General features: G+C 48.4%; 45 protein-coding genes and 1 tRNA gene (1 of these 46 cut by a window edge). 21 read left to right on the forward strand and 25 right to left on the reverse strand.

From position 1 onward, the window contains the following. Nucleotides 1-1,001, reverse strand: the 5' portion of a protein-coding gene (locus CPY98_RS07675; protein WP_096387116.1) for a YcbX family protein. The gene continues 103 nt to the left of window position 1, outside the view; 1,001 of the gene's 1,104 nt are visible here — the first part of the coding sequence; the start codon lies at nucleotides 999-1,001; its stop codon lies beyond the left edge, outside the window. A gap of 206 nt (nucleotides 1,002-1,207) precedes the next feature. Then, nucleotides 1,208-1,411, reverse strand: a complete 204-nt coding sequence (gene ydfZ / locus CPY98_RS07680; protein ID WP_025800999.1) for a putative selenium delivery protein YdfZ — start codon at nucleotides 1,409-1,411, stop codon at nucleotides 1,208-1,210. Between the two features lie 474 nt (nucleotides 1,412-1,885). Between ydfZ and rlmKL the strand changes: the two genes are divergently transcribed. The 7 genes from rlmKL (at nucleotide 1,886) to CPY98_RS07715 (ending at nucleotide 11,181) form a co-directional block, all read left to right on the forward strand. Then, a complete protein-coding gene (gene rlmKL, locus CPY98_RS07685) occupies nucleotides 1,886-4,012 on the forward strand; it encodes a bifunctional 23S rRNA (guanine(2069)-N(7))-methyltransferase RlmK/23S rRNA (guanine(2445)-N(2))-methyltransferase RlmL (RefSeq protein ID WP_025801000.1) in 2,127 nt (708 codons plus the stop codon). A gap of 3 nt (nucleotides 4,013-4,015) precedes the next feature. Then, nucleotides 4,016-5,920, forward strand: a complete 1,905-nt coding sequence (locus tag CPY98_RS07690; protein ID WP_096387119.1) for an ABC transporter ATP-binding protein — start codon at nucleotides 4,016-4,018, stop codon at nucleotides 5,918-5,920. Between the two features lie 103 nt (nucleotides 5,921-6,023). Further along, on the forward strand, nucleotides 6,024-7,292 hold the full coding sequence (pqiA, locus tag CPY98_RS07695; protein ID WP_096387122.1) for a membrane integrity-associated transporter subunit PqiA: 1,269 nt from the start codon (nucleotides 6,024-6,026) through the stop codon (nucleotides 7,290-7,292). Next, the gene (gene pqiB / locus CPY98_RS07700) at nucleotides 7,285-8,925 is read left to right on the forward strand and encodes an intermembrane transport protein PqiB (RefSeq protein ID WP_040045929.1); all 1,641 of its coding nucleotides are present in this window, start codon (nucleotides 7,285-7,287) and stop codon (nucleotides 8,923-8,925) included. Before pqiA ends, pqiB begins: the two co-directional genes overlap by 8 nt. Next, a complete protein-coding gene (gene pqiC, locus CPY98_RS07705; RefSeq protein WP_043492561.1) occupies nucleotides 8,925-9,485 on the forward strand; it encodes a membrane integrity-associated transporter subunit PqiC in 561 nt (186 codons plus the stop codon). The genes pqiB and pqiC overlap by 1 nt, the downstream gene beginning before the upstream one ends. Before the next feature lie 260 nt (nucleotides 9,486-9,745). Then, the gene (rmf, locus tag CPY98_RS07710) at nucleotides 9,746-9,913 is read left to right on the forward strand and encodes a ribosome modulation factor (RefSeq protein WP_004095659.1); all 168 of its coding nucleotides are present in this window, start codon (nucleotides 9,746-9,748) and stop codon (nucleotides 9,911-9,913) included. 323 nt (nucleotides 9,914-10,236) lie between these two features. Further along, complete coding sequence (locus CPY98_RS07715; RefSeq protein WP_043492564.1) at nucleotides 10,237-11,181, forward strand: LysR family transcriptional regulator; 945 nt, start codon at nucleotides 10,237-10,239, stop codon at nucleotides 11,179-11,181. Nucleotides 11,182-11,277: 96 nt separating this feature from the next. On the opposite strand, the gene fabA is transcribed toward CPY98_RS07715, so the two are convergent. Next, entirely contained in the window at nucleotides 11,278-11,796 is a 519-nt protein-coding gene (fabA, locus tag CPY98_RS07720; RefSeq protein WP_025801007.1) for a bifunctional 3-hydroxydecanoyl-ACP dehydratase/trans-2-decenoyl-ACP isomerase, read from the reverse strand. Between the two features lie 68 nt (nucleotides 11,797-11,864). Next, the gene (locus CPY98_RS07725) at nucleotides 11,865-13,610 is read right to left on the reverse strand and encodes a Lon protease family protein (protein WP_172863863.1); all 1,746 of its coding nucleotides are present in this window, start codon (nucleotides 13,608-13,610) and stop codon (nucleotides 11,865-11,867) included. 208 nt (nucleotides 13,611-13,818) lie between these two features. Between CPY98_RS07725 and matP the strand changes: the two genes are divergently transcribed. Further along, nucleotides 13,819-14,277, forward strand: coding sequence for a macrodomain Ter protein MatP (matP, locus tag CPY98_RS07730; RefSeq protein WP_025801009.1), 459 nt, complete (start codon nucleotides 13,819-13,821; stop codon nucleotides 14,275-14,277). 135 nt (nucleotides 14,278-14,412) lie between these two features. Here matP and ompA read toward each other — a convergent pair whose 3' ends face one another. Together ompA and sulA are read right to left on the reverse strand one after the other, a co-directional pair. Continuing rightward, nucleotides 14,413-15,468, reverse strand: a complete 1,056-nt coding sequence (ompA, locus tag CPY98_RS07735; protein ID WP_025801010.1) for a porin OmpA — start codon at nucleotides 15,466-15,468, stop codon at nucleotides 14,413-14,415. Between the two features lie 357 nt (nucleotides 15,469-15,825). Continuing rightward, nucleotides 15,826-16,335, reverse strand: a complete 510-nt coding sequence (gene sulA, locus CPY98_RS07740) for an SOS-induced cell division inhibitor SulA (RefSeq protein ID WP_025801011.1) — start codon at nucleotides 16,333-16,335, stop codon at nucleotides 15,826-15,828. Between the two features lie 221 nt (nucleotides 16,336-16,556). On the opposite strand from sulA, the gene CPY98_RS07745 reads away from it, so the two are divergent. Then, nucleotides 16,557-17,180 carry a TfoX/Sxy family protein gene (locus CPY98_RS07745; RefSeq protein WP_096387125.1) on the forward strand — a complete coding sequence of 208 codons (624 nt, stop codon included), beginning with the start codon at nucleotides 16,557-16,559 and terminating at the stop codon, nucleotides 17,178-17,180. 86 nt (nucleotides 17,181-17,266) lie between these two features. On the opposite strand, the gene yccS is transcribed toward CPY98_RS07745, so the two are convergent. Both yccS and CPY98_RS07755 read right to left on the reverse strand, forming a co-directional pair. Beyond that, the gene (gene yccS / locus CPY98_RS07750) at nucleotides 17,267-19,402 is read right to left on the reverse strand and encodes a YccS family putative transporter (protein ID WP_096387128.1); all 2,136 of its coding nucleotides are present in this window, start codon (nucleotides 19,400-19,402) and stop codon (nucleotides 17,267-17,269) included. A gap of 11 nt (nucleotides 19,403-19,413) precedes the next feature. Next, nucleotides 19,414-19,860, reverse strand: coding sequence for a YccF domain-containing protein (locus tag CPY98_RS07755; RefSeq protein ID WP_025801014.1), 447 nt, complete (start codon nucleotides 19,858-19,860; stop codon nucleotides 19,414-19,416). Nucleotides 19,861-20,070: 210 nt separating this feature from the next. On the opposite strand from CPY98_RS07755, the gene helD reads away from it, so the two are divergent. Next, the gene (gene helD / locus CPY98_RS07760; RefSeq protein ID WP_096387131.1) at nucleotides 20,071-22,125 is read left to right on the forward strand and encodes a DNA helicase IV; all 2,055 of its coding nucleotides are present in this window, start codon (nucleotides 20,071-20,073) and stop codon (nucleotides 22,123-22,125) included. A gap of 44 nt (nucleotides 22,126-22,169) precedes the next feature. On the opposite strand, the gene CPY98_RS07765 is transcribed toward helD, so the two are convergent. Both CPY98_RS07765 and CPY98_RS07770 read right to left on the reverse strand, forming a co-directional pair. Further along, nucleotides 22,170-22,628: a methylglyoxal synthase gene (locus CPY98_RS07765; RefSeq protein ID WP_043492573.1), complete on the reverse strand. Its 459-nt coding sequence runs from the start codon at nucleotides 22,626-22,628 to the stop codon at nucleotides 22,170-22,172. A gap of 104 nt (nucleotides 22,629-22,732) precedes the next feature. Beyond that, entirely contained in the window at nucleotides 22,733-23,242 is a 510-nt protein-coding gene (locus tag CPY98_RS07770; protein ID WP_096387134.1) for a DUF2057 family protein, read from the reverse strand. A 201-nt stretch (nucleotides 23,243-23,443) separates the two neighbouring features. Here CPY98_RS07770 and CPY98_RS07775 point away from each other — a divergent pair, with 201 nt between their 5' ends. Then, complete coding sequence (locus CPY98_RS07775) at nucleotides 23,444-23,860, forward strand: CoA-binding protein (protein ID WP_096387137.1); 417 nt, start codon at nucleotides 23,444-23,446, stop codon at nucleotides 23,858-23,860. A gap of 56 nt (nucleotides 23,861-23,916) precedes the next feature. Here the strand turns inward: CPY98_RS07775 and hspQ are convergent, their stop codons facing one another. Both hspQ and rlmI read right to left on the reverse strand, forming a co-directional pair. Beyond that, a complete protein-coding gene (gene hspQ / locus CPY98_RS07780) occupies nucleotides 23,917-24,237 on the reverse strand; it encodes a heat shock protein HspQ (RefSeq protein WP_025801019.1) in 321 nt (106 codons plus the stop codon). A gap of 157 nt (nucleotides 24,238-24,394) precedes the next feature. Further along, complete coding sequence (rlmI, locus tag CPY98_RS07785) at nucleotides 24,395-25,588, reverse strand: 23S rRNA (cytosine(1962)-C(5))-methyltransferase RlmI (protein ID WP_040045938.1); 1,194 nt, start codon at nucleotides 25,586-25,588, stop codon at nucleotides 24,395-24,397. Between the two features lie 108 nt (nucleotides 25,589-25,696). On the opposite strand from rlmI, the gene yccX reads away from it, so the two are divergent. Further along, complete coding sequence (yccX, locus tag CPY98_RS07790; protein WP_043492578.1) at nucleotides 25,697-25,975, forward strand: acylphosphatase; 279 nt, start codon at nucleotides 25,697-25,699, stop codon at nucleotides 25,973-25,975. Here yccX and tusE read toward each other — a convergent pair whose 3' ends face one another. Further along, nucleotides 25,976-26,305 (reverse strand): sulfurtransferase TusE, encoded by a 330-nt coding sequence (tusE, locus tag CPY98_RS07795; RefSeq protein ID WP_025801022.1) that lies wholly within the window; start codon nucleotides 26,303-26,305, stop codon nucleotides 25,976-25,978. A gap of 185 nt (nucleotides 26,306-26,490) precedes the next feature. Then, nucleotides 26,491-27,153, reverse strand: a complete 663-nt coding sequence (gene yccA / locus CPY98_RS07800) for an FtsH protease modulator YccA (protein WP_008813056.1) — start codon at nucleotides 27,151-27,153, stop codon at nucleotides 26,491-26,493. A gap of 271 nt (nucleotides 27,154-27,424) precedes the next feature. On the opposite strand from yccA, the gene CPY98_RS07805 reads away from it, so the two are divergent. Further along, nucleotides 27,425-27,512 (forward strand) — tRNA-Ser (locus tag CPY98_RS07805). Nucleotides 27,513-27,712: 200 nt separating this feature from the next. Here CPY98_RS07805 and CPY98_RS07810 read toward each other — a convergent pair. Continuing rightward, nucleotides 27,713-27,997, reverse strand: coding sequence for a DUF4942 domain-containing protein (locus CPY98_RS07810; RefSeq protein WP_255407737.1), 285 nt, complete (start codon nucleotides 27,995-27,997; stop codon nucleotides 27,713-27,715). Between the two features lie 310 nt (nucleotides 27,998-28,307). Here CPY98_RS07810 and CPY98_RS07815 point away from each other — a divergent pair, with 310 nt between their 5' ends. Continuing rightward, nucleotides 28,308-36,704, forward strand: coding sequence for a S6 family peptidase (locus tag CPY98_RS07815; RefSeq protein ID WP_172863837.1), 8,397 nt, complete (start codon nucleotides 28,308-28,310; stop codon nucleotides 36,702-36,704). Between the two features lie 162 nt (nucleotides 36,705-36,866). Here CPY98_RS07815 and glsA read toward each other — a convergent pair whose 3' ends face one another. The 10 genes from glsA to cobA form a co-directional block, all read right to left on the reverse strand. After that, complete coding sequence (gene glsA, locus CPY98_RS07820) at nucleotides 36,867-37,862, reverse strand: glutaminase A (RefSeq protein WP_043492603.1); 996 nt, start codon at nucleotides 37,860-37,862, stop codon at nucleotides 36,867-36,869. Nucleotides 37,863-37,956: 94 nt separating this feature from the next. Next, nucleotides 37,957-39,273: a dicarboxylate/amino acid:cation symporter gene (locus CPY98_RS07825; protein WP_040045941.1), complete on the reverse strand. Its 1,317-nt coding sequence runs from the start codon at nucleotides 39,271-39,273 to the stop codon at nucleotides 37,957-37,959. Between the two features lie 274 nt (nucleotides 39,274-39,547). Then, nucleotides 39,548-39,865: a DUF4387 domain-containing protein gene (locus CPY98_RS07830; RefSeq protein ID WP_096387143.1), complete on the reverse strand. Its 318-nt coding sequence runs from the start codon at nucleotides 39,863-39,865 to the stop codon at nucleotides 39,548-39,550. Beyond that, entirely contained in the window at nucleotides 39,862-41,235 is a 1,374-nt protein-coding gene (locus tag CPY98_RS07835) for an acyclic terpene utilization AtuA family protein (RefSeq protein ID WP_025802701.1), read from the reverse strand. Before CPY98_RS07835 ends, CPY98_RS07830 begins: the two co-directional genes overlap by 4 nt. A 1-nt stretch (nucleotide 41,236) precedes the next feature. Continuing rightward, the gene (locus CPY98_RS07840; protein WP_025802703.1) at nucleotides 41,237-42,481 is read right to left on the reverse strand and encodes a methylaspartate ammonia-lyase; all 1,245 of its coding nucleotides are present in this window, start codon (nucleotides 42,479-42,481) and stop codon (nucleotides 41,237-41,239) included. Continuing rightward, on the reverse strand, nucleotides 42,481-43,926 hold the full coding sequence (locus CPY98_RS07845; protein WP_025802707.1) for a methylaspartate mutase subunit E: 1,446 nt from the start codon (nucleotides 43,924-43,926) through the stop codon (nucleotides 42,481-42,483). Before CPY98_RS07845 ends, CPY98_RS07840 begins: the two co-directional genes overlap by 1 nt. A 14-nt stretch (nucleotides 43,927-43,940) precedes the next feature. Next, on the reverse strand, nucleotides 43,941-45,332 hold the full coding sequence (gene glmL, locus CPY98_RS07850) for a methylaspartate mutase accessory protein GlmL (protein ID WP_096387146.1): 1,392 nt from the start codon (nucleotides 45,330-45,332) through the stop codon (nucleotides 43,941-43,943). Beyond that, nucleotides 45,329-45,775 (reverse strand): methylaspartate mutase subunit S, encoded by a 447-nt coding sequence (gene glmS, locus CPY98_RS07855; RefSeq protein ID WP_025802711.1) that lies wholly within the window; start codon nucleotides 45,773-45,775, stop codon nucleotides 45,329-45,331. Before glmS ends, glmL begins: the two co-directional genes overlap by 4 nt. Nucleotides 45,776-46,377: 602 nt before the next feature. Beyond that, nucleotides 46,378-47,238 carry a GHMP kinase gene (locus tag CPY98_RS07860; protein WP_096387149.1) on the reverse strand — a complete coding sequence of 287 codons (861 nt, stop codon included), beginning with the start codon at nucleotides 47,236-47,238 and terminating at the stop codon, nucleotides 46,378-46,380. An 86-nt stretch (nucleotides 47,239-47,324) separates the two neighbouring features. Next, nucleotides 47,325-48,107 (reverse strand): uroporphyrinogen-III C-methyltransferase, encoded by a 783-nt coding sequence (gene cobA, locus CPY98_RS07865; protein WP_096387152.1) that lies wholly within the window; start codon nucleotides 48,105-48,107, stop codon nucleotides 47,325-47,327. A 751-nt stretch (nucleotides 48,108-48,858) separates the two neighbouring features. Here cobA and CPY98_RS07870 point away from each other — a divergent pair. The 7 genes from CPY98_RS07870 (at nucleotide 48,859) to CPY98_RS07900 (ending at nucleotide 56,845) form a co-directional block, all read left to right on the forward strand. Continuing rightward, the gene (locus CPY98_RS07870; protein ID WP_096387154.1) at nucleotides 48,859-50,394 is read left to right on the forward strand and encodes a cobyric acid synthase; all 1,536 of its coding nucleotides are present in this window, start codon (nucleotides 48,859-48,861) and stop codon (nucleotides 50,392-50,394) included. A 25-nt stretch (nucleotides 50,395-50,419) separates the two neighbouring features. After that, nucleotides 50,420-51,178 (forward strand): adenosylcobinamide-GDP ribazoletransferase, encoded by a 759-nt coding sequence (gene cobS / locus CPY98_RS07875; RefSeq protein ID WP_096387157.1) that lies wholly within the window; start codon nucleotides 50,420-50,422, stop codon nucleotides 51,176-51,178. 22 nt (nucleotides 51,179-51,200) lie between these two features. Then, nucleotides 51,201-52,265, forward strand: coding sequence for a nicotinate-nucleotide--dimethylbenzimidazole phosphoribosyltransferase (gene cobT, locus CPY98_RS07880; protein ID WP_096387160.1), 1,065 nt, complete (start codon nucleotides 51,201-51,203; stop codon nucleotides 52,263-52,265). A gap of 32 nt (nucleotides 52,266-52,297) precedes the next feature. Beyond that, complete coding sequence (locus tag CPY98_RS07885; protein ID WP_025802722.1) at nucleotides 52,298-53,221, forward strand: LysR family transcriptional regulator; 924 nt, start codon at nucleotides 52,298-52,300, stop codon at nucleotides 53,219-53,221. Between the two features lie 161 nt (nucleotides 53,222-53,382). Next, on the forward strand, nucleotides 53,383-55,029 hold the full coding sequence (locus CPY98_RS07890) for a fumarate hydratase (RefSeq protein WP_096387163.1): 1,647 nt from the start codon (nucleotides 53,383-53,385) through the stop codon (nucleotides 55,027-55,029). Nucleotides 55,030-55,045: 16 nt separating this feature from the next. Continuing rightward, nucleotides 55,046-55,636 carry a cob(I)yrinic acid a,c-diamide adenosyltransferase gene (gene cobO, locus CPY98_RS07895; RefSeq protein WP_096387166.1) on the forward strand — a complete coding sequence of 197 codons (591 nt, stop codon included), beginning with the start codon at nucleotides 55,046-55,048 and terminating at the stop codon, nucleotides 55,634-55,636. Between the two features lie 564 nt (nucleotides 55,637-56,200). Next, nucleotides 56,201-56,845 carry a hypothetical protein gene (locus CPY98_RS07900; protein ID WP_043492645.1) on the forward strand — a complete coding sequence of 215 codons (645 nt, stop codon included), beginning with the start codon at nucleotides 56,201-56,203 and terminating at the stop codon, nucleotides 56,843-56,845. Nucleotides 56,846-57,671 lie beyond the last annotated feature (826 nt).

Here is a 57,671-nt window from a genome sequence, read left to right on the forward strand (position 1 = left end):
AGCGTTAATTTGCAAGAACCGCATAATCCAGCCCGACAAGAATAGGGAATTCGGATGCCTTGAGCTTCCAGCTGTTCTAACAGTATCTGCTGGTTATTGCCGGTAAATACCTGTCCTTGATATTCAATTTTGACGCTTTTTTCCCCTGAATCGGGTACTGATAGAGATTCGTTTGTTTCTCCAGCCGAATATCGGCGAGGGGGGCAAATGCTGAGTATTTCAACGCTATCCCCTTGGCGAATAACCCCACCGTTGCGCGCGATCATATTCATACCGAAATCCACATCGCCATTGTCTGCGGTGCGGAATGACTGCAAGGTTTTTAACGGTTCACCTGCGGGGTGTTTACGCCCACGGTCGGTGCTCACGGTGGTCAGAATACAGCGGCTGCATGGTTTGACTAAATCAAAAATAATTTCGCCAATGCGGATAACCTGCCAGCTATCTTCGTCAAAAGCCTGAGCGCCGCTAACAACAATATTCGGTCTAAACTGTTCAATGCGAATGGCACTTGGGCTGCGCTGCTGTAAATTCTGAAACGAAGCTTCATTAATTAATAAAAAAGGGTAGCCGTCGGCAAACGTCAGCGGAATTTCTGGATGACGTTTTACGCGCCGAGTGAGCTCATCGCCTAGCCAACGAAGCTGAACGTCACGCTTAAAATAACGGCTAAGCCATACGTTTATCTGAGCAGGCGCAACCAGCGCGGTAAAATGATTCCCCCAAACTTCTGTGGGCTGTTGCTCATTAATAAAGTCGTGCCATAACACCATAATACTTTCACCGTCGGGCGCGGTGAGAGCAATACCGTTCGGTAATAAAGACGGTGTGAATGTCACCATTTGTGGATTTTGGCGAGCGGTAATAAAGGTGCCGTCAGTTTCAGTTATCATTAACGCACGATCGAATGCTAAACCACTTGGCAAAACCTGAGCCTGTGAAAGCTGTAAGCCACGCATGGATTTTATCGGATGAACATACAGCTTTGATAACGTGATCATTTCAGCATTTCCTCGTTCCGTCGTTTTAAAAGAATTTCAGCCGATCACTTTATGATACCTATGTCATATTGAACAGATAGCGCGGCGTTTTCTTTTATGGGTACAGAGCTATCAGTCGGTGTAGAAGCGGAGGGGGAAGAGATGCAGTGCCGATCAAGAGATCTGCGACCGGCACTTAACGGTGAGTATTCACGCGCAAGATAGGATTAGTTCATCCCTAAGCGAACAAGCTCAGTTGGAACGTAACGATCGCTTAGATTATCGATATCTACGCATTTTGAACGACGGATTTGCGCTGAGGGTAGGTTGTCACCGTGAATCGCCGTAATTACACCAATCTCACCGGTACCACTCACCATAACGCGGCTGCCAACTTTAATAGCGTTGCGGTTACGATCGTATGTCATCACGCTTTCTTGGCTCATCTTCAGCTCCTCCTTCATCGTATATCTTCGGTAGGTCATGAATTCGGTGCGAGATTTTAAAATCGTTGTTTTGCAAAAAAAATGATTTTGATCAAATTTTTTATCACATCTATATCTATGAAATCGTTAACTATAATTTTTATCACGTAGCTATTGTGAGCATTTTTGTTAGCAAGTGAAAGTTTGAAAATTACACATTAGGCATTGCGTAAAAACAGGCTAAAAAGCGGGGCTGGCAAAAAGTTAAAATGAAGGATGGTGGTTTTTCATAGAAAAGTATCAAATGTAGGGTCCTACAGGTTAAAATAGCTAATTAACTTACTGATATTCATTTGTCAGAACCTAGCAAACGGTGTGACTTGCTGTGTAGTTATAATGCATGGAGTTGCATACTCATTTGATTATTAAGCTTTTTCTGGCTTTTAGTCTCCGTAAATTCTCTTTAGTGATAGTGAAAACATGAAATCTCTGTTTGCCAGCACCGCGCGCGGTCTAGAAGAACTGTTAAAAAATGAACTCGAAGCCCTCGGTGCGCACTCCTGTCAAATTGTTCAAGGCGGTGTGCATTTCCAAGGGGATGATCGTTTGCTCTATCAGAGCCTGCTCTGGAGCCGTTTAGCTTCGCGCATTTTGATGCCGCTGAATGAGTTTAAAGTCTATAGCGATCTGGATCTGTACTTAGGTGTACAGGCAATCGACTGGACTTCTATTTTTGGCGTCGATAAGACCTTTGCCGTGCATTTCACCGGCACCAACGAAGAAATTCGCAATAGCCAATATGGCGCGTTGAAAGTCAAAGATGCGATTGTGGATAGTTTCACGCGCAAAATTGATGCGCGTCCAACCGTCGCTAAACAAACGCCAGATATTCGTATTAACGTTTTCCTTCAGCGCGAAACGGCCAGCGTGGCGTTGGATCTCAGCGGAGAAGGTCTGCATCAGCGCGGCTACCGCGACCTCACTGGCGCTGCACCGCTTAAAGAAACGTTGGCTTCTGCCATTGTGCTGCGTTCTGGTTGGAAAGTCGGCACGCCGATGGTCGACCCAATGTGCGGTTCCGGTACTTTGTTGATTGAAGCTGCGATGATGGCTTCCGATCACGCGCCGGGTCTGACCCGTCAGCACTGGGGCTTCACTGCGTGGAATGGTCATAATCCTGAATTGTGGCGTGAGCTGATGGCGGAAGCACAGGTGCGTGCGCGCCGTGGCCTGCAAGAACAGGAAGGTCAGTCACGTTTCTTCGGTTCAGATAACGATCGCCGCGTGATTGAAATGGCGCGTGCTAACGCCCGTCGTGCTGGCGTTTCCGAACTGATTACGTTCAACGTGGCTGACGTCAGCAACCTGAAAAACCCGCTGCCAGAAGGCCCAACAGGAACCGTTCTGAGCAACCCGCCATACGGTGAACGCCTAGAAAGCGAACCTGCCCTGATTGCGCTGCACAATGCGTTAGGCCGTATTATGAAAGGCGCATTTGGCGGTTGGCAGCTCTCTTTATTCAGTGCATCTCCTGAACTGCTGAGCTGTTTACAGCTGCGTGCTGAGCGTCAATTTAAGGCGAAAAACGGCCCGCTGGACTGTGTGCAGAAAAACTATCAGCTTGCAGAGAACCCGCTGGGTGCGCCAGCAGGCCAAATTGCTGAAGATTATGCGAACCGTCTGCGTAAAAATCTGAAGAAACTTGATAAGTGGGCGAAGCAAGAAGGCATTGAATGCTACCGCGTTTATGATGCCGATCTGCCAGAATACAACGTTGCCGTCGATCGCTATGCCGACAAAGTGGTGGTGCAGGAATATGCGCCGCCGAAAACCGTTGATGCGCAAAAAGCACGTCAGCGTCTGTTTGACGTGATTAACGCGACACAGTCGGTGATGAACCTGCCGTCTAACAGCTTGATCTTGAAAACCCGTGAACGCCAGAAAGGCAAAAGTCAGTATGAAAAACTGGCACAAAAAGAAGAGTTCATGCTGGTTAAAGAGTACAACGCTGAGCTGTGGGTTAACTTAACTGACTATTTAGACACGGGTCTGTTCCTTGACCACCGCATTGCCCGCCGCATGTTGGGCGAAATGTGTAACGGTAAGGACTTCCTGAACCTATTTGCTTATACCGGAACGGCTAGCGTTCATGCAGGGTTAGGCGGCGCGCGTTCAACCACCACGGTGGATATGTCACGCACCTATCTCGAGTGGGCAGAAAAAAACCTGCGTGCCAACGGGCTAACAGGACGTCAGCATCGTTTGGTTCAGGCTGACTGTTTGTCTTATTTGCATAACAGCGATGAACAATACGATGTGATCTTTATTGATCCACCGACGTTCTCGAATTCAAAACGTATGGAAGCCACGTTTGATGTGCAGCGCGATCATATTGATATTATGCGCAACCTTAAGCGTATGCTGCGTCGCCGTGGCACCATTATGTTCTCCAACAACAAGCGTGGATTTAAAATGGATCTTGAAGCGCTCGGTGCATTAGGTCTGGAAGCGAAAGAAATTACCGCTCAGACGTTGTCTCAGGACTTTGCCCGTAACCGTCAGATCCATAACTGCTGGCTGATCCGTCATGCTGGCGAGGAAAAGTAAGATATGTCGTTAATTAGTCTTTCCGGTGCATGGATTTCATTTAGTGATGCACCGTTGCTCGATAACACCGAATTACACATCGAGCCAAATGAACGTGTTTGCCTGGTAGGCCGTAATGGCGCGGGTAAATCAACCTTGCTGAAAGTACTGGGCAAAGAGTTACCGCTGGATGATGGACGTATCATCTATGAGCAAGATTTAGTGGTCTCTCGTTTACAGCAAGATCCGCCGCGTAATATCGGTGGGACGGTTTTTGATTTTGTCTCAGAAGGCGTTGCCGAGCAGGCTCAGCACCTTAAGGCTTATCATGATTTGCTGAAAAAGGTCGAATCCGATCCTAGCGAACAGAACCTGAACAAGCTTTCTGCGCTACAGGAAATCTTGGATCATCAAGGCTTATGGCGTATTGATAGCCGCATCAGCGACGTGCTGACCAAGCTGGGCTTGAACGCTGATACCGACCTGTCTGCGCTGTCGGGTGGCTGGCTGCGTAAAGCTGCTTTGGCTCGTGCGCTGGTATGCGAGCCTGATGTGCTGTTGCTGGATGAACCGACGAACCACTTGGATATCGAAACGATCACGTGGCTGGAAGATTTCTTGAAGGAATTCACCGGCAGCATCGTATTTATTTCCCATGACCGTTCATTTATTCGCAGCATGGCGACCCGTATCGTCGATCTGGATCGCGGAAAGCTGGTCTCTTGGCCAGGCAACTATGACGCTTATTTAATTGCGAAAGAAGAAGCGCTGCGCGTTGAAGAAATGCAAAACGCAGAGTTTGATCGCAAATTAGCGCAGGAAGAAGTCTGGATCCGTCAAGGGATCAAAGCACGTCGTACCCGCAACGAAGGCCGTGTTCGCGCGTTAAAAGCGATGCGTAACGAACATGCTGAGCGCCGTAGTGTGCAAGGTAATGCCAAGATGCAGGTTGAAGAATCGTTGCGCTCCGGCAAAATTGTCTTTGAGATGGAAAATGTTAATTACAGCGTGGCCGGCAAAACGCTGGTGCGTGATTTCAGCGTTCAGGTCAACCGTGGCGATAAGATCGCGCTGGTTGGGCCAAACGGCTGTGGTAAAACTACGCTGCTGAAACTGATGCTGGGTCAATTGCCGCCAGATAGCGGAAAAGTGCGCTGCGGGACGAAGCTGGAAATTGCTTATTTTGATCAGCATCGTGCAGAGTTAGATCCGGATAAAACCGTGATGGATAACCTGGCTGAAGGTAAGCAAGAAGTTATGGTTAATGGCCGCCCACGCCATGTTTTAGGGTATTTGCAAGACTTCCTGTTCCACCCTAAACGTGCGATGACGCCGGTACGCGCCTTGTCAGGCGGTGAACGTAACCGTCTGTTGCTGGCGAAGCTGTTCCTGAAACCAAGTAATTTATTGATTCTCGATGAACCAACCAACGATTTGGATATCGAAACATTGGAATTGTTGGAAGAGCTGGTTGATGGTTATCAAGGCACGGTTATGCTGGTTAGCCACGATCGTCAATTCGTAGATAACTCTGTGACTGATTGTTGGATCTTTGAGGGCAACGGCGTTATCAACAGCTACGTGGGTGGTTATTACGACGCGCACAAGCAAAAAGCCGATATGCGTTCTTTTAGCCAACAGTCTGCGTCTAAACCTCAGGCGAGTGCGAGCGCACCTAAAACTGAAGCGAAAAAGCGCAGCAATAAGATGAGCTATAATTTGCTACGTGAATTAGAGCAGCTTCCCGCACGCCTTGAAGAGCTGGAAACTGAGCTGACGGCTATGCAGGAAAAAGTGGCTAAACCTGATTTCTTCAATCAATCCCATGAAGAAACTCAGAACGTTCTGCAAAAGATGGCGGAAGTCGAGCAGCAGCTTGAAACGGCGTTTGAGCGTTGGGAAGAGCTAGAAGCAATGAAGAATGCTTAATCGATCTGCCTAAGACGGAATAAAGCCTGACTAACGCAGAGTGATGTGTTGTGTCAGGCTTTTTTATGCATTTTATGTAGCAACCAAATAGTGGGAAAAAATCATGTGTTCTGAACATCATCTGGATTCAGAAAACAAAATATTATGCCCGCAATGTGACATGCTGGTGGAGCTGCCGGTATTGCCAGAGGGCTCTAAAAGTAGCTGTCCTCGTTGTCATACAACCTTGATGGTGAAGTGGCGAGAGCCGCGTCGTCAGCCCGTGCTGTACGCCATTTGTGCACTGTTTATGCTGGTGCTGGCTAACTTATTTCCCTTTGTTAACATGTCCGTTGCCGGGATCCGTAATGCCATCACTCTGATTCAGATCCCGCAGGTGCTGGTTTCAGAAGACTATGCCAGTATGGCATCGTTGTTTATGATTTTTGTACAGCTGATACCTGCGTTTTGTATGGTTTCGATTATTCTGCTTAATTTGCGAATACCGATGCCGACAGAACTCAAGGTTATGATGGCAAAGATCCTCTTTAAATGCCGCTCGTGGTGCATGGTTGAAATCTTCTTAGCGGGGGTTCTGGTTAGCTTTGTGAAGCTGATGGCCTATGGTGATGTCGGTGTGGGTACCAGTTTCCTGCCTTATTGTCTATTTTGCGTTCTGCAGGTGCGCGTATTTCAAGTGATCGATAAACGACTCCTGTGGAGTGATATTGCGCCCGCCCCGCAGCATCCGGAAAATTTACGTGTTGGCCTAACCGGGCTTCAGCAAGGGTTACGCTCTTGTTCTTGTTGTTCGGCTATTTTACCCGCCGATCAGTTGTCGTGCCCTCGCTGCCATAGCAAAGGTCACGTACGTCGCCGTAATAGCTTGCAATGGACGATGTCCCTACTCGTTACGGCAATTATGCTGTATATCCCCGCAAACGTACTGCCGATTATGGTGACACAGGCGCTTGGCACCAAGCTCACTTCAACGATTATGGCTGGGGTTATTTTGCTATGGGGCGAAGGCTCTTATCCGGTCGCCATGGTTATTTTTATCGCCAGTATTATGGTTCCCACGCTGAAAATATTAGCGATAGGGTGGTTATGCTGGGATGCCAAATATGCCACTCGCGGTGACAGCGAGCGTATGCATTTTGTTTATGAAATTGTGGAATTTGTTGGGCGCTGGTCAATGATTGACGTATTCGTTATCGCGGTGCTTTCTGCGTTGGTAAATATGGGGCAATTGATGAGCATTTACCCTGATATTGGAGCGTTACTTTTTGCGATGGTGGTCATTATTACCATGATCTCAGCGATGACATTTGATCCTAGATTGATCTGGGATCGGGAACGTGGCTTAACGTACAAGGAGCCTCAAAGTGAATGAGCAAGAAACTGGCGTAGCTAAGGTTGAAAAAATCAAACGCTGGTCCCCTGTCTGGATTGTCCCTATCGTCACGGCACTGATCGGCGCATGGGTGATTTTTTATCATTTTAGCCACCAAGGACCGGAAGTGACGTTGATTACCTCTAGTGCAGAAGGCCTAGAAGGTGGAAAAACGGCGATAAAAAGTCGTAGCGTTGACGTGGGTATGGTTGAAACCGTCACGCTAAATGAGGATTTGACGCAGGTTATCGTAAAAGCACGCTTGAACTCAGGAATGGAAAAGCTCCTGCGTAAAGACAGCGTGTTCTGGGTAGTAAAACCACAAATAGGCCGAGAAGGTATTTCAGGGCTCGGAACGTTGCTTTCTGGGGCTTACATTGAGCTGCAACCGGGTTCAAATAAAGAGACTCGAGATGAGTACAATTTGCTTGATCAGCCGCCGTTAGCCCCACCGGATGCGAAAGGCATCCGCGTAACGTTAAACAGCGAGCAGGCTGGACAGCTTAGCCCAGGCGATCCGGTCTTATTCCGTGGCCTACGCGTGGGCTCTGTTGAGACCAGCCAGTTTGATCCAAAAAACCGCCAGATTCACTATCAGATCTTTATCTCTGCGCCGTATGACACCTTGGTGACGGACAATGTTCGCTTCTGGATCGACAGCGGCGTTGCATTCGATATGTCGGCTCAGGGAATGCGTGTGGAGATGGGCTCATTAACTACGCTGTTTAGCGGTGGTGTGAGCTTTGATGTACCACAAGGCTGGTCAGTCGGTAAGCCTGCGGCAAATCAGTCTCAGTTTGCATTGTTTGATAACCAGCGCAGTATTCAGGAATCACTATATACAGAACATAAAAGTGTGCTGATGTTCTTTAGTGACTCTATTCGTGGTTTGCAGGCCGGTGCTCCGGTTGAATTCCGCGGCATTCGCTTAGGTACTGTGGCTGAAGCGCCTTACTTTGTCACTGGTCTAAGCCAGAAGTTGGACTCTGATTATCAGATTCCGGTCTTGGTTAATATCGAGCCGGGACGTATTCAGCAAAAACTGGGTGATAACTTTAACGTCGAGCAACACCTATTCTCCGGAGTCGGTGAAGGTTTACGCGCATCACTGAAATCTGCCAACTTGCTAACTGGCTCGCTGTATATTGATTTGGACTTCTATCCACAGGCTAAGCCGTGGAAAGGGCCGCGTAAAATTGATGGTTGGCCGGTCGTTCCTACGGTGAGCGGCGGCTTAGCGCAGCTGCAACAGAAACTGACCGCGACACTCGATAAAATCAACTCGTTGCCTATCGAGCCAATGATTAATGAAGCGACTAATACCTTGAAAGCCAGCCAGAAAACGATGGCAGAAACGCAGAAAACGTTGGATGCGTTGAATAAACTGGTTTCAAGTAAAGAGGCGCAAGCATTACCAGGCGATATGCAGAAAACGCTGACTGAGTTGAATCGCAGTGTGAAAGGCTTCCAGCCAGGCTCTCCAGCCTATAACAATATGGTTGGTGACATGCAGCGCTTGGATCAGGTGTTACGTGAGCTACAGCCAGTATTACGTACGCTTAATGAGAAGAGCAATTCACTGGTATTTGAAGCGCCAGCTGGCAAAGATCCGCAGCCTAAGAGGACAAAATAATGAAAATCTGGATGCTGGGAGCGGCTGCTTTGCTGCTGAGTGCATGTAGTGGCCAACCACAGAAAAGTTACTATCAACTGCCGGTTCCCGTGGCGAGCACCGCGGTGGTGCAAGGGCCTGTCAATAGCGATACGCATCAGCTATGGCTTGAGCGTGTGAGCGTGGCAGATTTTCTGAGCGCCCTCGGCGTGGTTTATCAAACTAATGATGTGCAGTTTGTCACCGCCGGGAACAATCTTTGGGCAAGCCCGTTGGAGCAACAGCTTCAGCAAACGATGGTCGCGAATCTGAGTGTGGCAATGCCAGGCTGGATTGTTTCATCTCAGCCGCTAGGCAACGCTCAGGATACGCTGAATATCAGCGTGACAGGCTTCCATGGCCGCTATGATGGCAAGGCAGTTATCAGCGGTGAATGGATATTAACGCGTAATGGTCAACTGACTAAGCGAGCGTTCAACTTAGTGCTTCCTGTGCAGCAGGATGGCTATGATGCGCTGGTTAAGACGCTCGCGGAAGGCTGGCAACAGGAAGCGCAGCAGATCGCGCGTCAGGTTCAGTAATACGCTAGACTAACATTGTCTAAATAAACCCCGACCAGAGTAAGAATCGCTGGCCGGGGTTTTCTTTATGTAGAACAGATGATTGTCAGATATCGCATTAAATACTGTTAAATGACGACGTCTTGTTGCTCACATTTGTGACACTGGTATGAATTTTGCGCATTGACCCTCAGGCTAAAAGCGGCTATTGATTATGTGTGATGGTGAAAAAGTCATCACTGTTTTCTTTCCAGCAGAACTGAAAATGAGGGAAACGAGGCATGAAGAGACAAAAACGCGACCGCCTAGAACGGGCTCAATCACGTGGGTATCAGGCTGGTATTATCGGGCGCTCAAAGGAGTTTTGCCCATATCAATCGGTAGATGCAAGGTCACATTGGTTGGGAGGCTGGCGGCAGGCCATGGAAGACAGGTCGGTAATGGCCTGATGGTCATCGCTTTCAATTCGGATTAGCAATAAAAACCTCTGCGAGCGCAGGGGTTTTTATTCAGCAAATTAACTGACTTATGAATATATACGAAATTTATTTAAATTTTATATGTATAAATAAATTCCTTATATTTTTAATCCTAAGTTAAATTAGGCTTTATTTTTTATAACCTATCAGATAATGTATTATTGAATGAATTATTATAGGATTGTGAATTCATTCCATGGACGAATAATTTGGTTTTGTCATATTTTAAATTGTTATTAATTTAATGAATGGTATGACGCCAAAAATGGAGCTTGCTATTTGGAGTTATTGGGATGTTTGAACATCAGGATAGTTTAAAATCATTAAGGAAATTTGACCTAAATTTATTAACGGTTTTCGAGGCTGTTTATTTTTATAAAAGCGTGAGTAAAGCGGCTGATATTTTAGGTATGACATCTCCAGCGGTAAGTCAGAGCATTCAAAGACTCAGACAGTATTTCCCAGATCCTCTGTTTATAAGAGATGGAAAGGGGATATCAGCAACGGTTTTTGCTGATAGCATGCATGAAAACATAAAGGGAAGCTTAAACGGCATTATTGATATTTTTGCTGATAAGGGAGATAGTATCCGAAATCTGGTGATTTGGAGTGACCCTCATCTGGCTCAATTATTGATACCAGATGTCTGTAGTCACCTTATGTCATCAGCGAAGATTAAGTGCCGAATTGCTCATAATTTGTTACCTGAAGATCCTATCGAAGTAGAGCATGCGCTGCTATACCATAAAGCAGACATTATTTTTGATATTGTTCCAATCTATAACTCGGCTATTGAATCCGAGCTGATTTATAGTGAGGAAATTGTAATGGTTTGTGGTAAAAATCACCCGAGAATGAGTGGTGAAGTGGCAACTGACTGCATAAGGGATGAGCGTTACACAACAATTACTAAAAATAGAAAAAAAATTAATGAGTTTAGAACAAAAATAGATACGCTTTTAGGGAGTAAAAGAACGGTGTCTTTTGCATCACCATCTTTAATTACAGCTCTAGCCGTGATTGAAAAAACGAATGACGTCGGTTTTTTCCCTGAGTCAATGTATGAGAAATTTAAAGATATATATAATCTTAAGCGTCTAGATTGCGAGGTTGATCTAGGGACTTATGAAATCTATATGTCTTACAGTAAAAAGGCACAGCAAGATAAGGCGTTATTAGATCTCATTAATAAAGTTAAAGAAGTTCTGATTACGAATAATACCGTCGTTCATCGTTAGATAACGGAATGTCGGTTGTTTACAAAAGAAAAAGCGCAGCAAGAAGAAGCTGCGCTTTTTTATTCGTAAATGGCAATAGCCACAGATCCTAATGCATTAGAATGCGCTGGTATCTTTGAATAAGCCCACTTTCAGATCAGATGCGTTATAAATCACCTGACCATCAACTAATACTTCACCATCAGCCATACCCATGATTAAACGACGGTTGATGACGCGTTTAAAATGAATACGGTAGGTGACTTTTTTTGCAGTAGGTAGAACTTGTCCGGTGAATTTCACTTCACCAACGCCCAGTGCGCGCCCTTTGCCTTCGCCGCCTAACCAGCCAAGGTAGAAGCCGACCAGCTGCCACATAGCATCTAAGCCTAAACATCCTGGCATCACGGGATCGCCAACGAAATGGCAACCAAAGAACCATAGGTCAGGATTGATATCCAGCTCAGCTTCTACATAGCCTTTGTTGTAGTTACCGCCGTCTTCGGTCATTTTCACGACACGATCCATCATTAGCATGTTGCCTGACGGCAGTGGTGGTCCACCAGCACCGAACAGTTCACCGCGTCCAGACGCTTCAAGGTCTTCTTTAGTATAAGATTCGCGTTTATCTACCATAATTCTTGTAAGCCTTATTTTAATGAAGGGTGCATGTTAGCTAACACGTGTACGCTGAACAAGTCCGATCAGCCATGGTTGAACCAGTTTAGCCAGCGTAATGGCCAAGGCAACTGACGCTTATCCATTGGACTGATAGCCGCAATTCGATCTTGAATTGCTCCGATAAGGCTAGGCCCAGTCTCACTACGGTATACTACGCCGGTCAGAATTGGCAGTGCATCTTCCGCATTTTCCACGGCCCAAAGGTGGAACGTTCCAGCTTTAACCGCGTCGATAACTTCTGTACTTAGGCATAAATGACGAGCGTTGGTTGCCGGGATAATCACGCCCTGAGAGCCCGTTAAGCCACGACGCTGGCAGGCTTCAAAGAAGCCTTCAATCTTCTCGTTAACGCCGCCAATAGGCTGTACATGTCCAAATTGGTCTACAGAGCCGGTGACTGCGATCTGTTGATTGATTGGTGCAAGAGAAAGCGCGCTGACCAGTGCACATAGCTCAGCCAGTGAAGCGCTGTCGCCATCAACTTCACCATAAGATTGCTCAAAAACAATTGAGGCAGAGAAGGGAAGTTGCTGTTCTAAATCTAATTCAGAGATCAGGAAGGCTTGCATAATCATCATGCCCTTGGCATGCAGATTACCGCCCAGTTCCGCTTTGCGTTCGACGTCAGTAAATTCGCCGTCGCCCAGATGTACAGCGCAGGTAATACGTGACGGCTCGCCAAACATCAGCGGGTGTCCAGGATACTCTAATACCGACAGGCCGTTGATTTGACCAATGACCTCACCTTCGGTTTCTATCAGAATTTGGCCTAGCTCAATTTCATCATGCATACGTTCGGCAAGATAGCCCTCACGCCAGCGGCGAGAGGCGAGCGTTTCATTGAGAGCTTGGGCATCAATAACCTCATTGCTATGCAGCGCTGCTTCACGCAGCGTGCGTGCGATGAGCGTTGGGCTTAGTGGCAACGTACCTTGGTCGCCAATAGCTCTGATGGCCGTATGGACGAGGATTGGCCATGCATCCTCTGCAATCGGTGGAAGCTGGTATTCATTAGCAATGGTTGTCACCAGTGAGCACCAACGCTGCATGTCCTCGGTATCGACCAATGACATGTCAGCTTCAAACTCACCATAAATTGAGTTGAAGCATAAATCAGGTTCCATATCCTGAAAATCAGCTAATCCTTCACGATCGCTAACCAGAATGACCTTTAAATCGATCGGCATATCCGGAATGTGAACCGGCAGCGGTTTATTATCATCCGGTGAGAACCATTTGAATTTTCTGCCAAGCACAATTTGTTTCAATCGCAGCCAAAGAAGCGGCTGTGCAAGCATCGTACGCAACGACAGGATTAACACACCGCCGTTTGCTTTGTGGACCATGCCGGGTTCAAGGGTGATTTTTCCATTGGACTGACGAACAGTGCCAAACAATTGCTCACCTTCATACCAGTCGGCAAAAAGTGACGTTGTGGTTGCTGCAAAATTCGCCTGAGGATTATCAGCCGGCATGATGCTGACGTGCATACCATCGATGTGATATTGGCTGCCTCGCAAGGTGAGCTCCGGTAATAACTCTCCGGTCGCACGATGCAGGATTGCCAAATACTCATAGGTCTCCTCTGCCTTCAAGATCATAAAAGGTGAAGGTGATTGCGGATGACAGAAATGGGCCAAGCTGTTTTCCAAGCGAGGCTGATATTCTGAGAACGTCAGCGCAGGCTGTTGTGCCGCCGCAGAGAAAACAGACTGATAAGGTGTCGTATCGGGCAGTAGCGATTGCCAGTCGAGTCGATAATTGCTCAAAGTCGTCAATTTTATTGTCAGTAGGAAAACCGCAATTATACAAGATTCCACCGCCCTGCACAGGAAACAACGGCAGAAGAGTCAAAAGGAAGTGATTTCGATACCGAGCTGGATAAAAAACAATCAATAATAAAACATGAAATATCTGCAAAACTGAAAAAAGTTGTTATTCTTATGGGAAGTTACCGTGTCACTGGCAGATATCTCAATGAAATACCAACAGCTTGAAAATCTGGAAAGTGGGTGGAAGTGGAAATACTTGGTGAAGAAACACCGAGAAGGCGAAGCGATCACCCGTTATCTAGAAACGAGTATGGCCCAGCAGGCTGTTGATCAGCTGCTAAAGCTTGAGAGTGAGCCTGTTAATGTTCACGAGTGGATCAGGGAGCACATGAATCCCGATCTGCAAAACAAGATGAAACAAACCATTCGTGCACGGCGAAAGCGGCATTTCAACGCTGAGCACATGCATACGCGTAAGAAATCGATCGATTTAGAGTATTTGGTTTGGCAACGTTTGGCCGGGCTTGCTCATCGGCGCGGGAATACGCTATCTGAAACTATCGTGCAGCTGATTGAAGATGCTGAACGCAAAGAACAGTATGCAAACCAGATGTCTTCATTGAAGAAAGATTTACAGTCATTTTTAGGGAAGCCCTCGGAATAACAGCGTGGTTACCCCAAGCACTGCCTTCAATGAACGCTACGTACAATGACCGCTAAGTACAATGACCACTAAGTACAATGTATAAAAAAAGCCTCGCAATGCGAGGCTTTTTGATTAAAGGACCAACGAGTTAACTTAAGCCTGTGGCTGAGTAACTACGTCTTTGATGCCTTTAACTTCGATTTCTACGCGACGGTCTGGAGCCAGGCAGTCGATCAGAGCTGCGCGAGCTTTAACGTTGTCACAGGTAGAACCAGTAACTGGGTCAGCTTTGCCCATGCCACGTGCAGAGATTTTGTCTGCAGGGATACCTTTAGATACCAGGTAATCTACAACGCTCTGTGCGCGCTGTTCAGACAGTTTCTGGTTGTATTGTTCAGAACCGATACGGTCGGTGTAACCCAGAACAACAACAGAACCGTCTTTAGGATCCAAGTTGCTCAGCTGAGAATACATCTGATCCAGAGCCTGCTGGCCTTGTGGTTTCAGAGTTGCTTTGTTGAAGTTGAACAGAACGTCAGACTTCAAAGTGAAACGCTTGGTTTCAACAACTGGAGCTGGAGCTGGTGCTGGAGCAACAACTGGAGCAGCTTCATCCTGACCGAAACGGTAGGTAACACCTACGCTCAGCAGGGTGTTGTCTGGACGTGCAGCAGTTTCGTTAGCATCGCCAATGTTGCTTACGAACTGATAGTCAAGACGGGTAGCCCAGTCTTTGTTCAGTGCGTATTCAACACCGATTGCAGCCAGTGGAGAAACACCGGTGTCGTGGCTGTCGATGTAACGGCCGCGAGTTTCAGAGTTTGCAGAACCGTCAGCGCGCCATACCATACCACCCAGACGAGTATAGATGTCCAGATCGTCAGCAATTGGGTAGCTCAGTTTAGCAGCCAGCTGAACGCCTTGAGATTTGAAAGCACCGTTGTTGTTGCCACGGTATTCCATACGACCTAACCAGTCGTAGCCCATTTCAAAGCCCAGGTATGGGTTTGCTTGGTAACCGAAGAACGCACCGCCGCCTAACTGGTCAGGACGAACGTTGGTGCTACCGAAATGGTTGATGCTGTTGTCGTAGTAGTGGGACCAGCCCAGTTTACCACCAACATACCAAGTATCATCTTTAGGTGCTGCTTGCGCTACGGTAGCGAAACCAGCGAGTGCCACTGCTAATGCGATAGCTGTCTTTTTCATTTTGCGCCTCGTTATCATCCAAATAGGCCAAAGAGCTAGATTGCTACAATTAGCCCTTGGTTAAAATCCTTTGCTAGGTTTTCGCTCGATTAAATACTGTGCCAATTTTCTCGGCGTTATAGAGCAACCTTCGCGATAACAAGTCTACAACGAGATTAGAAACTTACAAGTACGATGTGATATAGCTCAACAAAAAAACCATTAATGTGTACACTTCGTTTAACGTTTTGTTCAAAAAATAAACGTCGTTTTTTTCACAAAAAAGAGCAGTAATGCAGGCGCAATGCGGGTTTCTGCTATAAAATTAAATAATTAGCAGTGAAAAAATAGTGCTAATAAGATTTCTCTTAAATTTACTTAATGAAACAATTTGGACTGAATTTTTAGCAAATTTCGTTGTCCTTGGTCTGGTTCCGAGTTCAGATCGGGTTGCATAACCAGTCCAAAACACTCTCCCTCCTGCGCCGCTTTTCTTAATCTTGCGCGTTCATTTTGAGTTAACGGCGGCAGCCAGCCCAATACAACACTATAGTTACCGCTACGTAGTGCGCACTCCATCGCATAAATAGAATCTACAGGCTCAATCTGATTGAGCTGCATAACCTTACTCGCGGGCAAACCTGAATCAGCCAGCCATTGTTTACTCAGTCTATGTTGCGGATTCAACCAGAGTAACCAGCGAGACTGCTTACCGAGCTGACGCAGTAACGGAAGCAAAAGGAGAGACAACATAGGCTGATGTTCGCTATAGACCAATTCACTGATGACGCCAGCATAGGCATTCCCTTGCTCTTCAGTTTCATGATGCGCTGACGGGCTTAAAAATGATGAGCGTTCGGTGTAGTGATGCAGTGACTGTGTGCGCATGATATGTTCTCGCTGTGTGTACTGTATGAATATACAGTACATGGGTGATCGGCAGAGATCAACCTATTTTTTACAATGCTCTTCGCAAATCTGCGATGAAAACGAGCTAAAGCTAACTTTCAGTTTGGATGCTTTTCGGTAATTCGTTATGTTCTTAATTCACTGTTATTACTCAATAAAGTAACTATTAGTATTGTGAATGCATATCAAGGGAGTTACATATGAAAGGATTGTTAACTGAAAGAGCTGCCGTTGCGTGTGACGTTTTTTCTTCGCTCGGTGCGGTGACTTTTCGCTCGCAGTTTGGAGGTTTTGGTGTATGGCTAGACAAAACCATGTTTGGCGTTGTCTCCGATGGGGAGCTATACCTACGAGCGCATGATGAGCTGAAATCTCGTTTTCTGACTTATGGTATGAAAGCGTTCATTTATACTAAACGAGGAATACCGGTACGTTTAAGTTATTACCGCGTTGAGCATAGCATGTGGGATGACCCTGCCTTTTTGCAGCACCTCGCGAATGCCTCGCTGGAACAGGCAGTGATGCTTAAAAGATCATTGCGGGCGGCAGAAAGTACAGGCCTGAGATCGCTGCCCAATATCAACAATATGATGGAGCGACTCTTGGGGAAAATAGGTATTACGAGTCCCGAGCAGCTGATTAGCATAGGGGAAACAGAAGCATTTGTCCGACTTAAAAAAATGAATGCCAATCTGCACAACCGCTTGCTTTTCGATTTAGCGGGGGCAGTCAGGAAATGCCATGAAGCGGCGCTCTCATATCAGGTTCGAGCCACACTGGATGAATGGTTGAAACAAAATACCTATCGGTGGCAGAAAAAATAGTGTGGTTTACACGTTAACGGGGAGCCCAAATAAGGCTCCCATCAGCGTAGTGCTACTTAGTAATAAATTGAGAGGTTAGGGCAAGGTTAGGCTGGAATAAGCTCACGCTTGAGCTGCATCAGTTCCGGCAGTACGCCCATCATTAGACTTATCTGCTGCACAACTAACTGTTCGGTATTATCAGACGGAGATGCGTACGCTTCCAGACGCTGCTTAAGACCCTGTATAGCCACTTCGGTACGTTCAGCAATGCTATCGTCATAGTTCAGAGCATCGTCCATATAACACGCGGCATCATCCAGCATGCTCAGCACTTCGCCGTTATCCAATTTTTCCCGATGCGCACCTAATGCTGAGATATAGCTAAGCAGCGTATGGTTTAGACACAGCAGACGGAAAGCAGACTCTTGCGTCTGAGCATCATTTTTTGGTTCTGCTGACATGTTTGAAATCACAGATGCCAGCTCCGCATCGCAGTTATGAGCGTCACGTCGCGCGATTCGATAATCCAAACCATTGGATTTGCCCTGATGGTATTGCACCAGAATGGCGTCGAGATAGCGACAATCGGCGTTAAGCGTCTTTTGTACCACCGCAGGCAATGCGCGAAATTTCCAGTCAGGCCATATAAACGTGACCGCTGCCCATGCGATAGCACATCCCACCAGCGTGTCGAAAACTCTTGGCCCCGCGACTTCAAAGCCTTCGCCTAAAAGGTTAAAGCACAATAATACCAACAGCGTGATGAACATGGTGGCATGCGCGTATTGCACGTTACGAAATGCAAAGAACAGCACCCCGCTTATCACGATCAGCAACATTTGGCCGTCGAGTGATGGCACAAAATAGAGGATCGGTAATCCCAACAACACCCCAGCCAGTGTACCAATAATACGCAGCGCCAATCTTCGCTTGGTGGCGTTGTAGTTAGGCTGACAAACGAACAAGCTCGTAAGCAGGATCCAATAGCCGTGATTTAAACCGGTAAATTGAATAAATGCGTAGCCCACGCCTAAGACTATCGACATGCGGACTGCGTGGCGGAAGAGGGCGGATTGCGGAGTGAGATGCCGGCTGATCCGAAGTTTCATGTCATTCCAACCGCTGATGCGATCGTCAGACAGGGTATTTTCCTCTTCACGTTCGGCAGCCAGAGACTGTTCAGATTCAATATTAGCTAGCTGAGCATCTATCGCTTTGAGATTCAGCAGCAGATTAAACAGAGACTTCACTAAAATATGCTGATGGCCGTGCTGCGTAGCAATGCGTTGCAGCGTTGCTTCTAAATGGGTAAAGACTCGTTCAAAGCGTAAATCATGCTGGTATTTCTGCTGAAGCAGGATGGATTGCGATAACTGCGAACAGGCGCGCGCTTGTAGCATCAAGAGGCGCTGGAAGCGGAATAAAACGTCACTATAGCGAAACATCTCGCTCAGTTGCTGGTATTGAAAATGCGAAGAGCTGGCACGTTCGTGAATATCTTGTGCGACAAAATAATAATGCAGGGTACGGCGTGTACCGCGCTGGCCTCGGTCGCCTTTTAAACGCGTGAGCAAAGACGCTTTCGTCTGATTCAGCGTGGTAACCAAATTACTGTTAGCCATCGCCACGTCAATCAGCGGTTGATTGAAATTCCCTTCCTGATCGGGATCGAACAAATTGGATTTTGCATCGAGATAAACGGCTAACTGACCATAGCTACGCGCTAAAGCTTCTTGCAACGGTCGAATAGGGAAAATCAAATGACCCAGCAGCGTCAAGACGTTGTACCACACCGCACCAACAACCAAGAGCAACGGCTGTTGATACCAAATGTGATACATCGAGGTACCTAGCATGGTGTAAATAGCGATCAATAGTGCGCCGAATGCGATAGTTGCATAGCGTTGCCCTAACGCACCCAGCAAAATAAACCCGATGGTAGATGCCATTAAACCCACAGCAAAGAACCACGGATAAGGGAATAAAATTTCAATCGAAGCGGATGCAACGAAAAAGCAGGTTAAGGTAATGGCTAAATTACGCAGTCGCCCAACCAGACGATCATCAAGATCGGCTAGGGCTGCAGCTACCACGCCAAGCGTTAGCGGAATCGTTAACCGCGGCTCACCGATAAACCACGGCAGCCCCGCGGCTCCCGCGAGCGCAATAAAAATACGAAAGTTATAAAGCAGGGCGCTGCTGTACGCATAGCGCCTTAAACCAGGTGCAAAAGAGAGCACGTTGTGACCCTTTATTTAAAACGACGACTCGCATTGGCGATACGCATCTGCTGCGCAACTTCAACGGGTACGACACGGCGACCCACTGGCCATAATGCAATAGCAGCAATTTTAAAGTTGGCAATGCCAACTGGAATGCCAATGATAGTGACGCACTGCACGATACCCGCGGCAATATGCGACAAGCACAGCCACCAGCCGAAGAGAATAAACCAGACAATATTCAGCAAGGTTCCACCGGTAGAAAGCAGCGCGTTTTTACGGTCTGGATATAAGTCATCCACATGAACAGCTTCATTACCAAACGGCAGCAGAGAAAGCTTGGTTATTTCCCAGCATGAGCGCGTTAATGGCAGCGTGAATATTAAAATAACGCTGACTGCGGTCGCTAATAGCCATCCCAAAGTCGTGAAAAAACCACCCAGAACAAAATTAAGAATATTAAGTACAGTTCTCATAGATCTTTACCTAAATAACAACATTAACAATATGCATTTTACCGCGCAGTTTACCCTGTTTTGACTTTCTCTGATATTCATCTGCTATATCCACAGCGTAAAAGAGGGAAAATTCATAAAGATAAGCGCCATAACGCAGGTTCTAGGTATGTTGCAGGAACACAGGTAAACTATAGTGATACTGAAGAACGAAAATACAGTGGCGAAACAATGGAACTGAGAGCAACCAAAATGGGCCAACATCTGGCTCAGCATCCTTATAACCGTGTCAGACTGTTGAATGCGGGCGTTGAGGTGAGCGGCGATCGCCATGAGTACCTTATTCCGTTTAACCAATTGGTCGCCATTCATTGCAAACGAGGCATTGTGTGGGGCGAATTAGAGTTTGAACTCCCTGAAGCCAAAGTGGTGCGTTTGCACGGCACCGACTGGCAAGAGACGCAGCGCTTTTATCACCACCTACAGCAAAGCTGGCAGGCGTGGAGCGATGAAATGGCGCAAATCAGCGCCGACGTACTTTCTGCACAGGTCACCGAATTAGAACAGCTTAATCAGCAAGATCGTTGGCTCAAGCGCAGCGAACTCACAGATATTTGCACCATGATTAAAGGCTGTTTCGAAGCCATTCCTTTGCCGCAGCAGCGCCTTGAAGAGTTTGATAGCTGTCGTGAACGCTATCGCTATTGTCTTAAGTGGCTGAACTACGGTCTAAAAATGGTTGATGAACGCAATCAGCAATGGACCACGCGCATGCTGTCAGAGCACGCCGAGTTCTTCGAACAGGTAGAAAGCCAGCCGTTAAATTCTTCTCAAGCACAGGCCGTGGTGAACGGTGAAAACGGCGTTCTGGTGCTGGCCGGTGCCGGTAGCGGTAAAACATCCGTGCTGGTGGCGCGCGCAGGTTGGCTATTGCTACGTAAAGAAGCCACGCCAGAGCAGATCCTGCTGCTTGCCTTTGGGCGTAAGGCCGCAGAGGAGATGAACGATCGTATTAAAGAGCGTTTGCATACGGCAGATATTCAGGCCAAAACCTTCCATGCTTTAGCGCTGCAAATTATCAATCACACCGGCAAGAAAACGATCAATATCAGTAAGCTCGAAGGTGATGCTCAGGCTCGGCAAAAGCTGTTGGTGAAAACCTGGCAGCAAGAGTGTGCAGCGAAAAAAGCGCAGGCGAAGGGCTGGCGCCAATGGTTAACCGAAGATCTGGATTGGCAGGTTGATGAGGAAAACTACTGGCAAGACAAAAAGCTCGCGATGCGCTTAGCCGCCAAACTGGAACGTTGGGTAGGGCTAATGCGTGAGCATGGCGGTTCGCAGGCCCAGATGATTGAAGATGCGCCGGAAGAGATTCGTGATTTATTCCAAAAGCGCATTCGCCTGATGGCTCCGTTGCTCAAAGCTTGGAAAACGGCACTAAAAGATGAAGGCGCAGTAGATTTCCCTGGTCTGATACAGCAGGCGATCGCTGTGTTGGATAAAGGGCGGTTTATTAGTCCGTGGAAGCACATTCTGGTCGATGAGTTTCAGGATATCTCACCGCAGCGAGCAAGGCTGCTTGAAGCGCTACGTAAGCAAAACTCACGCACGAACCTGTTTGCTGTCGGAGATGATTGGCAGGCGATCTATCGTTTCAGCGGCGCAGAACTGACGCTCACCACCGCGTTTACCCAGCATTTTGGTGACAGCGATCGGCGCGAGCTTGATACCACGTATCGCTTTAACCGCCGTATCGGCGAAATAGCCAACGGCTTTATCCAGCAAAATCCTCATCAACTACGCAAAGCGTTAAATAGCCTGTCTGAAGGGCCGAAGAAAGCGGTGACGATTCTGCCGCAGGAGCGTCTGGAAGATTTGCTAAACAAGCTCAGCGGCTACGTAAAACCTGAAGAGCGCATCATGATTCTGGCGCGTTACCGCTACCTTAAACCGGATGTTTTAGATAAAGCCGCCACGCGTTGGCCTAAACTCAACATTGAATTCACGACTATTCACGCCAGCAAAGGACAGCAGGCTGACTATGTGATTATTTTAGGCTTACAAGAGGGGAAAGATGGCTTCCCTGCGACAACGGGCGAATCCGTCATTGAACAGGTTCTGTTGCCACAGAGCGAAGACTTCCCAGACGCTGAGGAGCGCAGGCTGCTTTATGTCGCGCTAACGCGAGCACGCCATCAAGTGTGGCTGATGCAGGATGTCGATAAGCCGTCGGTGTTTGTTGAACAGCTCAAACGGCTGGGCGCAGCGGTACAGCGCAAACCATAAAAAATGGGGACTTAAGTCCCCATTTTTGTCTCTTTTTTCCAGATTTACTTCAAACGCTCGGCTAAGTAGCGCTGATAATCGGGGATCGCGATCTCGACTTCGTCTTTAAACATCGGAGAGCTAATCAGGAAATCGGCCGTAGAACGGTTATTCGCGACGGGAATATTCCAAACCGTCGCCAAGCGCAGCAATGCTTTGACGTCGGGATCGTGTGGAACCGCATTAAGAGGATCCCAGAAGAATATCAGCATGTCGATTTTCCCTTCCGATATCAGAGAACCCACCTGCTGATCGCCACCCATTGGGCCACTCAGCATGCTGTTGACGGGAATGCCGGTCGCGCGTTGGATAAGATTACCCGTGGTGCCGGTAGCAGATAGCTGATGTTGTGCCAGCTGGTCGCGGTTTGCTTGCACCCAGCTCAGCAGCGCTTGTTTGCAGTGGTCATGGGCAACAAGCGCGATATGTTTTTTCTTAGCAATAGTGCGGGTGGTGAGTTCCATGTCTAGACCTTTAGCCAATCATATGAATTCACACACAATACAATAAGCTCGCTCACCATAATCAGACTAGACGCAAAAAATGAGGCTACCTGATGATTAATTCATCATTTTTGTGTTTTTTTAACCAGCGCAGGCAGAGCGGCTGAGGCATCGGAGAGGTTATAGCGCTGCATAGCCTGTTCATAGTTTGCTAATAGCGGCTGGCTGATGTGCAAAACATCGGATTTATATTCCACCGGATTACCACGGTTATTCAATAAATCGAAGCTGAGGCTTTTCTCAAACGCGCGAACGTCATGTTCGTTAAGCAGTTTGGGAATTTTAATGCTGATAGAGCTGTAGTCGCGCACGTCAAATACCACCACTAAAGGTACCGAGGTGAACATCCGTTGGTGCTGCCCCGCAGGGGGAACCATTTTCTCCACGCGGAACAATATTTGATGAACACCGCCGTTCAGTTCCAGACTATCGGCGCTTTTAAATAGGGCACTAGGTAGCGGCTGACCATCAACGGCCAGAAGTTCGACTTCTGAGCTAAACTTTAAGGTAGTAGCAAAAACGGACTGGCTGAGCAAAAATAGCAACGCACCTGTCTGTAAAACGCGATATCTCATGAAACCCTCAACTATAGACTGTGCGAAGGACATTGTTCAGTAGCCAGCATGGTGTGTCAAAGTATTTTGTTATTCATACTTACTTACATGTTAGCCGATGAATATCAAATATACCCACAACCACGACTCACTTAGGCTAAGCAAAGTGATAAGAATGACTCGTTTCGCCTACTTTTTGTATTTGCCACTTATGGAGCCAGCATGACCGAACAACAGATTAAATCTATTCTGCAACAGGTAAAGCATATCGCGTTAGTCGGTGCGAGCGATAAGCCACATCGCGCAAGCTATGAAGTCATGGCGTATCTGTTAGAACAAGGCTATCAGGTTACGCCCGTCAGTCCCAAATTGGCAGGGCAAAACCTGCTAGGCCAAAAAGTGTATGCCACCTTAGCTGAAATACCACACCCAATTGATATGGTTGACGTATTTCGGAATTCAGACGCAGCCTATGGCGTGGCGAAGGAGGCGATTGCTATAAACGCTAAAGTGCTGTGGCTACAGCTTGGGGTTATCAACGAACAGGCTGAACAGCTGGCGACAGAGGCCGGATTACAGGTTGTGATGGATCGCTGCCCTAAAATTGATATTCCGCGCTTAGGGTTAGAAAAGGCGTAAGGCAAAAACAAAAAAGCCCAGAACACTGGGCTTTTTAAAGAAAAGAATTCAGAACGTTAGTTTCTCAGCCGTGGTGCCTGCAACTGGTGGCGGATTGATTCGGCCAAATCATCCATAGAAGGCTGTTCAGGATGGGCATCGCTGTTTTCACCATCAAGCTGTGCTTCAGCCAAATAGGTATGCACCGCTTCACCATCATCATTCTCCATCACAACGTGATACCACGGCATATGACGCAAATGTTCATTTGCGGCTAGCTCGTCGGCGTCGGGTGCGACTTCGAGTGAATATTCAGGGTCAATATCTACCACCACGCCCAATGAGCCTAACAGTTTATGGCGTACCTGCTGTCCGATGCCAAATTTGCTGGTAATCATAATGACCTCCTGAGAAACCGTTGCTCTTTCCCCTGTCATTGCGGGTCGCACCAACAGGGTTTACCTATAAATATGTGGGCGGAGACGAACGTTTCAACCTTATCCATGGTATTTGCCGCTGCCTGAAACCGTTCATGGCAGCGACAATCGCTTTTGATTAACCGACTACACGACAAGCAAAGCCTTTCAGATACAGACCTTCAGGGTAAGACGCGATAACCGGATGGTCGGCCGCCTGACGATACTGCTCTATAAATTGTACATCACGTCCAGCATCTATGGCGGCGTCGGCTAAAATTTTCTGGAACAATTCGATTGGCATGAGCCCTGAACACGAGAAGCTCAGCAAGATGCCGCCGCTGTTCAGCAAGTTCATTGCCAACATATTGATATCTTTATAGCCACGGCACGCGCCCGCCAGCTGACTTTTGTTTTCTACAAACTTCGGCGGGTCCATGATGATAAGGTCAAATTTGCGGCCTTCATCGCGGTATTTGCGCAGCAGTTGGAAAACGTCGTCGCGGACGAATTCAGCTTTGCTCAAATCTAGCTGGTTGAGCTCGACGTTTTGGCGTGCCACATCTAATGCCGCCTGAGAGGTGTCTACGCTGATCACGTGCTCACAGCCGCCCATCAGTGCGGATACTGCAAACGCACCGGTGTAAGAGAAACAGTTCAGCACTTTGGCGTTGGCTGAGAAACGGCGCGCGGCGAGTCGGCTGTCGCGCTGATCGAGATAAAAGCCGGTTTTATGGCCTTCTTTGATATCAACCAAAATCTGCATGCCGTGCTCACGGATAGGCAGTAAGGCTGGTGGTTCATCGCCCAGCACTAAACCTTGCGCCAGCGGTAAACCCTCTTTTTTACGCACCGCAACGTCTGAACGATCGTAAATAGAGCACTCTGGGTAGCAATGCTGCAGCGCGGCTAACAGATTAGCACGCTGGTATTCAGCACCTGCCGAAAGTAATTGCAGGACGATGAAGTTTTGGAATCGGTCAATGGTAATGCCCGGCATACCATCAGACTCACCGGCGATCAGGCGATAACCCGTTAAATCATCACGCTCGGCCAACCAGGTACGCCACTGCTGAGCGGTTTGCAGACGATTGATGAAAAAGTCACGATCCACGGCTTCCTGCTGATCAAAGGTCCAAACACGCGCACGGATTTGAGACTGAGGCGAAAAAGCGGCGCGGGCCAGCCATTTTCCCTGAAAATCGCAAACGTCGATGGTTTCACCTGAAGCAGCATTACCCTCAACGCGGGTCACTGCACCGGAGAATACCCATGGATGGCGGCGGAGTAAGGACTTTTCGCGTCCTTTGGCAAGAAATAAACGTGCGGTCATGTTAGTTTTCTATGATCTATGATGAATCAGACAAATAAGGTGCGACATTGTCCGGTTATGGGACAAGAAAAGCAAATACCCAAATCATTCGGAGCTTAGGGAGGCAATATGTCAAAAGTCAGTATGGCGGCGTATGTTGCAGGCAGCGTGCAGGGCGTGGGTTTCCGCTATAACACGCAGCGTCAGGCGCGCTCGCTCAATCTCACTGGTTATGCCTACAACATGGATGATGGTCGAGTAGAGGTGGTGGCAGAAGGCGATGCTGACGCGGTAGAGCAACTGATTGAGTGGATAAAGCAGGGCGGTCCACGCGGTGCCCGAGTCGATCAGGTACTCACAGAACCGCGTTCGCTACAGAATTTCAGCCAGTTTAAAATCAAATACTGATTAAATGCATTTCACCGGTTTTGGCAAACCCGCAAGCTTAGTGGCTTGTTTGGCGGGGCCTTTAGGAAATAGGCGATATAAATAGCGGCTATTTCCTTTCTCCTCGCCATATTTCTGTGTCATGGCTTTTACCAGCATGCGAATGGCCGGAGACGTATTGAACTCCATATAGAACTCACGCACAAAACGCACCACTTCCCAGTGGGCTTCGCTTAACTCAATACCTTCTTCCGTCGCCAGCAAAGGCACCAGCTCTTCGCTCCAATCGCTACTGTTCAGTAAGTAACCCTGCGCATCCGTCTCAATCTGGCGGCCAGCAAATTCTAACATTGGGAATGTATCTCTTATCGACAAATCAGCGGCTATTGTAACTCAAGGAGCGGCAGCGCGGCAAAATGAGCAACAAGGGAGGGGGAAGTACCGTTTAAACGTACCGTCCAGAAACAAGAAAGCCCCGCTTTTGGCGGGGCACATTTTATTGGGTAAAACCGTGCTACATATTCAGCTGGGCTGAATTAGTTACTGCGTGCGAAACCCAAAATGCTCAACAGGCTGATGAACAGGTTATACAGGGACACATACAGGCCAACGGTGGCGCGGATGTAGTTGGTTTCGCCGCCATGAATAATGTTGCTGGTTTCCCACAGGATGGCACCCGTAGAGAACAGAATAAACAGCGCACTAATCGCCAGTGACAGCGCAGGGATCTGTAAGAACAGGTTGGCAATCACGGCAACCAGCAAAATAACAAAGCCTGCCATCATCATTCCGGACAGGAATGACATATCTTTGCGCGTAGTCAGCACGTAGGCCGAGCAGCAGAAGAACACCGCCGCCGTACCGCCCAGCGCCAGCATAATCAGATCGCCCGCACCGCTTGCGATAAAGGAACTTAAAATCGGGCCAAGGGTATACCCCATGAATCCGGTCAGCGCGAACACCGCCAAAATACCGGCAGGGCGATCGGCCAAACGGTAGGTTAAGAACATCAGGCCATAGAAACCAACCAGCATCAACAGCAGACCCGGAGCAGGCAGCATCAGCACCGTGCTAGCCGTGGCGGTTAATGCGGAGAACGCCAGCGTCAGTGCCAGCAGAAAATAAGTATTGCGCAACACTTTATGCGTGCTCAGCAGAGAGTCGCGCGAAGATGAGCTGGAAACAACAATACGGTCCATAGAATTTTTCTCTTGTGTAATGAATCGATCGGAAAATTATTGATCTAGAGCAAAATAATAGAGAGGAGAGCGCATACACGAAAGGCGTTTTACCCTTCTTTACTTTGATTACCGAGGGAAACTATCTAAAAGAAAGGCGAGATAACGTTGATGTTTTCATCAGTGCGCTGAAAAATAAAACAAACAAACCAATAATTGGTGATTTTATCAGCATTCGAACATTCTCGTGCTTTACAAGAAATTCCTGTGCCGTTATAGTTCGTCCCGTTGCGGAGGAGTGGCTGAGTGGTTTAAGGCAGCGGTCTTGAAAACCGTCGAGTGTAACAGCTCCTAGAGTTCGAATCTCTACTCCTCCGCCAAAATTCGAAACCCAAGTCGTTATGCGACTTGGGTTTTTTCTTTTGTACAGATTTTCAGTATGCCATCCGGTATGCCATTAGCCTTTGGCTGGGTTTCTCCCGTTTTCTCTTCATTTGGATGACTTAACGTTTAGCGTTTTCCTCTGCCAGTGTAATCTGATTTTTACTGGTGCGATTACAGTCCCATTGCTTGGCGTGCCCTAATAAATCGCAGGAAGCACCCCCGGATAGTGTTTCGTCACAATGTCGTTCATCTTCTCTGTCAGATCTCCCCGTTTAAACGTGATGTGCGCGGTTTCCTTCTGAAAATATCGAATACTGAACAATTCATCCTCGTAAACGCCCTTAGTTGGGTTATCCCGGATATGCTCCATCAGGCGAGTAGAAATATCACCCCGGTTGTCAGGTATCGGTTTACGATCCAGCACTTCGTAAGCTCCTTCAATGACTTTCTCCACCACGTTGCCTTTAGCAGGCGCGTGAATTACTGGAGCAGAATAATGGATTTATTCGCATGGCGTTGCAGGAAGCACCATAATATTAATTCAATAAATATTAGAGTTCACTTATATATTATAAATCAACTAATTATACGGTGGTTTTTTATTTTTAACTTCCAATCTGTATTATTTTATTTCCGATGTATTTTAACAATTAAGCACAATTAACTATTTTATTAATTTATTTGCATTCACCAATATCTGATATTCTTTCGAAAATTTTTAATTTTAGGCTCTGCATATTCCATTATAAGAATATGTTGTTGTTATGCTATTAAGTTTAAGGATGAACGATATGGAATTTAAAAAGACACTACTGGCTTCATTAATATTCAGTGCGCTTATGGAACCGGCATCGGCAGCATTAATGCGTGATGATATCAGCACCCAGGTTTATCGCGATTTTGGCGAGAACAGAGGGATTTTTGCCGCAGGCTCAACTAATATTCCTATTTATCACATAGATGGTTCTTTGAGTGGAGTCATTAATGTGATGCCTGATTTTAGTGCCAGTCATGATACTGGATTTGAGACATTAATCGATCCCCAGGTCGTTGCAACGGCAACTCATGTTAGTTATACCTCGGTAGTATCGTTTGGAAAGCGATACCAGCAATTAGACTCCACCTTGTTTAGCGGCGCGGAAAATGCCAGCACCTATTCATTGATGAATGAAGTGACACAACGTGCTTATGAAGTGAATGCAGGAGACGATTACAAGATAGTGCGTGAACGATCTATCGTTACTGATGCGGCGCCTGCGGAACTTTTTACCGATACCAGCCAGTTTAAAGCGGGACTTCTTATTGCTAGGGTGGGTGGGGGATACTTTTCAGTTGCGACAGGAATAGGCCAAGATGATTGTCTAGACTATGGGCCAATGGCTGGTGGGTTAAATATCGTAAGGGCATCAGCGAAGGATGGGAATGTTTATGATTTAAACTTTCGGCTCGATGTGAATCAAAGAACTGCCCTTGATGTTGGTACATTAAGTGGCGATAGCGGTAGTGGTATATGGGGATGGGACAGTGTTTCCAATAGCTGGAAGTTCTTAGGTGTCAATTCTGCAGGAAGCGGTGCAGGGTATAACAAAATGACTTATTTTCGCTCTGCTCCAGAGTGGACGCAGTCGACAATAAACAGCTTCAACGATCCGTCCATTAATACCCTGAATGCTTCAGATGTTATTTATGTTGGTGCCCAGAATATCTCCACCGGAGAGGGGGATTTCACCCTCAATGGTGACACCATTCGCTATCACGGTATTCGTACTGACATTGCGGAATCTGCCCGAGCCAACGCCGATTTCATGAGTAACAAAAACCTGATCCTGGGCGGGGCCGGTGGAACCCTGGAACTCACGGCTCAAAATCTTGACATGGGCGCAGGTTCACTCACCTTTAACTCTGATTACATTCTCTCTGATGGTGGCGACAGCTCCCGGCGCATGAATACCGCGGGTTACATCATTAACCTTGGTGCGACGGTTATCAGCAACCTGACCGGTAGTGCGGGAGATATCTGGCGTAAAATTGGTCTCGGCACGCTGGTGATCGACGGCAGCGGGGTCAACCATTCTGACCTGTATGTCGGTGATGGGCTGACTATCCTGCAACGTGAAGGCGGCCATGCGGCTGACGCGATGCATATCAGCAGCGGCAGAGCCGTGGTGCGTCTGGGGGCAGCCGGTCAGCTTGATGGTACTCAGGTCGGGTTCGGTGTAAAAGGCGGAGTCCTCGATCTTTACGGCCAGTCTCTGACCTGGAACGATATTATCCATATGGATAACGGTGCGACAATTGGCATGTCTAAAGCCAATGCGATATCGACTTTCACCTTTACCGGCAGCGGACCAAAAACCTATCTGGGTAATTTCTTTGACGGCGGGGAACTTGATAAAGGTCTGCTGCATCTTGTTTATGCACCGGGGACATCTGGCTCCTCCTGGACGCTGAAAGGTAATATTAATACCCGTGGCGGAATGGATATCCTTGACGGAAGTTTGGCTATTCAGGGCGCGTTCACGTTGCATGCTGGCGGCTATATCGATCCCACTCAATATGAAACTGCTTCCTTTGACCTCGGCGACAGCCTGGTCAATTTAACGGATAGCCAGTTTACCGTGGGTCGAGATGCCATGGCGCGGGGTCACTTCGTGCTGGACAATAACTCATCCCTGGTGATGACATCCGGTGGAGAAGTGAGCACCAGCGAACAGGGCGTAACGGAAGGGGCCTATCTCGACGGTAGCGTGAATCTTTCAGGGAGTGATTCAGTTATCAAGGTGGCTCCGGAAGAGGCATTCCGCGTACAAATTAATGCGGCGCTCAGTGGAGCGGGTTATATCCTTAAGGAAGGTCTGGGGACGCTGTATCTGACCGGCGTCAATACCCTAACGGGGAACAATCTGATCTCCACCGGGCGGGTGATTGCTGGCTCACTGGCCAGCATCGGGACGCAATCGGGGGGCTGGACGATTGCTGATGCAGGCGTGCTGGATGTGGGGAATAACGCTGCAAGCCTGGCCAGTTTGCTGGATAAAATTTCGGGCACCTCCCGTGGTGTATTAGCCATGACGGGAGCCATTACCACCCCCGATCAAATGTCTCTGCTTAAAGATGATCTGTACATGGGCAGCAGCGGCACGCTGGATCTGGGGGTGACCGGACAAAATCTGACGTACGGTGCTCAGGATCTCTATCTGGGCGGCGGTGGCGGTGAAGTTAACATTAACGGCTACCTCCCGACGGGCGGTTCTTCACTGTATCTGGGTAATGGAAAGAGTGATGGGACCGTTCATATTACCAGTATGAATGAAAACTGGGTCGGGAATGTCGATCTCCGATCGGGCATTCGCCTGATCACTGACTACCAAAACTCGCTGGGGAATGGTCGTCTCAACGTGAATTATGGTGCTACGGCCGGGTTTAACGTCGCAAAAAATATTACCGAACAATCGGCGGGTATGCTGAGTATCAAATCGTCAGACAGTTTCGGCTATGACTTGAGCACCTACCAGCAGCTGGCGATTGGGGCTCTTACCGGTGATACGTTGACGTTGGATAAGATGCTAAAACCGACGCAGACGGGCTACTACTTCTCGGGCGGGGGCGATCTGGTGGTCAACAGCGCGCTGTTGAGTGGTAACTCTCTTACGGTGGATGCACAGGACAACGACGGCGGAACCGTCACGTTAAACGCCGCTAACGATTTACACAGCAAGGTAACTGTACGCGGTTATAACAGTGACAACTCGATTTCACGCAAAAATGATATGACGCTGAAATTCGGTGTGGATAATGCCATCGATGAAAATTCACACGTAGTGCTCGAAGACGGCGGTGTTATCGACCTGAATGGTCACAGCGCGGTGCTGAAAATGGATTCAGGCACACTGAATTCAAAAATCACCTCTTCCGACACGACGCACGCGTCGACGCTGAACCTGCAAGAAGATGCGGATTTAGCGTTAAATAGCCTCATTTCCGGGTCGGATATGCATCTGGTGAAATCAGGTACTGGCTCCCTCACGCTAGGTGGTGCGAACACTTTTGCCGGGGATGTCCTGCTCTCGGAGGGCGAAACCCTCGCCGGGAGCAATCAGGCGTTTGGTGTAGCGGCAAATATCGTGACGGTCGCCAAAAACGCCATGCTCGATCTGAATGGTTACAGTGTCTCGAATATGGTTAATCTCTCTTCAGACTCTCTGATCAACAGTGGAAAAGGGGCAATAACCCTCGGTGGGATCAGCCTGAGTGCCGACAGCACGGCCACCTTTAGCGGCAGATCTGACGCGACAACGATAAACCGGTATCAGCTCAACGGGCACCAGTTGACCGTAAATAATGTAAATACCAGTTTTGCGACCAATTCCCTTGATGATGGTGACATCGTCTTTAATAACAGCACCCTTAGCTGGGGCGGAAGCAATAACAGCCTGTTAAATGGCAGCGGTTCATTGACGTTGGGGAATAACACGTCACTTGAATTGCGTGATGTAAAGCAAGATGCTGCACCGGATAAAACGATTGTTCTGAACGGTGGTTCGATTAACTCTGGCTCAAGTGGTGGCAATGGCGGCGGGAGTGGCGCCACCTTGCGTAGCGATCTTCGGGTCGATTCCGGCGGCGGTACTTTGTTTGGCAATAACTGGTCTTTTGGCATCAATTTAGGTGTTTACGGTGCAATATCGGGCAGCGGAAAGCTGAATATTTCGGGTAAGCAGGGCGTATCCTTTTTTGGCGATACCTCAGCTTTTACCGGCGATCTGGTGATGAAAACCAACGGCCTTCTCTATCTTACGCCGCTTAATGACACGGTGCTTGCAGCAAACATTACGCAAGACGGGAATGGCAAAGTGTATAAAACCGGTGGCAAAAACCTAACGCTCACCGGTGACAATCATCTCTACACCAACGAATTTGCTGTACAGGGCGGTACTCTGACGCTGGGAAGCACCACGGCGGCGACAGGCGGGGATATCCGCATGACCGCCGGTACGCTCAAACTCGACAGTGACAGTAAAGTCAGCCTGAGCAACCTGGCGGCGGGCAGCACCGTCGATCTGCACGGTCACAGCGGTACGCTGAATATCAAAGCCAACGCGGCGGGATCCACGATCACGTCATCTGATGCTGACAATGAGTCGGCGTTGAATTTGCTCGTCAATACTGCGACTTCGCTCAACAGCACCATCACCGGCCAGAACATCCATTTCAACAAACAGGGAACGGGCACTCTGACGCTGGCGGCGGCTAACACCTTTAGCGGTGATGCGCTGCTGTCTGGGGGTAAAACCCTTCTCGGCAATAGCCAGGCGCTGGGTAATACCACGAATGACGTGACGCTGGCGAACACCGCGACGCTCGATCAGAACGGTTTTGATCTGGCGTATGACGTGATCTTTGATGGTGGGACGCTGACGACCGGCAGCAAAACTCTGGATCAGCAGATCGACGGCGGGCTAGATGTTAAATCGCAGGGGACATTGCTGGGTCAAACGTCCGGCATGAACGTCTACGGGGCCGTGTCCGGCAGCGGCACGCTGAATATTGCGGGTATCAATGGCGCTTCGTTCTTCGGTGATACCTCCGACTTTGACGGTTTGCTGTCGGTGAAAGACGGCAGTCAACTGGTGTTTGATTCAGCCCAGGACACGACGTTAGCCGCTAATCTGGCAAGCGAAGGCAACAATAAAGTTATCAAGCAGGGTGACAGTGCGCTTACCCTGAGCGGTGACAACCATCTCTACACCAACGAATTTGCTGTAGAGGGCGGTACTCTGACGCTGGGGAGCACCACGGCGGCGACAGGCGGGGATATCCGCATGACCGCCGGTACGCTCAAACTCGACAGTGACAGTAAAGTCAGCCTGAGCAACCTGGCGGCGGGCAGCACCGTCGATCTGCACGGTCACAGCGGTACGCTGAATATCAAAGCCAATGCGGCGGGATCCACGATCACGTCATCTGATGCTGACAACGAGTCGGCGTTGAATTTGCTCGTCAATACTGCGACTTCGCTCAACAGCACCATCACCGGCCAGAACATCCATCTCAACAAACAGGGAACGGGCACTCTGACGCTGGCGGCGGCTAACACCTTTAGCGGTGATGCGCTGCTGTCTGGGGGTAAAACCCTTCTCGGCAATAGCCAGGCGCTGGGTAATACCACGAATGACGTGACGCTGGCGAACACCGCGACGCTCGATCAGAACGGTTTTGATCTGGCGTATGACGTGATCTTTGATGGTGGGACGCTGACGACCGGCAGCAAAACTCTGGATCAGCAGATCGACGGCGGGCTAGATGTTAAATCGCAGGGGACATTGCTGGGTCAAACGTCCGGCATGAACGTCTACGGGGCCGTGTCCGGCAGCGGCACGCTGAATATTGCGGGTATCAATGGCGCTTCGTTCTTCGGTGATACCTCCGACTTTGACGGTTTGCTGTCGGTGAAAGACGGCAGTCAACTGGTGTTTGATTCAGCCCAGGACACGACGTTAGCCGCTAATCTGGCGAGCGAAGGCAACAGTAAAATTGTCAAGCAGGGTGACAGTGCGCTTACCCTGAGCGGTGACAACCATCTCTACACCAACGAATTTGCTGTAGAGGGCGGTACGCTGACGCTGGGAAGCACCACGGCGGCGACAGGCGAGGATATCCGCATGACCGCCGGGACGCTCAAACTCGACAGTGACAATAATATCAGCCTGAGCAACCTGGCGGCGGGCAGCACCGTCGATCTGCACGGTCACAGCGGTACGCTGAATATCAAAGCCAATGCGGCGGGATCCACGATCACGTCATCTGACGCAGACAACGAGTCGGCGTTGAATTTGCTCGTTGATACTGCGATTTCGCTCAACAGCACCATCACCGGCCAGAACATCCATATCAACAAACAGGGAGCGGGCACTCTGACGCTGGCGGCGGCTAATACCTTCAGCGGTGATACGCTGCTGTCTGGGGGTAACACCCTTCTCGGCAATAGTCAGGCGCTGGGTAATACCACGAATGACGTGACGCTGGCGAACACCGCGACGCTCGATCAGAACGGTTTTGATCTGGCGTATGACGTGATCTTTGATGGCGGGACGCTGACGACTGGCAGCCAAAACGCAGATCAGCGGATCGACGGCGGGCTGGATGTTAAATCGCAGGGGACATTGCTGGGTCAAACGTCCGGCATGAACGTCTACGGGGCCTTGTCCGGCAGCGGCACGCTGAATATTGCGGGTATCAATGGCGCTTCGTTCTTCGGTGATACCTCAGGCTTTGACGGTTTGCTGTCGGTGGAAGACGGCAGTCAACTGGTGTTTGATTCAGCCCAGGACACGACGTTAGCCGCTAATCTGGCGAGTGAAGGCAACAGTAAAATTATCAAGCAGGGTGACAGTGCGCTTACCCTGAGCGGTAACAACCATCTCTGGAGCAGCCTGCTGGAGCTGGATCAGGGCGATCTGATTATCAGTAAGGCACAAGCCACTCCGGCGGGGGAAATTGCTCTCAATGGCGGGCGGCTTGTGTTTGACGTCGAGGAGGATATGACGCCGGACACGCTGTTTAGCGGAACGGCGGGGCAGATGGTGAAAAGCGGCAACGGCAAACTGACCCTCAACGAAGACAACACCTTCAACCAGCAAACGCTGGTGGATGAGGGGATCCTGGAAATCGGCGATGCGTCGCATGATTCGGCTTCGCTGGCGGGCGACGTGCAGGTGAATTCGGGCGGCATGCTTCAGGGCTATGGTTCTCTGGGCGGTGATCTGGTTAACAACGGCACAGTTCGCCCGGCCGGAGCGGGCAGAAGTTTACGAGTATCGGGCAATTACACCCAGTCAGCCGATGGGCTGATGCTGGTTGATATTGACCCGCTGGAAGGGGCCTCGTTGCTGGATGTCAGTGGTCACGCCATGCTCGCGGGCGGAATGAAGACAATTTATGCGCCGGGAACCTACACGCCACAGTCCTATGCTGTCCTGAATGCGCAGGGGGGCATCGAGGGGCAATTCGCCTCGTTAAGCGGTAATATTGAGGGGCTAGACCAGCAACTGAGCTACAGTGAAAACAAAGTGACACTCAATACTGCTGCTGTGAAGGTAGACCCGGTAGATCCTGTAGACCCGGTAAATCCGGTAGACCCAGTAAATCCGGTAGACCCAGTAAATCCGGTCGATCCGGTTAACCCGCCGCCGGCCCCAACGTTCAAGGTGACCCCAAGCAACCTGCGAGCCTATGACATGCAACTACTGTCCCTCGGGATGCAAAAACCGACGCAGTGGAGTATGGACCAGGTTGACTGGTCGAAGACAGCGAATGGCAAATCCGTTTGTGACCTGTCTGAATCCTGCTATCACGACGATGCCATGTGGGTCATGCCGCACATGAGCAATGGCAGTATCAGCAGTGGAAATGGCAATGCCAAAGTTGACGGCATGTCAATTGGCGGGTACACGGAAATGGGCAACACGCGCATGGGTATTGCTGTTGATTATTCCGACTTTGACCTGGCGGACGATGGCTCGTCATCCAGTGCAAATCGCTATGCGGTAAACCTTTTTGCTTCGCAAAAAGTGGACAGCGCCGTGCTGACCGGCTCCCTGGGCTATACCCACTCGACAACGAATGTCACTCGTAAGGTTGAAAGCGATGGTATTCAATTGGGTGATGGGAAAAGTAACATTACCGGCAATGCCATATCCGGTGGGTTAAGCGCTAACTGGGCGGTGCAGATGGGTGAAACCACCCTGGTGCCGCAAATCGGTGTGGACACTCTGAACGTCTTCTACTCGGGCTTCAATGAACATCTGTCGACAGACAATGAAATGTTCGGCTCCGTTATCAATAAAATGAAAGTACACGGCGACTCCGACAGGTACGACAGCGTACAGCCAAACGTTGGGGTGAAAATTGCCCACGGTTTGACCTTCGGCAACACAGAAGTGACTCCGGCGCTGAGAGTGACTTACCGCCACGAGCTGATGAATAACAACAACGGCACAGTGGCGAGTAATGACGGCACGCTGTTCTCGGTGAAAAGTGACACCCTCGGACGTGACATCGTTGAGTATGAGGCGGGTGTGGATGTGAAATTCACCCCGCGTCTGAGCGCATCCATCAGTTATACGGGTAGCAATCAGCAAGGGTATCAGTCTCAGGAGGGGATGATCCGCGTTAAATATAATTTCTGATAGTCTGACATAACGTGAAGGGCTGCCATTCGAATGGCGGCCCTTTTTACTTTTCAAAATTGCGTCCGATCAACTAAATTCGAAGGCCACGCTTTTAAGCGTGGCCTTTTTGCTTTGGTATTTTGCCAACCCCAAATGCGCTATCTCACGAGGGAAAGCCCCTTAGCGAAACACATTCGCCTGTGTGGCATGGGCGATGTACTCAATGGCTTCCTGCGCACGCACGCTGTTTCCTTCTTTATCCAGCGGCGGTGAATAGACCGCAACCGCATATTTCCCCGGCACAACGGCAAAAATTCCGCCGCCTACGCCACTTTTAGCAGGGATCCCCACGTTATACAGCCATTGGCCTGAACCGTCGTATAGCCCCGCAATTGCCATTTCAGCCAGAATCTTTGGCACGTTCTCTTCAGCGATCAGACGTTTACCGCTATAAGGTGATTGACCATGATTGGCAAGCGTCGCGCCCATCTTCGCTAAGTCGAGGGTGGAGGCGTCCACCGAGCACTGGCGGGTATAAAGATCCACGGCTTCGCGCGGATTGCTATACAGCCGACCGTACGACTGCATCAGCAAGGCGAGCGCCTGATTATGCTGATTGGTTTCTGATTCAGACTGATAAACCTCTTGGTTAACGTGCAGTTGGTTATCAGCAAAGGCATTCAGATTACCGATAATCTGTTGCCATTTAGCATCAGGGTTCTTGGCGTTAAGCAAACTCACCGAGCTGATAGCACCCGCATTCACCAGCGGATTCTGAGGACGCTCTGGGCGCAGCTCAACGGCTAAGCCTGAATTAAAGGGAAGCCCAGTGGCATTCGCACCCAGCTTATTCAGCGTCTGTTTTTGCCCTTGTTGCTCCATCACCAGCGCCAGAGTAAATACTTTGGTGAGAGATTCGAGTGGAAAAAGTGCGTCTTTATTGCCTGCGGAAAATATCTGCCCATCAACGGTGGCGATAACGATAGCGTAATTATCAGGGCTATATTTCGCTAAGGCGGGAATGTAATCCGCCACATCGCCACGTTTATCATTTTTAAATTGCGTGTAGGCATCCTGCACTAGGGTTGAATAGTCCGTGTTCGGGGCAGTTTTTGCATAGGTATTTCCCATCAAACACACGATGATAAAAAAAGCGGAGATAACTTTCGTTTTCATAACGGTTTCCTAGCGTGAGGCGGTAAGGCAGGAAAAGGGAAACATGCACAGCGGCATGCCTCCCGAGGGATAAAAAATGATGACAAACGAAATATTATTTGGCTTCTGCTTCAATGATGAATTGCTCTGAAGGTTCGTTATCATCCACCATGCTATCTAGGCACCTCGCTGTTCCTCGGCAGCCTTCACCGTAATGCTCACCTTCCCAACGGCCAACCAGCGCAGCACCCACGGCGTTACTCATCACGTTAGTGGCTGAGCGACCCATATCAAGGAAAGGATCGACGCCCATCAGCAGAATCAAGCCTGCTTCAGGAATATTAAACTGGCTTAGCGTGGCGGCAATAACCACCAACGAGGCTCTTGGAACACCCGCCATGCCTTTGGATGTCAGCATTAAAATCAGCAGCATGGTAATTTGTTCACCCATCCCAAGATGAATATTGCAGGCTTGGGCAATAAAGATAACGGCAAACGAGCAGTAGGCCATCGAGCCAACTAGGTTAAATGAATACCCAATCGGCAAGACGAAGCTGGCAATTTTGTTGCTGACGCCAAATTTTTCTAGCGCTTCTAACGTACCTGGGAAGGCCGCTTCTGAACTTGATGTCGTGAATGCGAGTAGGGCTGGTTCAGAAATACCTTTAATCAGTCGCAGGGTACAGCGACCAATCAGCAACACTGAACAACCAATCAGAATCACCCACAGGCCTGCCAGCGTGAAGTAAAACTCGCCCATGAAGATCCCAGCGCTCACCAACACGCCAAGACCACGCTCAGAGATCATCGCGGAAATGGCGGCGAATACGGTTAGAGGTGCGAAAAGCATCACGTAGCCAGTAAGTTTCAGCATCAGATGAGCTAACGAATCCAACACGGAGACGATCGGCTTCGCTTTATCGCCAATGGCGGAAAGGCTGATCCCCATAAAGATAGAGAACACCACGATCTGCAGAATTTCATTGCGCGCCATGGCGTCAACGATACTGGTTGGGATTGCGTGAGCAATGAACACTTTCGCCGAGAACGGTACTGGCTCAATGCCATCAACGGCACCCGCGCCCGCTGCGACAAAGTTGATACCATCGCCAGGTCTCAACAGATTCACCACGACCAGACCCAGTAAAATGGAAATGAATGCAGCGCAGATAAACAAAAACAGGGTCTTAGAAAAAACACGTCCTAAGGTTTTGGCATCGCCCATTTTCGCGATCCCGACCACCAGCGTTGAAATGATTAACGGTGCAATAATCATTTTGATTAAACGCAGGAAAATATCAGTGAAAATAGAGATCTCGGAGGCGTAAGACTTGGCGAATTCTTGGCTACAGAATTCGTTTATTAAAAAACCAGCAATAACACCTATTATCAGACCCAATATGATCATTGTGGTTAGGTTTTTCGATTTCATAATGATTCCATTTATAAGTAGGGTAGTATCATTTCTCTAACGTTATTTAATAACGGAGCTGATGTTGTGCTTCATTGAATGAAATTTTTACCCACGGCATATTTGTGTATTAAATATTTCCTCTTTATTGCCAAGTCATGGTGCAAAGTTGTGTCGTAAAGTTATGGTGCTAAAAATGCCGTAAAGAAAAACAGTAGTTTCAGGTTAGAACGGTGCAAAGCGCAGCGAACGACGGAGCGCTTCGCACCGTGTGTTTCATTTTGATATTTAAAAGCTAAACATCGAATTCGAGTTTTAACAGCGGTGCGTGCTGCTGAGCACCATACACATCGGTATCGCCAACGGAGCCAGACACTATGCCGCGAGGCATCACCACCTTAACGGCGTTCGCAGGGTCGAACCACACAATGCGGTGAACTGATTTTGGATCTATTTTATAAATCTGAGCAATCAGCTCTTTTTTAAATTGCCCTGATTCTTTGATGTGGGAATATATTTTTTTATCCTTAAATAAAATATCCAGCACTAATTCATAAGGACCCGCATTTTTAGACCTGACCACATGAGCCAAGTCTAGGATTGATTTTTTCATGCGATCGCTCCTTCAGGCGTCACGTTTTCTAAACGGAACTTAAATTTAATCTCAGGGGTATATTCCATTAAATGATAAATGGAAAATTCATACACTACGCCGCCTTTAATATCCGACGGAGAGAATGGGAATGCTAAATTACCCGCTGTCGCAATCCGGCCGGTATAGCCATAATGCAACAGGGTAGAGCGGGCAAGAGAACAAATACTATCGGCCATCGCCTGAGTCGGCGCGACGACGTCGAGTAAAATCCCCAATTCATAAGAGGTGGTATTTGGCTCGGGCTCCATCTTACCCATAACGCCATTTTTGCCATAAAGCTGGAAATTCAGCTTCACGGCATCAGGCGCGATACTGAGGTTCTTCTCTACGCTCTGACGCACTTCCACCAAGATATCGTCAATGTTGGCAATCATGATCGGATCGCGGGTTCCCGCAATACTGAGCGTGCGATAGCCCACTGGGCGAGCGCCTTCCAGTTTCACGGTGTAAGGCGTTTCTTCGTGCACCGAACCGGTTACGCGGACTTGGCCATTTCCGGCATCCTTAAACTGACAGGCCTTCAGGTTCAATACCCCACCAGGCCCCGGCAAGAAATAAGGGTCAGATTTCTCATAGAGCGTATGCGCTGCCGCAGACGTCTCAGTAAACTGACGCTTTTTATTGAACGCTTTCAGGGTGAAACCGCTTTCGTCCAGAATGCCCATCGCGCAATCCGAGCCTGATCCCGGCGTGGCCGCAATCGCCGCACACTCCAGTATTTTGCCGCAGTGCAGTGCCAAACCTTCGTCGAATCCCTGCATGATAGGCAGCGCTGCAAAGCAGGCGGGATCGTAGGCTCGGCCACCTAACACCACCTGAGCACCTGCCGCCAGCGCTTCTTGGAACGGCTCGATACCCATTTGCGCCACAATATAGGTGGTTGCATCGATGGCTTCGTGGGTCAGTTCAGGAACAAAATCCAGCGCGGTAATTTTTCCCGCATCCAGCGCGGCGTGAACGACCGCTTTATCCACGTCGGCAGGGATCACCGCCATGGTAAACTCAAGCGCTTCTTCTTTGGCAATCTCAAGAATGATTTGGCGACACCACTCCAGATGAGGTTCAGCACCGGAACCCCCAGCGGTGCCAATCACCACCGGAATATTGTGCTGAACACCGGCGGTGATCATATAACGCAAATCACGCTTGACCCCTGCGCGGTCGGTGAAGGCTTTGCCTGCGCCGAGATAATGTGGACCCGGATCGGAAGAACCCGCGTCAACGGCGATCAAATCGGGAGATTCCTCCATCGCCAACATAAAGCTTTCTTCTGGGAACCCGTATCCCAGAATGGCGGTTGGCGACAAGATCTTAAACGTTTTAGACATGTTAGTTCGCCTTTGCATTCAACTGAGCGAGAGTACGAGACATCTCGTTAAATACGATATTCATCCCTTCATCAAAGCCCATACCCGGCTTGATCAGCATACGCATTGGGCGTGAAGCGATGGCAACGTGCACGCAGGTGCGGGCGCTAACGTCGGTTTCGTTACAGGTACCGCCCTGATACGCTTCCATACCTTTTTTATTACAGTAAAGAACGGCGTCAACGATGTTATGGATACTGCCCAGATCCGGAGTTTTAATCTGAACCATATGGCAGCTGCCTGCATCGGTAAAATCGATGATGTCTTGATAGGTATTGCACCATTCGTCAGCGACGATTTTGACCTTCGAACCCAGTTTTTTGAGGTGGTGGGTGATCTCGGTTAACAGACGGATCTGATCGGGTTTATTACCCGCGTCAACCGGACCTTCAATGTACAGCTCCAGATCGCCCGCTTGCTCTTGCAGGCTGGCGATATACTCCGCGCAGCGGATCGGATCTTTATCGAAAATCAGACCGATGGTGCCGTAAACGTCAATATGCAGATTCGGTTTATAGTTAGGATCGACGCGCAGATCGGCAATGCGTTTTGCCAGCCAACTCACATACTCACGCAGCTTCTCACCGTTGCGGCCCAGCTTTTCATCGACGTTGTTAATCAAGCCGTGTGGCAGCACGTCAACGCCTTTCACGATCATTTTGTCGACGGCGATATAGCGATCGTCGCCGCTTTGCCCAAACAGAGGAATAGATTCAGCGATAACTGGCAGGTGCCATTCGTCACAGACCACTTCGGCTTTTAAACGGCCGGTAGCTAACGCGGTTGCGTCCAGCAACGCCTGTGACAGACCATAGCGGATCGCCGTATGCAGCTGTTTGCCTTCAATGGTCACTTCGTCGAAGAAACGGGCGTTAAGCAAAAACTCATCCACGCTGCGGCCTTCAAGCAACGGCTTAATGTGTTTTTCCAAGAAAGGAACAAAATTTGCCGCCACAAACAGCGGATCGCGACCGCCTGCGCCAGAGTATTGAACCGCCGCACAGTCACCCACGGCCACTGCGCCGTTTTCTAAAATTAATTGGATAGAAACGCATTCACCGGCCTGACGGATCGAGGTAAACCCTGGTGTGACCGGCTTCCCTTTATAGATAAACCCATCTAACTGAGCGCCATTTTTAATCGCCTGCTGATCGTCAAAATAGAAGGATGAATTGCCAGCGGTGAAGAGTGCGTGTTTGATTTTCATTATGGTCTTCCTATTAATTTGCTATGGGATACAGCGTTAATATCATCAATGATCATTTGGAAAGAGGGCTCACGGCCTTCTTCCTTGGCGCGTTCGGCAACAAAATCGTGGTGCAGCGTCAGGACATCTTTAGGCAGCGGCACAGAGCCTGGATCGAATACGCGGATCGCGCCGTTGTTGTCGCGGATCGGCAGCATTTTTCCTGAGTTACAGGTCGCTGGCGCAAACGGTACATCCAGCACACCGGCTTCAAAGGCGCGTACCGTGCCGATTGCGATGTCGCCGTTACCCAATTCCAGCACTTTGTTCATTACGGCACGCACTTCACGCTTGATAAGCTCCACTTCGCGATCGACTTCTAGGCACGGTGGGAATTTCTGATCGCGAACCATATTCAGCATCTGATTAGAGGCGCGCAGCCCTTGACCGTTGGCCTCCGCGGTTGGAATGCCATAGGCCTCATGCGGGCTCTTAGTAATCACCTTGGTTGCGCCAGCCATTCCGGCAACCGCTGCACCCCAAGAGATAACGGCGAATGCGCGGGACTCATCTTCAGGGAAACCGCCCATCCACTGATGGAAAACGGTGCTCAGTTCATAGTTCTCATAGCCATTGGCACGGAAATATTCATGAGACAGATCGCGCAGCGACTTAATGGCGGCAATGTCTTGCACGATGTTGCCGACCTGACCGTAGCCGACGGTAATAGAGCGAACGCCTTGCTCCAGCGCGAGCAGCCCTTCAATGATGGCCACCGCATGGGAAACAAACGGCGGGATCAGCGTGCCGGTTAATGGGCCGAACGGTTCGCGGTTGATTCGAATGCCATGCTCTTCATACACGCCGATCAAACGGTCGCAGTATTGCCAATCACGGATGGATTTTTCGAGCGTCACGCGTTTCGCATAGGGAATGTTGTAGGAGATACCGCCACCTTCGTAGCTGGTAAACCCGCTGGCCATCGCGATCTCGGCTAACAGACGAGCGTCGGGCGTGCCGTGACGGATCTGAAGTGGCTTGTCTAGCGACTCTGTAATGCCACGGCAGGCTTTTACACCGTGGTTGACGACCGGCAGGCCGTTAAGCTTCGAGGTTCCTGCTTCTATGGATTTCTGAATGCCGATGGCGGCTTCTTCATAACGATTCAGACGGGTATAGGCATCAATGGTGGTTGGCAGCAGATCGCAGTCTTTTTGCAGCGTTTTAAGCAGCGCAATATGCTCTTCAATTAACGCCACCCCCGCACGTGGCTGGCTGAGCGTGATTCCTTGGTTGTCGGCTTCAAACAGTGCCTTGGCGAAGTTTTTTGATTCAGGGATCGTTTGCTGATATTTGACGCAGTCCTCAAATTTTTCAACATCCTTGCCGGTATGCCAAGTTTGTAAAACACTGGCACGCTCGGTCATAAAATCGTCTAACGTAATTTTTTTGTTTCGAAGTTCCATCATGACTCCAATTTTTACTTGTTCAAAATTTGAACGCTAGTCTGGGCGGCAGCTTTAGGAAAGCGACGAGCGACATTGGCGAGTAGCGGAAGTAAACCCTGTGTATCTCGGTAATATTCAAACTGACTTGGCAGCAGCACTTGTTTGCCGTCATCGTCCAGATCGCGATATTTCAACCAGTGGTGAATATCGAAATCATGAGCGCGTGAGAGCCAGCCGCCGGTGCCGATCACTTTTTTAATCGGATTGAGATCTCGGCCCACTTGGAGGTCGACATTTCCGGCGCAGGTACAAACCTGTACTTTTTTGCCTGCGTGGCGTTCAGCGGCGTAACCCACACAGATCCCCGCCAGCAGTTGATCAAAGACGCGCTCTTCATCGGTACGCGGCAGATAGCCGGGATGCGCCACCAGATGCTTTAGGTAGTGATGAAAGGCCGCAATTTTGCTTTCTTGATGAGAAAAATAATGCGCAATCAGCGGCGCTCCGGTTTCACCCGCCGTGATGGCCGATACTCGCATCCCCAGATCACCCTCTACGGTGCGCTTGACGATAGGTTCAGGCAGCCCATGCATCACGGTGTCCGGTGCCAGACTGTTCTGGTTGGCTGAATAAATATCGGTCGTGGCGCCGCCCATATCGATCAGCATGAAGGTTTCCCATCCCACGACATGGCGACGGATCTGCTCCACGAGTTCGAAAACGGAGTAGGGGGTAGGCAGCGGCTCTTCGCCAGTCTGCTCCACAATGACGTCTAAGCCTTTTCCCTTAACGATTTTATGCAGGAAAATATCGCAAATAGCGCTGCGCGCACCCAATGGACTTGGGTTATCCAGACTCGGCAAAACGTTATCGACGATGGTTAAATCTTTATCGCCGAGCAGATCCTGAACCTCATCTTGCAGGTCGCGATTACCCGCATAAATAATGGCGCAGTCGAGATTAGATTTGGCCAACAGCTTGGCGTTGGCTAAACCATGTGCACAGTCACCGCCGTCGGTGCCTCCGGTAAACAGCAAAATATCGGGTGGTGTAGCTTCTAAAGCACGCAGATCTGCTTTGTTCAGGTTATAAGCAAAATGCTGCGAAACCTTTGCTCCGGCAGAATGCGCCGTGACCTTCGCCGATTCTAACGTGATGCTGGGCACCAGACCGATGGCGGCAACGGCCAGCCCGCCTTTGGCCGACGAGGAGTAATCAAGCTTGATTTTTCCCGATGCCAAAAGAGGACGTGCATCGTCAACGTTGAGGATTCTATTCAGAACGGTAAAAAATCCTTCAGCCAGATGGTGCGGTGTCGTTGGGGATAATGCGCAGTTTTTGACTTCAATATGGTCATTATCTCCCACCTCGAACACTGCTCCTTTTGTCCATGTGGAGCCGATATCGATAGAGACGTTGATCATTGCACGCCCTCTGCCACGCGTTCGTTTTGCATAACGGGTTCAATGTCTTTTCTCATCAGCGAGCAAACCAGCTCCAGATCCGTATCCGGTGCAAAGACGCGATTAAACCCCATGCCTTTAAATTTGGTCTCGATATCACAAAAGTCATGTTTACCGATAACCAGATTACCGCCCACGTAGAGCAAGATATCGCCGATACCGCGCTCGATGCAGTTTTCCCGCATGCCAATACAGTCCACTTCACCGTGCCCATAAATAGAGGAAACGACGATAGCCTGTGCGCCGGTTTCAATAGCCGCGTCAATATACTCATCCTGGCTAACCATCACGCCGAGATTAATAACGTTAAAATCGTGCATGGTGAATACGCGATCTAATACTTTGTTACCAACAGCATGGCAATCAGCACCGATGACGCCAATAACAATTGTTGGATTTTGCATGTTAATAAGCCCTCTATTTAGATAACGGTCCATATTTAGCTTGATGACTGGAAAGTTAATTTCATGATCAAAATCATGGTTAAAACTGGCCAGAAGTTATTTTTGTGACATGCTGCATATAAAGTGTTGGCAATAGCGCGACGATAAAAATTCAAAAAACATCGCTGAATATTTGTTCATATCAATGTGCTTTTTACGCTAATCAAACACAATTGATATCTCGTAAGGAGTTCTTGAAAAATAGATGTTTTATTATTTACAAATGATTGTTAATTTAAAAATCGTTAAAAAACATATTGTTGAACGTAGTTTGATTTTGGTAAAAATAAAAGCTTTCTACAAGTTGAATAAATTAATCTCTAATTTGTGATCTACTTAGTGTTTATTGATTTGTGACCTTAGTCATATTTATTCGTTATTTTTATTTTTTAAAAAAAAGAAGCAATGCTGCCAACATAAAAATAAAACTCACGCTGGCGATTAAATGCAATTATTGTGTGCCATATAGAACGAAATATAACGAAAATTTAAATACCCTCTAAACAGGGTGTTTTATCTTAAAAGTATATGAGATACGTTAATTAACTATTTAGAATTCGTCACTAATGCACGCCACCGACAACGGTTTTAACAACATGAATTCTCGGATAGCTGTGAGTTATTTTTCGCTCCTGCAAGGCGCTGACTATTTTGTCGATATCATGTTTACGTCGATCGCAGAGTAAGCCAACGACGCTTCCGCTGTGGGCCACATTCAAACCATAAATCCCCCAATGTTCGACCAGATCGCGCAGCTGGTTAAATTCGGGTTTAGGCAACAAAGCCTCACTGGCAATCGCGCTAAGCGTAGTTGCTTCTCCCAGTCGATAATAACAGCGGCGATGGTTTGCAAGGTGAAATTGAATTAGGGCATTTTCTAAATTCTGGGCCTGATTAAGTAGCAGCGACTGGCGATCTCTACGGTGAAACTCTTCGGTGATGATGCGCTGCGGACTTTCTAACAGCACAATATCCAGCGTAGGCAGCCACGGAAAATGCTGCTGGGTTTGCGCCGTCTGATGGTCAAAAAGCGTAAGGTTTTTAAAGATGGTGCTGTCCGTGGGTTCGATGGCGACGCAAAGTATGGCCAGATGTTCGGCGCTTAGCGAACGGTTAAGCAATCGCGCGGTAGCCACTGCCGTGGCGGCAATATCGGCGGTACTACTGGCTAAGCCTTTGGCGACCGGAATAGTTGAATCAAACTCAATGCGCATACTTTCGGCAAGCCTTGGGGATTCACCAAAATAGGACAACACCTGCTGAAGCATTTGCCGCATTCGTGGACGCTCTTGTGGGCTCGGTTCCCCTTCATTGACGTAAACGGTGCTATACCAGTTGATAGGGCAGGAGATGAGCTTTTCCCCTCCATTCATCCATCCTTGTAGCAGTTCACCACAAGAAGCTGGACAGGATGCTTCAGCCATAAATCACACCTTGATTGATACCGATGGTTAACCGTCTGCCCACTGGGCTAAACAGATTTTTTGCTAGTTTCGCTGCTTTTCATCGGCTATATCGCCTGCAGCAACACTTCTTGGCTGATATCAATCTGGCTGGAAGCAAATGACAGTATTTCGCTGAGATTAACAACGTGGCCAATAACCAGAAGCGCAGGCGCGTGCAGCTTTTTACGCTGAATTTCATCCTTGAGCGTGGTTAAGGTGCCTTTTGCTATCTGCTGTTTTTGCTGGCTGGCATACATAACGGCCGCCGCAGGCGTATCGGGTGATTTACCGGCCTCGATCAACAACTGGCAAATTTCCTCTTGTCGTGTCATACCCATGAGGACAATCAGAGTGCCTTCCAGCTGTGCCAGCACCTGCCAATTTTGCGGTTCGTTGCCTTGGCACATATGTCCTGTTACCACGTGAAAACTGGAGGCGTAATCACGATGGGTGACAGGAATGCCTGCACAGGCCAGCCCACCAATAGCGGAACTAATCCCCGGAATAATCTCGAAAGGAATACCGCACAGCGCCAGACTTTCTGCTTCCTCGCCGCCGCGCCCAAATACATAGGGGTCACCCCCTTTTAGGCGAACGACGTTTTTTCCCATTAAGGCATGATCAATGAGGATTTGGTTGATGTTCTCTTGAGGAACTGGGTGATTATTCGGTTTTTTACCAACGTTAATAATTTGGCAATTCGGTGAGGCTTGCGCAATCAGATCAAGATTAACCAAACGATCGTGGACAATAACTTGAGCCTCACGAATAGCGATTAAACCTTTAACCGTAATGAGTGATGCATCTCCTGGCCCGGCTCCAACTAGTAAAACTTTTCCTTTCCTCATTAGACAAACCTTTATGGCTGAAAATTATGGCTGAAAAAAGTGAGCGCTATTTATGTAAGTGTAAAATAAATTTTATTATATAAATTCTCATTGGGGTTTCTGATGCGGTGCTATTATTAATGACTCGAAAAAATATATGTTTGACGCCGCTCCCAATATTTAATCATTTTACGGAATGATCTCTTTATATTATTTGACGTTCTTATGTTTTGTTTATATGTTGTTGAAGTTTGTGGTTTTTTTATTTATGGTTTATTTAATTTTTAGCTTTTTATGTGCAAAGTAAACGCTTTACATATTTACTTTTGAGATCTGCAATGTCCTTGGCTATGTTTTTGTTTTATAAATTTGATTTTTTGTGTTGAATAATGAACTTTATTTATTAATAAGAAGCAGGTCACAAAAAAAACGAATTGCTATGTTTACCGATATGAAAGTGTGTATTTTAATTATCGAGCTTGCTAGTTGCGAAAATGTAAATAAATTCTGTCACTCAATAACTGTTTTTCAATAAATAGCGCTGTAATTTTTACGAGCGTGTGTAATTTATTTTTAAATTTATAGATTTTTTCTTCTTTATTTGTATAGAAAATGCAACAAATGCTCTTCCGTAAAATAATAGTAAAGTCAGTCGATATTAACCGACGGACATAGAATTTATAAATTTAGCACGCATAAACCTCACGAGGTAAGTCATGCAAAAACGATCAGGAAATGATCGCGGCACTGCGGCACTGGGAGGAAAAGAGAAATGAGCCTTTCGCTGATGGTTCAAGGCACCGCCTCCGACGTAGGAAAAAGTGTTTTAGTCGCCGGATTTTGCCGTATTTTTATGCAGGATGGTTATCGCTGTAAGCCTTTCAAATCACAGAATATGGCGTTGAACTCAGGGATCACCGCGCAGGGCGATGAAATGGGGCGAGCACAGATTTTTCAGGCACAGGCGGCGGGAGTTGCGCCCGATGTGCGTATGAATCCGGTGCTGCTTAAGCCAACGAGCGATCGCAAAGCGCAGGTTATTGTGATGGGAAAAGTGGCCTGCCATATGGATGCCGTGGAATATCACCATTATAAACCCCAGCTACAGCAGCAGATTAAAACCGTCTATCAACAGCTGGCGAGCGAATCGGACATCATGGTGCTGGAAGGTGCAGGCAGCCCGGCAGAAATTAATCTGCGCGATCGAGATATCGTGAATATGGGCATGGCCGAGGCCGCTGGTGCACCGGTATTGCTGGTGGCTGATATCGACCGCGGCGGGGTATTTGCTTCTATCTATGGCACCTTAGCGTTGCTCAAACCTGAGGAAAGGGCGCGTGTCATTGGCGTAATCATCAATAAATTTCGCGGTGATATCGCGCTGTTGCGCCCTGGACTCAAGCAAATTGAAACGCTGACTCAGGTTCCCGTTCTCGGCGTTTTGCCTTGGCTATCGCTGGATCTGGAGGATGAAGACGGCGTTGCGCTGCAGGTTGGAAAATACTCCTCCGCCAAAGAAGCCGATCTGGACGTGGTGGTGATTCAGTTTCCGCATATCGCCAACTTCACCGATTTTAATCCGCTCTCGGTGCAGCCGGATGTACGTCTGCGCTACGCCGTCGATCCACAGGAAATCATGGGCGCGGATCTGATTATTTTGCCGGGCAGTAAAAATACGCTCGGCGATCTGAGCTGGTTAAGATCGCGCAGGCTGGATCGCGCGATTAAAAAAGCCCACGGTTCAGGTACCGCAGTCATGGGGATCTGCGGTGGTTATCAAATGCTGGGTAATCAGATTTTCGATGAAATGGAATCCGGCCTAAGCCATATGTGCGGATTAGGCTTGCTGGATGTGGATACCTGTTTTGAACCGAGTAAAAAAACCGCGCAGGTGGCTGGCGTTTCTGGCTCTCACCTCAACGGCCTGCTGGCTCAGTGCTGCGATCAACCTCTGACGGGTTATGAGATCCATATGGGAGTTTCAACGCTGGGTGAAAATGCCCGCCCGTTTGCCCATATGCAGGTTAAGAATGGTCAGGCGGAAACGTGGCTCGACGGGGCGCTAAACCATGATGGCAGCGTAGCGGGCAGCTATTTGCATGGCCTGTTTGACCAAAATCTGTTCACCCGATCATTGCTCAATCAGCTGCGGCAGAAAAAAGGCCTAGCACCGCTAGACGGTGAAAACTTCGATTACACGCGCCACAAAGAGACGCAGTTTGACGCGCTGGCATCCAACATGCGCGTGCATTTGGATATCGATCGTATCTACGCTTTGATGCGCCAGCATCAGGAACCACAACATTGAGGCGGGCTCGCGGGAGCAATATCCAATGACGCTGACGATGTTCTGGGCCACGGTGCAATTTATTACCCGCTTGCCGGTGCCAAGCCGCTGGGCCGAGGGGGCCGATTTTCAGCAATACGGGCGCGGCGTTCCTGCATTTCCCATCGTGGGGCTGATGGTGGGGATGCTGGCCGCTGGGGTTTCGCTGGCTATTAGCCAGTCAGGCGGGGGCATTTTTATTGGCGCGTTGGGCTACGTATTTGCGCTGACGTTGCTGACCGGCGGTTTTCATTTGGATGGATTAGCCGATACCTGCGATGGCATTTTCTCTGCCCGCCAGCGCGAGCGAATGCTGGAAATTTTGCGGGACAGCCGCCTTGGCACCTACGGTGGTTTAGCGCTGATTTTCTGTGTGACAACCAAAACGCTGGCGGTGGTATCGCTTTCCCAGCTATCCCCGTGGGTATTATTCGGCTTTTTGAGCTGTGCCTGCGTGGCGGGGAGAACCGCGATGGTGCTGGTGATGTATGGGCAGCGCTATGCCCGCCAAGGCGACGGAATGGGCAACATCTATATCGGCAAAATATCACGTTTGCAGGCAGCAACCACGTTAGTCATCGGCTGTTTGCTGGTGGGAATACTGGGCGGTCGTCAGGCGCTGGCGGCGTTGGCTATCACATTCGTCGCTATTTACGCGCTGGCGGGTTACTTCCGGCATCACCTCGGCGGGCAAACCGGAGACACGCTGGGCGCGGCAGAAGAGATGGGCGAGCTGATTTTCCTTTTAGCGCTACTTTGGGTATAGCACCACCTTAATGAGAAAAAGCATGAACACATTAGACTCTATTATTCAAAGGATCCGCCCCTTAGATCGGGAAAAAATGGCGCAGGCTGCGAGATATGTGGATGCGTTAGCCAAACCACCGGGAAGCCTCGGGCGCTTGGAACAGCTTGCGATTCAGCTGTCTGGCATGTCGGGGATTGCGGATTTAGCCAATCTGAACAAAGAAATTATCGTGATGTGTGCCGATCACGGCGTGTTTGATGAAGGGGTTGCCGTCACGCCTAAAAACGTCACGGCGATCCAGGCTCGAAACATGCAAAAAGGACTCACCGGAGTATGCGCGCTGGCCAAAAACAGTAATACGCGCGTGCTGCCCGTTGATATTGGAATTGATGCAAACCCTATCGCCGACCTACGTTCGCTGAAGCTGGCGCGCGGCTGTGGAAACATCGCTCGTGGGCCAGCGATGAGCTATCAGCAGGCACAACAACTGTTGATTTCCAGCGCCAATCTAGTGCAAGAGCGCGTGGAGCAGGGGATTTCCATTTTTGGCGTTGGCGAGTTGGGTATTGCGAATACTACGCCAGCGTCGGCCATGATCAGCGTGCTGACCGACACCGATCCTCATGACGTAGTCGGTATCGGCGCGAACCTTCCTTTGGCGCGAGTGGCACATAAAGAAAGCGTTGTGCGGCGTGCCATCGAGGTTAATCAACCGAATGCAAATGATGCCGTTGACGTGCTGGCCAAAGTCGGTGGTTTTGATCTTGTTGGTATGACCGGCGTGATCCTCGGTGCCGCAGCCGCCGGCGTGCCAGTCGTGCTGGATGGCTTTCTCTCCTATGCGTCGGCGCTTGCCGCGTACCGTCTGGCGCCACAGGTGCGAGATTACTGCATTCCCTCTCATTTTTCGGCTGAAAAAGGGGCGGGGGTAGCGCTTTCGCATCTCGACCTTGTTCCGTATTTATATCTGGATCTGCGCTTGGGTGAAGGCAGCGGCGCCGCGATGGCGATGTCGGTGATTAGCGCGGCCTGCGCCATGTATTGCGATATGGGGCAGCAAACGAGCAGTGGTTTTAGTTTACCGCCGTCGCCGTTACGTAACTGATTTTTTAATTATGAATTAATGGGTGTATCAACATGCGCTGTAAAATTCCTAAGACCGATCTATTAGTGACGTTTGAAGCCGTGGCTCAATATGAAAGCTACACGCGTGCGGCAGAGAAATTAGCGTTAACGCAGAGTGCGGTATTTCGTCAAATAACCGCATTAGAAGAATTTCTCAACGTGTCTTTATTCCATCACGTGCGCAAGCGAATTTTTCTTAACGACGCCGGTCGTTATTATCTCGATCTCGTCAGAGATACGCTAGAGCAGATGGAGCGCGATACGCAAAGTATTATGTCCTATCAATCTACGCAACAGATTTTGGAATTAGCGGTCACGCCAACGTTTAGCACACATTGGCTTATTCCTAACCTGAGTGACTTTCATGAAAATAATCCTGAGATAGTGCTTAATTTAATTGCGCTAACCACACCCGCTGATTTTTTAAATCTGCGCTATGACGCCGTGATTATGCGCGAAGACTTCTGTAGCCCTTGGGCGGAGAATGAACATTTATTTGAAGAAGAGTTAGTTCCGGTGTGTAGCAGAATGCTGTGGCGCGACGATAAAGAGGTGATGCGCGCGGACCAGTTACTGGATGAATTCACGTTGTTACATCAGACTACACGGCTAGATTCATGGCACGATTGGTTTGCGTTATCCGGCGTGAGCAGCCCGCAGGTGCGCATGGGGCCACGCTTTGATCTGCTCTCTATGCTGATTTCCGCCGTGCGTTCCAATTTGGGCGTTGCGCTGCTGCCGCGCTTTGCAATTCATAAAGATCTTGAAAATGGCGATATGGTGATCCCGTGTGATTTACCTATGAGCACCGGTAACCACTTTATTTTAACCTATAAAGAAGGAAAGCGAGGGTTGCGTAGTTTGCAGAAGTTTAGCCATTGGGTGCATGAAAAATCGAATGACGAGGAATTAAAAAGAACAGGTATTCACAGTTAAGCATCATATGTTGAAAATTGAACAATTGATTTTTAAGTTAATAAAATAATAATTGGAATTGTTTTTATATTTTCAATTTTTAAATAATCTATCTTTTTGTTACGCCTCATGGCTAGCAAGATCCTCTTGCTACTATTTTTTCAATTTATTGAGTAAAAATAATGCATAAAAATGATTTTTTTTACCAAGAGATATTTCCTCTATCTGAAGATAAAACCGAGTATTACCTCCTTACCGATAAATACGTTTCTACTTTTACTATTGCTGGCAAGGAAGTGCTTAAAATAGAGCCTGAGGCGTTAACGCTGGTTTCTCAACAGGCGTTTCATGATGCGTCATTTTTCTTGCGTCCTGCGCATCAGCAGCAGGTAGCAGCCATTTTGCACGATCCACAGGCCAGTGAAAACGACAAATATGTGGCTTTACAGCTCCTGCGCAATTCTGAAATCTCAGCGAAGGGCATCTTGCCCAACTGCCAAGACACGGGCACATCCACGATTGTGGCCAAGAAGGGCCAGTATGTTTGGACTGATACTGACGACGTAGAAGCGCTATCACGCGGCATTTTTAATACCTTCCGCCAAGACAATTTGCGCTATTCACAAAATGCGGCGTTAGATATGTACAACGAAGTGAATACTGCGACCAACCTGCCCGGACAAATTGATATTTTTGCTACCACCGGCGCGCAGTATTCATTTTTGTTCGTGAATAAAGGCGGCGGCTCAGCCAACAAAGCCGCGCTTTATCAGGAAACCAAAGCGATTCTTGAGCCGGAAAAACTTAAAGCGTTTCTGATCGAAAAAATGAAAAGTTTAGGCACGGCAGCCTGCCCGCCGTATCACATTGCCTTCGTGGTTGGAGGCTTATCGGCGGAACAAACCTTAAAAACCGCTAAGTTGGCCTCAACCAAATATTTCGATGCGCTGCCGGTGAGCGGCAATGAGTACGGTCAGGCATTTCGCGATACGCATTTAGAACAGAGCTTACTCGAGGCTTCTCGCGAGTTTGGCTTAGGAGCGCAGTTTGGCGGCAAATATTTTGCGCACGATGTGCGGGTTATTCGTCTGCCGCGCCATGGTGGATCGTGTCCGATTGGCATGGCTATTTCATGCTCGTCAGATCGCAATATCAAAGCCAAAATCAACAAGCAGGGGATCTGGCTGGAGAAGTTAGAACGCCATCCTGAACGCTACATTCCACAGGCGATGCGCCAGCATCAAGAAGGGCAGGTCGTCGATATTGATCTTAACCGCCCGATGGTGGAGATCTTGCAAGAACTTTCGCGCTATCCGGTTTCGACGCGTGTGTCGCTCAACGGGCCGTTGATTGTGGCGCGTGACATTGTCCATGCCAAGCTTAAAGAACGCCTAGAGCAGGGCGAGCCGCTACCACAATATATGAAAGATCATCCCGTGTATTATGCCGGGCCCGCCAAAAAACCAGACGAATATGTTTCAGGCTCGATGGGGCCAACCACCGGTGGGCGCATGGATAGCTATGTTGAGCTGTTTCAATCCCACGGCGGAAGTTTAGTGATGCTCGCCAAAGGCAACCGTAGCCAGCAGGTAACTGACGCTTGCGCACAGCATGGGGGCTTTTATCTGGGCAGTATCGGCGGTTCGGCGGCGATTTTGGCCCAGGAATATATTGAAAGCTTGGAGTGTCTTGAATATCCCGAGCTGGGCATGGAGGCAGTATGGAAAATGAATGTCAAAAACTTCCCTGCGTTTATTTTAGTCGATGATAAAGGCCATTCATTTTTCGACCAAATTCAGATGAAGGCATGCGCAGGCTGTCAAAAATAGCCATAGGAGCATCGTCATGAGTGAAGAACGCTACCAACAGCGCCAACAGCAGCTCAAAGAGCGTGTTGAACAGCGCGTTGCGGCAGCCACGAAACGCTGCGGGATCGTGATTGTATTTACCGGCAATGGCAAAGGTAAAACCTCTGCGGCTTTTGGTACGGCGGCACGGGCAATCGGTCACGGGATGAAAGTCGGTGTGGTGCAGTTTATCAAAGGGGAGTGGGAAAGCGGCGAGCGCAATCTACTCGAACGCGCTGGGGCTGAGTTTCATATCATGGCCACCGGTTTTACCTGGGATACTCAAGATAAGCTGTCGGATACGCGGGCTGCGATGACGGCGTGGGAACAGGGCAAGCGTATGCTGGCAGACCCTTCCTATGGGCTAGTTATCTTAGATGAACTGACCTATATGCTGACCTATGGCTATTTGGCGCTCGATGAGGTATTAACCGCGCTCGAAAATCGACCTGCTCAGCAAAATGTGGTGATCACGGGAAGAGCCTGTCACCGAGATATTATCGCGTTGGCAGATACGGTGAGTGAACTACGGCCGGTTAAACACGCCTTTGATAACGGCATTCAGGCACAGGCAGGCATTGATTGGTAATACGCATCGAAACGTAATAAAGCTTGCTTGCTACGTAACAAAGGCCATGCCGTGCTGTGTGGCCTTTTTCTCGCCAAAAAACAAATGATGAAATTTTCCCCGTTTTGCCTAAACAGTGACTATAGTCAATGTATGACACGGCAATAAAGCAAGTCATTGGTTTCCTATCACACTTTAAGACGGCTTGGCTTAGGCTTTGTTTATAGTTTTGTCCATCTCTAAGAACTTTCTAAATAGTATTAAATTTCGTTTTTTCTGGATGAAAAAAATAAATCCCTAACGGTTAGTGTTGTTAATGTTAAGCGATATATGCATGCAATTTATAAGGTTATTGATTTTCTAATTAAAAATCAATGATATGAGTTTTTATGATTGAAAGTAAAGATAGATTATGACGATCAATTGAGCGTTTTTGATTGGCTGTGATTGGTGTTGACGATCAATAGATCAGATTTGATCGAAATTGATTATCGAAATACCCATTGATAGAATGAGTGAATATTCTATCTTGTAAATGCGGTGTTGAGTGAATGCTTCGCTGAAGCACCCTGCTTGGGGGACATCATGGATGACATATTCTTATTCAGTCGCTCGCACATCATGCAGTTGGCTATTGCGAGCATCACAGGATGCCGTTCAGCAACACCTCGAACCAGCCCCAACTTCAAGTTTCAAAACCCCATACAAACTGCCGTAGCGGTGCTGATCATTCGGCCTAAGCTACTGGTGGTTGATACGGTGTTAACGTGCGCCGCTGATATCCAGTATTTATTGCAACGTCTGGCCGAAGAGAGCTATCGCAGCCGTATCGTTCTGATCGTTGACAATAAAAACACTCAAATGGCACGCCGCTACCCGCTAGATTTCCCTGAACTCAACATCGCGTGCATCGGTGACCTGCAAGCGCTCTCTGACACTATTCAGAGCACCTCGCAAGGGTATTTGGTGAATACGCTGTCCTCGCAAATTTATCTTGGCCTGCAAAAGCATATCTCCAATAAATTTGCGGCGTTATTGATGGACTGGGATGCTGCGTGCTCGCAGGCGAAGCGCAAGGGTAACGACTACAAAAATATTTTAAACAGACGCTCTTATCTCAAGAAGAAACTGGGACTCAAGAACAAAACTGAGATTGATCTTCTAATTGGTATGCTAAAACAGCCAAATCGTACCAACGACGCCACTTCTCCCCTGCGTCAGAGCGTTTAGACAGTCGCCACCGCGCCCCCGTATAACGCACCCGTACAAATTACAACCACCTGAGATATCAGCCTCGCCTACCGCGGGGCTATTTTTATGCCTCAACGCTTATTTTGCCTATTTTTTGATCTGTATTTTATCCCGCGACTTGATGCATTTTATTTACTTTAAAGCTAAATGTGCCAAACCCAATGATAAAACCACCGCATAGACCTGAATATAGTGAAAGGTTATATAAATGACTTATCGGAAATTCATGTAATTAATATATACGTCAGCCATAAGTTGAGAATCATCGCGTGAGAAAAACATCTTGGATTATCTGTGATGAACGCAAGAAAACTCCTATTTTTAAACGTATCGTAAATGGATGATGATTATTTATTTGAATTCAACTCGTGGCGATAAATCATCCGGTTTATATGGACATATTGGTTATCTTTATCGGGTTAATGCAAGGTTATTAACGTCTTTTGTGCTATTGAGTTGATGCGATTCATTGAGTTTTTATATTTTAATAGCAAAGTTCCTAGTGTTGTCCGATAGTCATTTATTTGCTCATTCCATAGAGGAAATATCTTATTTTTGAATTCTAATAAATGACTAGGATTAAGCCCGCACTGAGGTGCCTTAAACCCTTGCAGTACAAGGGGTATTGGTTTTTATCGTAAGAAATATCTTACATTTCAATTAGATGATCTATGTCACAAAACGATCTTTTCGTTACATCCTGTAACAGTTAAACGTTTCTTAATAGAAGTAAAAACTTCTTAAACTCAGTCACGAGTATTTTGCTTACTCACCTTTCCTTATTAATTAAATATGTACTAGAAAT

It is taken from the genome of Hafnia sp. CBA7124, from assembly GCF_002355555.1.
GTDB lineage: Bacteria > Pseudomonadota > Gammaproteobacteria > Enterobacterales > Enterobacteriaceae > Hafnia > Hafnia alvei.

Coding starts and splice junctions, on each gene's coding strand:
- CPY98_RS07835 (WP_025802701.1), bottom strand. CDS start 41,235: ATGTCTAAAACGTTTAAGATCTTGTCGCCAACCGCCATTCTGGGATAC.
- CPY98_RS07755 (WP_025801014.1), bottom strand. CDS start 19,860: ATGAGAACTGTACTTAATATTCTTAATTTTGTTCTGGGTGGTTTTTTC.
- CPY98_RS07890 (WP_096387163.1), top strand. CDS start 53,383: ATGCATAAAAATGATTTTTTTTACCAAGAGATATTTCCTCTATCTGAA.
- CPY98_RS07845 (WP_025802707.1), bottom strand. CDS start 43,926: ATGGAACTTCGAAACAAAAAAATTACGTTAGACGATTTTATGACCGAG.
- pqiA (WP_096387122.1), top strand. CDS start 6,024: ATGTGTTCTGAACATCATCTGGATTCAGAAAACAAAATATTATGCCCG.
- yccA (WP_008813056.1), bottom strand. CDS start 27,153: ATGGACCGTATTGTTGTTTCCAGCTCATCTTCGCGCGACTCTCTGCTG.
- CPY98_RS07770 (WP_096387134.1), bottom strand. CDS start 23,242: ATGAGATATCGCGTTTTACAGACAGGTGCGTTGCTATTTTTGCTCAGC.
- rlmKL (WP_025801000.1), top strand. CDS start 1,886: ATGAAATCTCTGTTTGCCAGCACCGCGCGCGGTCTAGAAGAACTGTTA.
- rlmI (WP_040045938.1), bottom strand. CDS start 25,588: ATGACCGCACGTTTATTTCTTGCCAAAGGACGCGAAAAGTCCTTACTC.
- CPY98_RS07825 (WP_040045941.1), bottom strand. CDS start 39,273: ATGAAATCGAAAAACCTAACCACAATGATCATATTGGGTCTGATAATA.
- tusE (WP_025801022.1), bottom strand. CDS start 26,305: ATGTTAGAATTTGCTGGCCGCCAGATTGAGACGGATGCGCAGGGTTAC.
- CPY98_RS07715 (WP_043492564.1), top strand. CDS start 10,237: ATGTTTGAACATCAGGATAGTTTAAAATCATTAAGGAAATTTGACCTA.
- rmf (WP_004095659.1), top strand. CDS start 9,746: ATGAAGAGACAAAAACGCGACCGCCTAGAACGGGCTCAATCACGTGGG.
- matP (WP_025801009.1), top strand. CDS start 13,819: ATGAAATACCAACAGCTTGAAAATCTGGAAAGTGGGTGGAAGTGGAAA.
- glsA (WP_043492603.1), bottom strand. CDS start 37,862: ATGAAAACGAAAGTTATCTCCGCTTTTTTTATCATCGTGTGTTTGATG.
- CPY98_RS07870 (WP_096387154.1), top strand. CDS start 48,859: ATGAGCCTTTCGCTGATGGTTCAAGGCACCGCCTCCGACGTAGGAAAA.
- CPY98_RS07830 (WP_096387143.1), bottom strand. CDS start 39,865: ATGAAAAAATCAATCCTAGACTTGGCTCATGTGGTCAGGTCTAAAAAT.
- fabA (WP_025801007.1), bottom strand. CDS start 11,796: ATGGTAGATAAACGCGAATCTTATACTAAAGAAGACCTTGAAGCGTCT.
- CPY98_RS07690 (WP_096387119.1), top strand. CDS start 4,016: ATGTCGTTAATTAGTCTTTCCGGTGCATGGATTTCATTTAGTGATGCA.
- hspQ (WP_025801019.1), bottom strand. CDS start 24,237: ATGATTACCAGCAAATTTGGCATCGGACAGCAGGTACGCCATAAACTG.
- ompA (WP_025801010.1), bottom strand. CDS start 15,468: ATGAAAAAGACAGCTATCGCATTAGCAGTGGCACTCGCTGGTTTCGCT.
- yccX (WP_043492578.1), top strand. CDS start 25,697: ATGTCAAAAGTCAGTATGGCGGCGTATGTTGCAGGCAGCGTGCAGGGC.
- CPY98_RS07900 (WP_043492645.1), top strand. CDS start 56,201: ATGGATGACATATTCTTATTCAGTCGCTCGCACATCATGCAGTTGGCT.
- cobO (WP_096387166.1), top strand. CDS start 55,046: ATGAGTGAAGAACGCTACCAACAGCGCCAACAGCAGCTCAAAGAGCGT.
- CPY98_RS07765 (WP_043492573.1), bottom strand. CDS start 22,628: ATGGAACTCACCACCCGCACTATTGCTAAGAAAAAACATATCGCGCTT.
- CPY98_RS07745 (WP_096387125.1), top strand. CDS start 16,557: ATGAAAGGATTGTTAACTGAAAGAGCTGCCGTTGCGTGTGACGTTTTT.
- cobA (WP_096387152.1), bottom strand. CDS start 48,107: ATGAGGAAAGGAAAAGTTTTACTAGTTGGAGCCGGGCCAGGAGATGCA.
- cobT (WP_096387160.1), top strand. CDS start 51,201: ATGAACACATTAGACTCTATTATTCAAAGGATCCGCCCCTTAGATCGG.
- CPY98_RS07885 (WP_025802722.1), top strand. CDS start 52,298: ATGCGCTGTAAAATTCCTAAGACCGATCTATTAGTGACGTTTGAAGCC.
- helD (WP_096387131.1), top strand. CDS start 20,071: ATGGAACTGAGAGCAACCAAAATGGGCCAACATCTGGCTCAGCATCCT.
- sulA (WP_025801011.1), bottom strand. CDS start 16,335: ATGCGCACACAGTCACTGCATCACTACACCGAACGCTCATCATTTTTA.
- cobS (WP_096387157.1), top strand. CDS start 50,420: ATGACGCTGACGATGTTCTGGGCCACGGTGCAATTTATTACCCGCTTG.
- CPY98_RS07775 (WP_096387137.1), top strand. CDS start 23,444: ATGACCGAACAACAGATTAAATCTATTCTGCAACAGGTAAAGCATATC.
- glmL (WP_096387146.1), bottom strand. CDS start 45,332: ATGATCAACGTCTCTATCGATATCGGCTCCACATGGACAAAAGGAGCA.
- CPY98_RS07840 (WP_025802703.1), bottom strand. CDS start 42,481: ATGAAAATCAAACACGCACTCTTCACCGCTGGCAATTCATCCTTCTAT.
- glmS (WP_025802711.1), bottom strand. CDS start 45,775: ATGCAAAATCCAACAATTGTTATTGGCGTCATCGGTGCTGATTGCCAT.
- CPY98_RS07815 (WP_172863837.1), top strand. CDS start 28,308: ATGGAATTTAAAAAGACACTACTGGCTTCATTAATATTCAGTGCGCTT.
- pqiC (WP_043492561.1), top strand. CDS start 8,925: ATGAAAATCTGGATGCTGGGAGCGGCTGCTTTGCTGCTGAGTGCATGT.
- CPY98_RS07860 (WP_096387149.1), bottom strand. CDS start 47,238: ATGGCTGAAGCATCCTGTCCAGCTTCTTGTGGTGAACTGCTACAAGGA.